The organism is Diaphorobacter sp. J5-51 (assembly GCF_001023515.1).
Classification (GTDB): domain Bacteria; phylum Pseudomonadota; class Gammaproteobacteria; order Burkholderiales; family Burkholderiaceae_C; genus Diaphorobacter; species Diaphorobacter nitroreducens.
Window position 1 is genome coordinate 56,917 of the sequence record NZ_JSYI01000047.1, and the last position, 41,491, is coordinate 98,407.

Sequence of the window (41,491 nt, forward strand, 5' to 3'; positions counted from 1 at the left end):
GAGGTGCTGCTGGGCGACGCGGTGGTGGCCTATGCGCTGCAGCGTGCGCGCCGGCGTTCCATCGGCTTCACCGTGGGGCCCGAAGGCCTGTCCGTGCGCGCGCCCTCCTGGGTCACGCTGGCGGGCGTGGATGCCGCGCTGCGCGACAAGGCGCCGTGGATCCTGCGCAAGCTTGGCGAGCAGCAGGCGCGCCGCCAGCAGGAAGAGCGTGCGCGCATCGTCTGGGGCGACGGCGCCGTGCTGCCCTACCTGGGCGAGCCGCTCACCGTGGTGCTGGACCCCACGCACGGCTTCGCCGCGCGCGGTGGAGCGCTTGAGGAGCAGGGCGGCGCAACCGGTCGCGCGCTGCGCATCGCCCTGGCGCGCAGCGCCGCGCCCGCCCAGGTGCGCGACGCGGTGCAGGCCTGGCTGATGCGCGATGCGCGCCGCTGCTTCACCGAGCGGCTGCACCACTTCGCGCCGCTGCTGGATGTGCGCTGGACGCGGCTGCGCCTGTCCAGCGCCAACACCCGCTGGGGCAGCGCGCGGGCCGACGGCTCCATCCGGCTGAACTGGCGGCTCATGCACTACCGCCCGGCCATCATCGACTACGTGGTCGCGCACGAGCTGTCGCACCTGCGCGTGATGGACCACAGCCCGCGCTTCTGGGACACCGTGGCCACCGTGGTGCCCGACTACGCCGCGCTGCGCCGCAGCCTGCGCGAGCAGCCCGCGCCGCCCTGGGACTGATGGGCGCGCGGCGGCCATGGTCTGCCAGAATGGCCGCCATGAACACGCCCACGCCCGACCTCCACGCTTCTGAGCAACCCCTGCCCGCCGAGGGCTACGCCGGCGACGTGAGCCCGCCGCTGGCGTGGCAATGGGTGCGCGCCGGCCAGGCGGTGCTGGTGGACGTGCGCACCGATGCCGAGCGCGACTGGGTGGGCTTCGTGCCCGGCGCCGTGGCCGCGGCCTGGAAGCAATGGCCCGGCATGCAGCCCAATGCCGATTTTGACGCGCAGTTGCGCGCGGCGGTGCCGCCCGGTGGCACGGCGGTGCTGCTGTGCCGCAGCGGCGTGCGCTCGGTGGCTGCGGCGCGCCGTGCGACCGAGCTGGGCATCAAGGCCTACAACATCCTGGAAGGCTTCGAGGGTGAGCCGGACGAGAACGGCCAGCGCAACCGGCGCAGCGGCTGGCGCTTTCGCGGCCTGCCGTGGCGGCAGGGCTGAGCGGATTGCTGCAGTTTTTTGCTCTCAAAAAAATAGCTGCCAGCGCTTGATGTGCAAGCGCTGGCAGCCGTTTTGGCTTGAGATTGCCGGGGCTTACTTGGCCAGCGGTGGAATGCGCAGCTTCTGGCCGGGGTAGATCTTGTCGGGGTGGGTCAGCATGGGCTTGTTGGCCTCGAAGATCACCGGGTACTTGTTGGCGTCGCCATAGAACTTCTTGGCGATGGCGCTCAGCGTGTCGCCGCGCACCACGTCGTGGTACTGCGCTTCGGGCTCGGGGTTGGTCACGCTCATCTGGTTGTCCACGCTGGTTACGCTGGCCACGTTGCCGCAGCACAGGGTGACCTTTTCCTTCGCCGCCTGCGTAGGTGCGGTGCCCTTCACCGTCACCTTGCCCTCGGGGCCTTCGAAGTGGACTTGCACGTCGCTCACGCCCAGGTTCTGCGACGCGATGTAGGCCTCGATCGCCTTGCCCGCCTTGTCGTTGAGCTCGGCCTGCGTGGGCGCGGCAGCTGTGGAAGCCTGCGCGTCCTTGCCGCCAAACAGCTTCTCGCCGGCTTCCTTGATGAAACTGAAAAGACCCATGGCTTTCTCTCCTTCTGGGGGTTGCAGAAACGGTCGGGACCACTATAGCCGTACTGTCCGGCACCGCCATGTCGGAAAAACGCCCGCGCCGGCGGCCGCGCGTGCATTTACGGCGCTCTGCGGGAGGCAAAGGCAAAAAACGGATAATCCGCGCCATGACTTTCCTGGCCATCGACGCGGGCAACACCCGTCTCAAGTGGGCGTTGTTCGACGCAGCGCAGCCCGGTGCCGGCCTGCTGGCCCATGGCGCTGAATTCCTGGACCATATCGAACGTCTGGCCGAGGGCCCGTGGTCCCACCTGCCTGCGCCCCGGCATATGCTGGGCTGCGTGGTGGCGGGCGACGCGGTCAAGCGCCGCGTGGCCGAGCAGATGGAGCTGTGGGATGTGCCCGCGCGCTGGGTGGTGCCGTCGGCGCAGGAAGCCGGCGTCATCAACGGCTACGACCATCCCACCCGCCTGGGCGCGGACCGCTGGGTGGCCATGATCGGTGCGCGCCACCGCCTGCTGGCCCAGGGGCCCGCGCGGCCGCTGATCGTGGTGATGGTGGGCACCGCCGTGACGGTGGAGGCCCTGGACGCGGAGGGCCGCTTCCTGGGCGGCCTGATCCTGCCCGGCCACGGCATTATGCTGCGCGCGCTGGAGTCCGGCACCGCGGGGCTGCACGTGCCCACGGGCGAGGTGCGCCTGTTCCCATCCAACACCAGCGATGCGCTGACCAGCGGCGGCACCTATGCCATTGCCGGCGCGGTGGAGCGCATGTACCAGCACCTGCGGCAGCACTGCGGGCAGGAACCCGCCTGCATGATGACCGGCGGTGCGGGCTGGAAGATGGCGCCAAGCATGACGCGCCCGTTCGAGTTGGTGGAAAACCTGATTTTTGACGGCCTGCTGGAGATCGCGGCGCGCCGGTTTGCCGAGCTGCCGGCCTGACACGGCCCGCCAGCGCGGGTGTTAACCGGCCTGGTCGTAGGCCCCGACCAGCCGCGCCAGGTGCGCACGCTGGGTGGGCTCCAGGTAGGGCATGAGCAGCCCCAGCACATGCCGCGCGCCGTGCAGCAGCGCAGCCTGCGCGCTCTCGGGTTCCAGCGCCTGGCGCGGAGCGCGCACATACTCGAAGCTGAGCCAGTAGGTCAGCACCACCACCATGCTGGTCGCGGTAGGCTGCATGGCGTCCGCCGGTTCCATCTGCAAGGCGCCACGGCGCCGCAATGCCTGCAGGAGATCGTGCATGGCGGCGGTCTTGGCCTGTAGCAGCACGGGGAATTGCTCTTCCAGCCGGCGGTTGCACGACAGCAGGTTGTTCAGGTCGCGGTAGAAGAAGCGGTACTGCCAGATCAACTCGAACAGCGTGTGCATGAAGAACCACGCGTCCTCCACGTCCTGCACGTCCGCACCCGCGTGCAGCAGGCCGCTCAGCGCCTCGTCGTAGCGCGCGAAGAGCGCGTTGACGATCTCGTCCTTGGCAGGGTAGTGGTAATAGAGGTTGCCAGCGCTGATGTGCAGGTCCGCGGCGATGGCCGTGGTGGAGACGTTGGGCTCGCCAAAGCGGTTGAACAGCGCCAGGCTGGACTCCAGGATGCGCTCGGCGGTGCGGCGGGGAGCTTTCTTCGCCATGGGCTGTCTCCTCCCATCGGGGGCGTTGTCGTGCTCCGGAAATCTACTCCAGTCGCCCGCGGGTGCACAGCCGGGTTGATGCGGAGGGTCGTTCAACCCTCGCGGGTGGATGGGCGCGACGGCGGCGGCGCGGTTGTCACGCCATCGCGGTCGGCTTGGCGCTCCTGCAACGCTTGCAATTCCTGCGTGAGGGCGTCGATGCGCTCGTGCAGGGCCTGCACCTCCTGTGCGGTGGGTACGCCGAGGCGCTGCAGGGCTTTGGACACGCGCTCCTCGAAGATGCCCTCCAGCCGGTCCCACTGGCCGGCGGCGCGCTCGCCCAGTCCCGAGGCCATCTGCCCCATGCGCTGCGCGGCCTCGCCCCAATGCTCCTGGGCGGTGTCTTGGGTTTTGCGCTGCAGTGCCATGCCCTCGCGCACCAGGGCCTCAAAGACCTTGCCGCCCTCGGCCTGGGCCTTGGCAAAGGCGCCCAGGCCAGCCAGCCAGATTTGCTGTGCGGACTCCCGGGCCATGCGTGGGAGTTCGCGCGCGGGGTCGGTGTCGTCATCGGGAGGAACGTGGGGCATAGGAGACTCCTTGTGCATTGGCCGGAGTGGTGATTGTGGTGGGCCTCCAGCGTGCGCATGTAGGTGCAGCGCCCTAAATCGCGCCATGGGAGTTTGTTACATGCGGGTGTATGCCGATGGGATAATTCAAGGTTTTGGCCCGCAGGCACGCTGCAGGCAGAACTGCGAAGGATTTTCACCCCATGATTCTGGTAACAGGCGGCGCAGGCTTCATTGGCGCCAACTTTGTGCTCGACTGGCTGGCTGTCGGTGACGAGCCGGTGGTGAACCTGGACAAGCTTACCTACGCGGGCAACCTGCACAACCTGGACAGCCTGCAGGGCGATGCCCGCCACGTGTTCGTGCAGGGCGACATCGGTGACCGCACGCTGTTGGACCGTCTGCTGGCCGAGCACCAGCCACGCGCCGTGATCAACTTCGCCGCCGAATCCCACGTAGACCGCTCCATCCACGGCCCCGAGGACTTCATCCAGACCAACGTCGTCGGCACCTTCAGGCTTTTGGAGGCCGTAAGGCACTACTGGCAAGCGCTGCCAGCTACACAAAAAGAAGCATTCCGCTTCCTGCACGTGAGCACCGACGAGGTCTATGGCAGTCTGGCGCCGGCTGCTGCGGCCTTCACCGAAGAGCACAACTACGAGCCCAACAGCCCGTACTCCGCCAGCAAGGCGGCCAGTGACCACCTGGTGCGCGCCTGGCACCACACCTACGGCCTGCCGGTACTCACCACCAACTGCAGCAACAACTACGGCCCGCTGCACTTTCCGGAAAAGCTCATCCCGCTGATGATCGTCAACGCCCTGGCAGGCAAGAGCCTGCCCGTGTATGGCGACGGCATGCAGATCCGGGACTGGCTGTACGTCAAGGACCACTGCAGCGCCATCCGGCGCGTGCTGCAGGCGGGCCGGCTGGGCGAGACCTACAACGTAGGCGGCTGGAACGAAAAGCCCAACATCGAGATCGTCAAGACCGTCTGCGCGCTGCTCGACGAACTGCGCCCGCGCGCCGACGGCCAGAGCTACGCCACGCAGATCACCTACGTGCAGGACCGCCCCGGCCACGACCGACGCTACGCCATCGACGCGCGCAAGATCGAACGCGAACTCGCCTGGCGCCCGGCCGAGACCTTCGAGACCGGCATCCGCAAGACCGTGCAGTGGTACCTGGACAACCCGCAGTGGGTGCAGCAGGTGCAGAGCGGCGCCTACCGCGACTGGGTCGCCAAGCAATACGCATCCGCATGAACATCCTGCTACTTGGCAAGAACGGCCAGGTCGGCTGGGAACTGCAGCGCAGCCTGGCCGTGCTGGGCCAGGTCACGGCCCTGGGTCATGACGAAGCCGACTTCACCCAGCCCCAGGCCGTGGCGCAGGCCGTGCGTGCCCTGTGCCCCGACGTCATCGTCAACGCCGCCGCCCACACCGCCGTGGACAAGGCCGAGAGCGAGCCCGAGCGCGCCCGCCTGCTCAACGCCACCACCCCCGGCGTGCTCGCCGAAGAGGCCGCCAGGCTGGGCGCCTGGCTCGTCCACTACAGCACCGACTACGTCTTCGACGGCAGCGGCAGCCGCCCCTGGCGCGAAACCGATGCCCCCGCGCCCCTGTCCGTCTACGGCGCCACCAAGCTGGAGGGCGAACGCCTGATCCAGCAATCGGGCTGCCGCCACCTGATATTGCGCACCAGCTGGGTCTACGCCGCGCGCGGCGGCAACTTCGCCAAGACCATGCTGCGCCTCGCGCAGGAGCGCGAACGCCTGACGGTGATCGACGACCAGTGGGGCGCCCCCACCGGGGCCGACCTGCTGGCCGACGTGACGGCCCACGCCATCCGCCACCTGCAGCAGCGCCCGCAGGACGGCGGCCTGTACCACTGCGTGGCCGGCGGGGAAACCACCTGGCATTCCTATGCAAAATACGTTGTAGAGCATGCCAGGCAAGCGCAATCAGCTATTAATATAATAGCAAAAGAGATTGCGCCCGTGCCCACCAGCGCCTTCCCCACGCCGGCCAGGCGCCCGCACAACTCGCGCCTGGACAACGCCAGGCTGCAGGCCGCCTTCGGCCTCCGGCTCCCGCCCTGGGAGCAGGGCGTGGCGCGCATGCTCACTGAAATTCTCTGATCGCACCGCAATGACAGCACCCACACGCAAGGGCATCATCCTCGCCGGCGGCTCCGGCACCCGGCTGCACCCGGCCACGCTGGCGATCAGCAAGCAGCTGCTGCCGGTGTACGACAAGCCCATGGTCTACTACCCGCTCAGCACCCTGATGCTCGCGGGCATCCGCGACATCCTCGTCATCAGCACGCCGCAGGACACTCCGCGCTTCGAGCAATTGCTGGGCGACGGCGGCCAGTGGGGCGTGAACCTGCAGTACGCCGTGCAGCCCAGCCCCGATGGGCTTGCGCAGGCCTTCCTGATCGGCGAGCAGTTCCTGGCGGGCAGCCCCAGCGCCCTGGTGCTGGGCGACAACATTTTCTACGGGCACGACCTCCAGCCCCTGCTGCAGACCGCCAACGCCCGGGCCAGCGGCGCCACCGTGTTCGCCTACCACGTCCAGGATCCGGAGCGCTACGGCGTGGTTGCCTTCGACGCGGCGGGAAAGGCCACCAGCATCGAGGAAAAGCCCCAGGCGCCGCAATCCAACTACGCGGTCACGGGCCTGTACTTCTACGACGGCAAGGTGGTCGACATCGCCAAGGCCGTCAAGCCCAGCGCCCGTGGCGAGCTGGAGATCACCAGCGTCAACCAGGCCTACCTGGAGCAGGGCAGGCTCACCGTGCAGACCATGGGCCGCGGCTACGCCTGGCTCGACACCGGCACGCACGAGAGCCTGCTCGACGCCAGCCAGTTCATCGCCACGCTGGAAAACCGCCAGGGCCTGAAAGTGGCCTGCCCGGAAGAGATCGCCTGGCGCAGCGGCTGGATCGATGCCGTCCAACTGGAAAAACTCGCCCAGCCCCTGGCCAAGAACCGCTACGGCCAGTACTTGTTGCAACTGCTCCGCCACAAGGTGTTTTGATGAAAGCCACCCCTTTGGCCATTCCTGACGTGGTGCTGATCGAACCCAAGGTGTTCGGTGACGCGCGCGGCTTCTTCTTCGAGAGCTTCAACCAGAAGGCCTTCGACGAGGCCACCGGCACCAATTTCCAGTTCGTGCAGGACAACCACAGCCGCTCCGGCCGCGGCGTGCTGCGCGGCCTGCACTACCAGGTGCAGCAGCCCCAGGGCAAGCTCGTGCGCGTGGTGCGCGGCGCGGTGTGGGACGTGGCGGTGGACATCCGCAGAAACTCCCCCACCTTCGGACGCTGGGTGGGCGCGGAACTTTCCGAGGACAACCAGCGCCAGCTGTGGGTGCCGCCGGGCTTTGCGCACGGCTTCGTGGTGCTCAGCGAGTCGGCGGATTTCCTCTACAAGACCACCGACTATTACGCGCCGCAGCATGAGCGTTGCATCGCGTGGAACGATGCGCAGCTGGCCATCGCGTGGCCCTATGCGGGCGAGCCGGTGCTGTCCGCCAAGGATCAGGCGGGCAAGCCTCTGGCCGAGGCAGAGCTTTGCATGTGAGCGCGGCACCGGCGTCCGGCGGGCAGGCGGGCAGGGCGCTGAGGGTCGCCCTGCTCGGCACGCGCGGCATTCCCGCGGGCTATGGCGGCTTCGAGACCTTTGCGCAGCAGCTGGCCGTGCGCCTGGTGCGGCGCGGGCATCAGGTCACCGTGTATGCCGAGGCCGATCGGCAGGGCTTGCCCGACACCTGGTACGAAGGGGTGCGCATCAGGCACGTGCAGCGTCCGCGCTGGGGGGCGGCATCGGTCATCGGCTACGACTGCCGCTGCCTGCGCGATGCGCGCCAGGGCTACGACCTGCTGTACATGCTGGGCTATGGCGCGGCCTGGGCCTGCTGGTGGAACCGCAGAATCCTGGGGCAGAAGGTCTGGCTCAACGTCGATGGCCTGGAGTGGGCCCGCAGCAAATGGGGACACCTGGCACGGGTCTACCTGCGTGCCATGGAGTGGGTGTCGTCGCGTGCTCCCACGCGGGTGCTGGCGGATGCGCAGGCCATCGCCGACCGGTATGCCCGCCTCTATCCGCGGGGCGTTCCTTGCAGCTTCATCGCCTACGGCGCCGAGCTGCCCGCCGTTTCCTCCCGGGCAGCGCACGATCTGTCCCGCTGGAACCTGCGGACCGGGGAGTATGTCCTGGTCGTGGCGCGGCCCGAGCCCGAGAACCATGTGCTCGAAATCGTCGAAGGCCATGCCCGCTGGGGGGGGGACTGGCCGCTGGTGGTCGTCGGCGATGTCCGTCCCGTGACCCCGTACCAGAAGCGGTTGCTGGCGCTGGCCGGCGACAAGGTGCGCTTCATCGGCGGGGTGTACGACGCGGGTCTGTTGACGGGCTTGCGCATGGGGGCAGGCTGCCATGTGCACGGGCATTCGGTCGGGGGCACGAACCCCTCGCTGCTCGAGGCGCTTGCCTGCGGCAACGTGGTCGTTGCGCATGACAACCCCTTCAACCGCGAGGTGGCGCGAGATGCCGCGCATTATTTCCAGACGAGCCAGCAGCTGGCCGAGGCCCTGGAGCGGGTGCGTGCGCTAACTGCGTCCGCGCGGCAGGCCGTGGCCGCGCGCGCGCGCGGCATCGTGGCGCAGCACTACACCTGGGACTCGATCGCCGCGCAGTATGAGAATCTCATGCACGCCGAATGCGCGGGCATCGCCGCGGGAGCCTTGCATCGATGAGTGCGGCATCCTGCGTCCATGCCGTGGTGGTGTCCTACCGCAGCGATCCCCAGCGCCTGGCCCGGCAGTTTGACCGGCTGCTGGAGCAGGTGAGCGCCATCGTGTGGGTGGACAACGCGTCCGGGGACGGCCTTCGTGCGCTGGCGAGCCGCTGGCCTGCCGAGCGCCTGCATGCCATCTGGCTCGGCGACAACCAGGGCATTGGCGCGGCGCAGAACCGGGGCATGGAGCGTGCGCTGGCGCTCGGCGCCTCGCATGTGCTGTTGATGGATGACGACAGCCTGCCCGCGCCCGACATGGTGCCCCGCCTGCTGGCAGCGCTGGCCGCGCACCCCCAGGCCGCGGCCGTGGGGGCGTGCCACGTCGATCCGCGCCGCGAGACCGGGCGCACGCCCTTCAGCGTGGTGGCCGGGGGGCGGCTGCGCTGGCTGGAGTGTTCCGACGCCCGGCAGGTATGGGAAGTGGACCATGTGATCGCGTCCGGCTGCCTGATCCCCGCGCCCGTGCTGCAGGCGGTCGGCGGGATGCGGGAAGACTTCTTCATCGACTGGGTGGATACCGAATGGTGCCTGCGCGCCCGGGACAGGGGCTACCGGATCTATGGCGTGTGCGCGGCGCTGCTGGAACACACCCTGGGCGACAGGGTGGTGCGGGTGCTGGGGCGGGAAATCCCTTGGCATGCGCCGTGGCGGCATTACTATCAGGCCCGCAATTTCGTGCTCATGCTCCGCTCGCGCCAGATGGGCCATGTGTCCAAATCGCATATGACGTTCCGCCAGCTGAAGCGTTTCATCGTGTTCTCCACCTTGGTACCCGGACGCTGGCAATATTTCAAGATGTGGCTGCGCGGGCTTCTGCACGGCTGCCAGGGGCGCTCCGGGCCGGTGGTGCCTCCAGGGAGCAGGTGAATCTCCGATGAACAATGACGACATGAACGCACAGGAACCGCGCCAGAAGCTGGGAGAAATCCTGCTGGCCGGACAAAAGCTCTCGCGCAACGACCTCGAGCGCGCGCTGGAGGTGCAGCGCTCCATGGGCGGCCGCCTGGGCCGCCTGCTGCTCAGCCTCGGGCTGGTGTCCGAGGGCGACGTCTGCGCCGCGCTCGCGTACCAGGCGGGCCTGCCCCTGGTGCGCCAGGAAGCCTTCCCGCAGGACCGGCCCGAGCTGGGGCAGCTCAACACCAGCTTTCTGCTGTCCAACCACGTGCTTCCCCTGGGGCCGGTGGACGGCCAGGCGCCGCTGCCGGATTTCGTCGCGGCCGACCCGCAGGACCCGGCGATGCAGGCCGCGCTGCGCCTGGTGTTCGGCCAGGTGCCGGGGCTGGCCTTCGGGCTCGAATCGGAGATCGCGGCGCGGCTGCAGCAGTGGTTCGTGCAGGATGAGCTGCCACCCGAAGAGCAGGAGGGCCAGACCTATGGCGCCTCCGAATTCATCGAGCACCTGCGCGACATGGCCTCCGAGGCCCCCATCATCCAGCGCGTCAACCAGATCCTCGCGCAGGCCGTGAGCGCCAAGGCGTCGGACATCCACATCGAGACCTACGAGGAAAAGTCGGTGGTGCGCATCCGTGTGGACGGCGAGATCTTTCCCATCGACGACATCGACAACAAGGACGCGCCGGCCATCGTCTCGCGCATCAAGATCCTGTCGCAGCTCGACATCGCCGAGCGGCGCATGCCCCAGGACGGACGCACCAAGATCCGCGTGCATGGCAAGGAAATGGACGTGCGCGTCTCCACCGTGCCCACGGCGTTCGGCGAATCGGTGGTGATGCGCCTGCTCGAGAAGAACTTCGACTTGCTGTCGCTGCAAAGCCTGCACTTCACGCCGCCCACGCTGGCCGCCATGCGCCAGCTGCTGGCCGTGCCGCACGGCATCCTGCTCGTGACCGGGCCCACGGGTTCGGGCAAATCCACTACGCTGTACGCGTCGATGCAGGAGCTGGAGGGCCAGAACCTCAAGATCCTCACCGTCGAAGACCCCGTGGAATACCGCCTGCCCTGGCTCAACCAGGTGCAGGTGCAGCCCCAGATCGGCCTGACCTTCGCCCAGGTGCTGCGCGCCTTCCTGCGTCAGGACCCCGACGTCATCATGATCGGCGAGATGCGCGACGGCGAGACTGCCGAAATCGCCGTGCAGGCCGCGCTCACCGGCCACCTGGTGCTGTCCACGCTGCACACCAACAGCGCCATGGGGGCCATCGTGCGCCTGATCAACATGGGGGTTGAGCCCTACCTCATCACCGCCTCGGTCGTCGGCGTGCTGGCCCAGCGCCTGGTGCGCCAGCTCTGCGGCGACTGCAAACAGCCGCTGTCCGCCGAGCAGGCACGCGTCGCCGCGGCGTCGCTGGGCGTCGCGCCCACGGGCGAGGCCACCCTGTACAAGCCCGTGGGCTGCGCCAACTGCCGCAACACCGGCTACCGGGGGCGCGTCGCCATCCACGAGCTGCTGCGGCTCACCGACGAGGTCAAGCAGCAGGTGCTCGAACGCGGTACGGCCGTGCATGGCGCGCAGGGCGCCTACGTTGGCGGGAACTTGCTGCAGGACGGCGCAACCAAGGTTTTTTCAGGCCTGACCACGGCCGAAGAAGTGCTGCGCGTCGCACGTCAACATGATTGAATTCCACTACGCCGGAACCCTCGCCGATGGCAAACCCTGCCAGGGCTCGATTCGCGCCAGCGATGCGCAAGCGGCGCGCCTGCGCCTGCTCGGCCAGGGCATCACGCCCGTGCGCTTGCAGGGCGGCGAGGCGGCCGCCTCGCCCGGGGGCGCGGGTGAACGGCCGGCCGTGCGGCTCAAGCGCAGCGACGTGCTGCTGTTCACCCGTGAAATGGCACACCTCAAGCAGGCCAACATGCCGCTGGACAAGGCCCTGGCCATGCTGCGCGAAACCGCAGGCAACGAACGCATCAAGGCCTTTCTCGCAAGCGTGCAGGAAGAGGTGCGCGGCGGCAAGTCCCTGTACCAGTCCCTGCAGCCGTTCGAGCGCGACCTGGGGCGCCAGTACCTGGTGCTCATCCGCGCGGGAGAGGCCTCGGGCTCGCTGCACACCATCCTGCAGGAGCTGACAACCCAGCTCGAGGCCGACGACAAGCTGCGCAACTACATCATCTCTTCCATGACCTACCCGGCCATCCTGCTGGTCGTGGCGGTGTTGTCCGTGATACTGCTGCTGGCCTTCGTGGTGCCGCAGTTCCGACAGATCTTCGACTCCATGGGCGACGCGCTGCCATACTCCACCCAGCTCGTGCTGCAGGCCAGCGACTTCGTGCGCGGCCACTGGATGGCGCTGCTGCTGGGCCTGGCCGTCACGGTCCTGCTGCTCTCGCGCTGGGCTGACACGGCGACGGGGCGCAGGCGGATCGACGCCGCCGTGCTCTCCCTCCCGCTCATGGGCAAGGTGCTGCGCAACCTGCAGTTCGCGCTGTACTTTCGCACCTTCGGCGTGCTGCTGCAGCGCGGCGTACCCCTGGTGGACGCACTGCGCATCGCCATCGACACCCTCACCAACCAGGCGCTGCGCCAGGACATGGAGCCGCTGGTGGCGGTGGTCAAGACCGGCCAGCGCCTGTCCTCGGGCCTGGATTCGCCGCATTTCGCGGGCACCAGCACGCCGCAGCTCATCCGCGTGGCGGAAGAAACCGGCCAACTGGGCAGCACGGTGCTGAGCCTGGCTGCGCGCTATGAAGACGAGGGCCGGCGCACCATGGGCCGCGTGCTTGCCACCATGGAGCCCCTCATCATCATCGTCCTGGGCGCTCTGGTCGCCTTCATCATCGTCGCCATCCTGGGCGGCGTACTGTCGATCAACGACACCATCTGAAAACCATCCCTCGAAGGAAGCATCCCATGCATTTCGCAACCACCCTCCGCACCCCGCTGCAGGCGCGCCGCGCACGCGGCTTCACCCTGATCGAGCTGCTCGTCGTCCTGGTCATCCTCACGCTGCTCGCCGGCCTCGTGGGCCCCAGGGTGCTCGACCAGCTCGGCGGCGCCAAAGCCAAGACGGCGCGCGTGCAGATCGGCGAGATGGAGCAGGCCGTCGACCTGTTCAAGCTCGACGTGGGCCGCTACCCCAACGACGCCGAAGGCCTGCGCGCCCTGGTCGAGCGCCCCGCCACGGTGCAAGGCTGGAACGGCCCCTACCTCAAGAAAGGCCTGCCCGTCGATCCCTGGGGCGCAGCCTACCAGTACAAATTCCCCGGCCGCCACGGCGGCCCCGACATCTTCTCCCTCGGTGCCGACGGCAAGCCCGGCGGCGAGAGCGATAACGCCGACATCTACAACTGACGCGCGGCCGCTGATCGTTGGGTGAGCGCATGCGCCTTCGAATGCCCCGGCCATGGGGCAGGCACCGGGGCTTCACGCTGCTGGAGTTGCTGGTCGTGCTGGTGCTCGCCGGCATCGCGGTGGCGGTGGTCGGCGGCAGCGCACAGGCCTACATGGAGCGCGCACGCTACCACCAGACCGTGCGCGACCTGGCTAGCCAACTCGGCCGCGCGCGTGCGCTGTGCGTGCAGCAGGGGCGCCAGATCGTCGTGTCCTACGCGCCGCAGAACCGTCAGCTGAGCATCGACGGTCAGTCCGTGCTCGATATTCCCGCATCGCTCTCCGTGCGCTGGGAGGGTCTGGCGCAGGCTCCGCAGCAGCAGAATGCGGCTGGCCAGCCGGTGTTCGTGTTCAACGCCGAGGGCGGTGCCCGGGGCGGGCAGATCCAGGTGTCGCGTGGCGCGCAGGGCGTGTTGTTCAGCGTCAACTGGTTGCTGGGCACCGTGCAGCAGACGGTGGTGGCGGCGCCATGAACACCAGGCGCGCGCGCGGCTTGCGCGGTTTCAGTCTGCTGGAGGCACTGGTGGCAATGGCCATTGCGTCGATCGCCTTTGCCGTGCTCTACCGCACGGTCGGGCAGAGCTCGCTCAACGCCACCACGGTCGAGTCGCGCGCCGAGGCCGCCCTGGTGGCGCGTTCGGTGCTTGCCTCCGCCACCTTTGCCGAAGACCTGGTGCAGCACCCCGAGGGGCAGTCGGGTCCATGGCAATGGTCGGTGCAGGTGCAACCGGAACAGGTGGCCGTGCATGCGCCGGGCGCGCGCCAGGCTCCGCCGCCGTTGCAGGCTGCGCGCGTGGAGCTCACCATCGCGCGCGACGGCCGCACCGTGCTGGCCTGGACCAGCTGGAAACCCTACCGCGCCGCGCCATGACCCGCCCTACGCCCTCACGCCAGCGCGGCTTCACCCTGCTGGAACTCCTGATCGCCCTGGCCGTGACCACCGCCGTGGTCGGCCTGGTGTTCGCGGGCTTTGGCGTCATTGGCCGCAGCCAGGAAAGCAGCCAGCAGCTCGTTGACCGCAGCGAACGCATGCTCCAGGTGGGCCAATGGCTGGGCCGCAAGTTCGACACCCTGCGACTGCTCAGCCATGGCCAGGATGGGCGATTCGTACTCTTCTTCAGCGGCAGCGCCGCTGGGGCCCTGTGGGTCTCGCCTCTGCCCGAACGCGGCGACGCCGGCGGCCTGTACGTGCTGCGCGCCTCGCCGCTGCGCCACGACGACGGGCGGGTGGACCTGGCCATCGAGGCGCTGCCCTATGACGGCGCCCTGATGGCGCTGGACTGGGCACGCGCCGAGCGCGAAATACTGCTGCCCGACGTGCGCACCCTGCAGTGGTACTACCAGGATGGCGCCACGGGACAGTGGCTCCAGCAATGGGACGCTGGCCGCGCCGGCTACCCTGTGCGCATCCGCCTGGCCCTGGGAGATGCCCGGGGCGACTGGCCCGAGCTGGTCTTTGCCTTGGCGAGGGCGCAATGAAGAGGTACGCAAGCGCCCAGCGTGGTGCAGCCCTGGTATTGGTGCTATGGCTCGTGGCCGCGCTCTCGCTGACCGTGCTCGCTGGAGCCCGCGGCATACGCCAGCAGACCCAGCGCGCCGCCTTCGACCTGGAGCGCCTGCGCATCGAACCCGTGCTCGACGCGGCGCGTCAGCTTGCCGTGCAAAGCCTGCTGAAGGAAGGCGGCCGGGCGCGCGGCTACCGCGCCTGGCAACTGCAGCTGGGGCCCTACGGCGTGGAGCTGGAGATCATTCCCTCGGGCGGGCTGGTGGACGTCAACGTCGCCAGCGACGCCCTGCTGCTGGCCCTGCTGCAAAAGGTCGGCGGCCTCACGCCCGGCGAGGCTGCCATCATGGCCTCGCGCATCCGGGACTACATCGACCCCGACGACCAGCCCGGCGGCATCGGCGGCGCCGAGGCGCCCCAGTACCGTGCCGCCGGCTGGCCCGTGCTGCCGCGCAACGGCCCCGTGGACGACCTCTCCGAACTGCGCATGGTGCTCGGAATGAGCCCGGAGCTGTATGAGATAATTTCGCCCTATTTGGGTATCAATGGGCAGCAACGCATCGAGATCGATGCCGCGCCTCCCGCGCTGATCGACGCGCTCACGGACCAGCCTGGTCTGGGGGCGCAGATCCAGTCATCCCCCCCCGAAATGCGCGCCGGCGCCCTCCTGTCCGGTGCGGCGGCGCAGATCTTCGCCACGGCGCGCGCGGGCGGTGGCACCGTCAAGGTGCGCGCCATGGTGCAGACCGATCAGGGGCACTGGTGGCAGCGCGAGGCATGGGTGGACCTGAGCACACGCCCCGACTCGTTGACGCCTTGGACCACGCTCTCGCTCGAGCCCACGCGCCGTATGAACCCGCCACCACAGGAAATCCATCCATGACCGCCAGGGAGCAGTTCAACCGCCGTCTGGAGGCGGTGTTCGACCGGCTCGCCTGGGGCTTCGGCGACGCCCGGCGCATGCTGGTCGAGCGCGGCCTGTGGCCAGCGGCTGCGCCCGTGCTCGCCGCACCCGATGGCGCGCGCTTTTGCGTCGCCGCTACCCGGCTGCGCCCGGCCGGCGGCAAGCGCAGACCCCAGGGCCTGCTCGTGCCCGAGGGCGACAGCCTGTGGGGCAGCCTGCAACTGCCCGACATGCCTCGGCGCCAGCTTGGCCCGGCCGTGCAGGAGGCACTGTGGCGCGTCAGTCCGCTGCCGCCCGACCAGATTTGGTGCGCCTGGCGCGCCACGCCCCAGGCTCAGGGTGGCTGGAGCGTCGAATGGGGTGCCTGCCGCCGCGACCAGCAGGGTGCGGCCCTGTCGCATCTCGGGCTACCCGCGGATGCCTCGCTTTACCTGGCCCGCGCCGGCCATGCCCTGCCCGTGCACGGCGCTGGATGGCCGGCGCAGCAAAGGCGCCAGCGCTGGTTCGATGCCCTGGCCCTGCTCGGGGTGTTGCTCCTGGCTGCTGCGCTGGCTGTGCCTGCGCTCATGCCCCTGGCGCTCAAGCGCCAGGCCGTTGTGCGTGCCGTGGAGCATGTGAACGAGCTGGAGCCCAAGGCCGCCCCGCTGCGTCCGCAGCTCGACGAACTGCGCCAGCAGGCCAGCGTGGCCGAGAGCCTGCGTCAGGCCGCGGCCAGCGCCGACCTGCCCCTGGCCAGCGTCATCGAGGCGTTGTCCGAGGCGCTGCCCGACGACAGCTGGCTCGAGCGCGTCGAAATCAGCGGCAACGACATCCGCATCACCGGGGTCGCGGGCAACGCCGGCGACCTGGCCGCGCGCCTGGGCCGCCACGGCGGCTTTGTCGAGGTGCGCGCCTCTGCCGCCAGCGTGCGCGACAACGCGCTGGGCAAGGAGCGCTTCACTTTCGAGATGCGCTGGCGCCCACCCCAAGCCGAAGGAGGCAAGCCATGAACGTCTGGACACGCCGGGCCCTGGTCACCGCACTGCTGTGCGTGCTGGCCCTGCTGGCCGGCGCGGGGCTGGCTTACAACGCGCTCTGGAGCCGTTATGACAGCGGCTTGTCGCTACTCGAATCGCGCAGCGAGCGCATCGACGGCCTAGTCGGCGCCGGCCCCGATATCGCCTCGCGCCTCGAATCCGCACGCCAGACCGTCGCGCCCTGGCTGCACCCGGCCGGCGAGAACGCCGCCAATGACGCGCAGCAGCGCCTGCGCGAACTCATCAACGCCTCGGGCAACACCCTGGTGTCGTCCCAGGTGGCGCTGGAGCCCGGTGCCGAAGGTCGACTCGCCAGCGTGCGCCTTACGGCCACCCTGACCGGCGACTGGCCCCGGCTCGTACGCTTCATGCAGGACTTGCAGGCGCGCACGCCGCCGTTCTGGGTGCGCTCCGCTAGCCTCGCGCGCGAAGGCGCCAACACTTCGGGGGCGGCGCAGACTGCACGCCTCACTCTGCAGCTGGCGGCGCCCCTGGCACCGGAAAAGGGGCAGCCATGATCCGTCCCTGGCACTTCACCCCCCTGTTGGCCGGTGCCGCGCTGGCTGCCGGCGCCTACTGGTGGCTCGCCGAAAAGGACCTCTGGCAGCCTCCGCCGGCGCGCACGCCTGAACTGCCCCAACTCGCGCCACTGCAGCAGCCCGTGCGCTCCACGGTCCGAGAGGCCCTGGCTCGGCCACCGCTGTGGGCCTCGCGCCGCCCGGTCGAGGCCGACGGCAAGAAAGGCGGCATGGAACAGGAAATCAACCAGTCGCGCCTGACGGCCGTATTCGAATCGGGCAGGCAGCGCATTGCGCTGCTGCAGCGCCCTGACGGCAGCCCCCTCAAGCTTACGTCCGACACCAAGCCCTGGCGCCTTGAATCCTTCGACGGCCGCAAGGCCCTCTTCGTGAGCGAAGACGGCGCCCAGCGCGTCGAGCGGCCCCTGGAGGCCGGCAGCGGCGCCCCCAAGCGCGCACGCACCGCCGCGGGCAGGCCCTGAACGAGACACAGCACACACGGAGTCCATCCCCTATGAACATTCGGCCATCCCTCCTCGTACTGGCCCTGCTCGCCACAGGCTGCGCCAGCACGAATGGCACGCCAGGCGCGGCCCGAGCTCCAGCGGACGTGAAACCCGTTCAGCATCCGCTCGAGCGAGCCAAGGAGCAGACTATGGTCTCGCAAGGCCAGGGCGACCAGGCGGACAACGCGGACCAAACAGGCAAGCCCGAGCCCGCATCGCAGGCCAAGGCCGCCAGCACCGGTACCAAGCTCTATCCCGGCAACGACCAACTGTTCAAGCGCGACCTGGCGCCGCCCAAGGACCCCGTGCTCGCGCGTGGCGACCGCGTCAGCCTCAATTTCGAGAATGTCTCCGTCGCGGGTCTGGCCCAGGCCCTGCTGGGTGACTTGCTGAAGCTCAACTACACCGTGGACGCCGGCGGCGACACCGTCGTGAGCCTGCGCACCAGCCAACCCTTGCTGCGCAGCCAAGTGCTAGACGTGCTCGACACCGTGCTGCTGCCGCACGACCTGGCCATCGTGCGCGACAACGTCGGCGTCTACCACGTCACCAAGCGTGCCGTCACCGTGGGCGCACGCCCCGTCGTGGGGGCCTCCAAGTTCAAGGATCTGGCAGGCAGCGGCACCGTCATCGTGCCGCTCAATCACATCGCCGCCGCCGAAATGGCCAAGATCCTGGCCCCGCTGGCGCCGCGCGAGGCCATCGTCTACGTCGACAGCCTGCGCAACCTGCTGGTGCTGCAGGGCAGCAAGGCGCAGCTGGCCGGCTGGCTCGAAATGGTCGAAGCCTTCGACGTGGACTTCCTCGCCGGCATGTCGCTGGGCGTGTTCGTGCTCGAGAACGCCAACGTCAACGTCGTGCGCGACGCCCTGCAGGCCATGCTCGGCGCGGGTGGTGACAAGGCCGCCGACCCCTATGGCGGCAGCGCCGGCGCGGCCTCTGCGCCGGCCTCCGGTGCCGCTGGCGCTACTACTGGGGGGGGCTCCCCTGGCGCGGGTGCACAGGCTGCGGCCGCCGGTAGCCCGGCATCGGGCGCCGGCCCCTTGAACGGGCTCATCCGCGTGTTCCCAGTCGAGCGTCTGAACGCCCTGGTCGTGGTCACGCCGCGCAGCCACCTGCTGCCTCAGGTCGAGAGCTGGATCCGCCGCCTCGACCGCCCCACCGACACGCTCGAACCTCACTTGTTCGTCTATCCCGTGCAAAACGGCTCCGCCGTGCACCTGGCCGAAATGCTCAACGGCCTGTTCGGGGGCGGGGGCGCCGCTGCCGCCCGGCCCGGCGTAGCAGCGGGCAGTGCGCCCGCGCAATTCGCCGCCGCGACATCCGCGCAGGGCACACAGCCGAGCATGGCCACGTCCATGACGTCCACGGCCAGCACCGGCATGGCCCAGACGGGCGGCCTCACGGGCTCGGGCCTCGGCGCCAGCCAGGGCACCTTGGCGCGACCCGGGGGCGCCGCGGCCACGGGGCCGCAGTTGTCCACGGTGTCGCAGCTCGAAGGCAATGTGCGCGTGGTCGCCGACGACAAGCGCAACGCCCTGCTCATCCGTGCGCCGCGTGCCGAATACCGCCGCATCGAACAGGCCCTGCGCGAACTCGACAAGGCACCCACCCAGGTGCTCATCGAGGCCAGCATCGTCGAGGTCAGCCTCACCGGCAACCTCAAGTACGGCGTCGAATGGTTCATACAGAACAGCCTGAGCGGCGACCGCACTGGCCAGGCCCTGCTCAACATGAACAACTCGGGCAGCATCGGCCCGCAGCAGCCGGGCTTCTCCTACACCATTCTCAACAAGGCTGGCGCAGTGCGTGCCACGCTCAATGCGCTGGCTGCCAACTCGCAGCTGCGCGTGCTCTCCAATCCTTCAGTGCTGGTGCTTGACAACCACAGTGCCACCATCCTCGTGGGCAAGCAGCAGCCCATCAAGCAATCCACCACCGTCACCACGGGCAACCTGGTCACCGAGTCCATCGTCTACAAGGACACGGGCGTCATGCTCAGCGTCACGCCCTCGGTCAACGCCGGCGGCTTGGTCACGCTGGACATCAACCAGCAGGTCACCGACGTGGGCGACGTGGACGCGGCCACCGGTCAGCGCAGCTTCCTCACGCGCCAGATCCAGAGCCGCGTGGCCGTGCGCTCGGGCGACCCCATCGTGCTTGGCGGCGTCATGAGCGAAAACCAGTCCACTGGCAACAGCGGCGTGCCCGGCCTGCGCGACGTACCGGTGCTCGGCGCTCTGTTCTCCACCGACACCACGACCAGCGCCCGCACCGAGCTGCTGGTCGTGCTCACCCCGCGCGCGCTGGAGGACGACGATGCCCTGCGCGCCGCCAGCGCCGAAATGCGCGACCGCATGCGCACCCTGTCGCTGCAGGGCCTGCTGGTGCCGGCCGATACGGCCAACAAGCCCGCAGGCACCGCGCCCCTGAAGCCCGAGCAGCCGCAGTAGGCCAACCCTTGCGCCCTGGGCCGCACGCGGCCCGGGCCTACCCAATCCACTAGTCAGGAGAAGCCATGAAACCCTTGCACACCCACCGCCGCCGCCTGTTGCAGGCCCTGGTGCTGCCCGCCGCCGTCATGCTCACGCTGGCCGGCTGCGCCAGCACACCCTCACCCCAGGCCGACCGCGAGGCTTTGCTGCAGCGCGCGCGCGAATACTGGGAGCTGTCGCGCAAGAACGACACCCTCAATGCCTGGAAGTACGAGGCTGCATCCAAGGACCAGAGCATGACGCTGGAGGGCTACGTCAAGCGCGGCGGCATCGTCTACGACAGTGTCGAAGTGCTGGGCGTGCGCAGCCTGCAGGGCGATGAAGCTCGGGTCGACGTGCGCATGCGCTACGGTGTGCCTCTGCTGCGCCTGAAGAAGATGGAAGCCGATGCGCAGGACCAATGGCGCCGCATCGACGGCATCTGGTACCACGTACTGCCGCGCAGCAGCGTCTTTCCGGGCGAGAAGCGGTAATGATGGGTTGTTGTTTTTTAACATCTGCATACACTGATGTTGTTTTATGTGCAGATTTTGTTGAAAACGCGAAATCCTGCAGTTAAGATCCCCCACAACCCAAACGAAGTGGCGGATGGGTTGCATACCCCAGTTGTCGGGGAGGCTTCCTTCAATTTTTAAGGACTGTAAACATGAAGAAATTTGCAATGGTAGCTGTTGCTGCAGCAGCAATGACTGTGGGTGTGGCTCACGCTTACACCGCTGGCACGTTCAGCAATGGCGTCGTGGTTCCCAACGTGATCCATAACGGCCTGGCCGACACCACCGCCGTGGGTCTCGTGAACCAGAGCGGCGCCACCAAGGCCGTGTTCTGGACCTTCTTCGATCAGGACTCCAAGCACGTGACCGATGGCTGCTTCACCATGACCGACAAGGACTATCAGCCCTTCGTCTGGGCCAATGAATCCGGTCTGGGTCTGGAAGGTCAGCGCGGCTACCTGGTGTTCTCCGTGGGCGGCGCCACCTGTGCCAACTCTACTCCCGGCACTGGCGCGATCGCTGCCCATGCCTTCCAGGTGACGACAGCCAGCAAGGACGTGGCCTACATTCCTGTGATCGACGGTACCCTGACGTTCGCTTCTGGCGCTGACCTGAAGACTCTTGGCGCAGATTCTCTGACGAAAGTGGCTGGTGCTGCTCCCGTGGGCAATCTGCTGAACATGCGCTATTACCTGCAGGATGGCGCCAAGACCAACATCGTGGTCTGGTCCACCGGCAACCAGAAGGGTAGACATACCGTCGACATCTTTGACGACAAGCAGAACCGCAAGTCGGTGAACTTCGATCTGGCGGGGGAAGAGCTGGATTGGTTTGATCCCTCGACCATCGCTGGCCGCCCCGCTAACTTCGTTGACGGCTTTATCGAGTGGAATACTGCTAACGCCGCCACCACGGCTGGCGCCGCCACCACGGCTGGCCTGGCTGGCAGCGTGTTCTCGTACAGCGTGATCGACGCCCCTGCCTTTGGCGCCGTGCAAACGGTGTTGGGCTTCCACAAGGCTCCGCCGGCTCCGGTCTGTGCCGGTGAACACTTTGGACGCTGCTGACATGTGTTGGGCTTCCACAAGGCTCCGCCGGCTCCGGTGGTTCGTCATTAATTTTTTCTGCCACAGGCAGCTTGGGTTGTCTGTGGCCTGAAAAATCAGACCTGTCTTTCCCGGATAGGTCACCATATAGCGCCGCAAGGCGCTATAGTTTTTTGGAGTGTGTCATGAAGCAATTGCGTGTGTGGCCGGGCCGCCTCGCAGGTGTGGCCGCCGTCCTGCTGGCGTTGGGCTGCCAAATGGCTCCTGTCGTTCCTGCACCCGAGGTGGCGCGGGTCGCGCCCAAGGGGGTGGCTCCGCAGACGATTCACCTAGACCTGCCCGATGCGTGGGGGGGGCAGGTGCTCTGCGTCGCGTCGGACTGCCTGCTGGGGGCCGTGGAGCACGAGAACAACAAGCTGTCGCTGCTGCGCCTCAAGGGCCGTACAGCTACGCTGCTGGACCGGCAGTCCGTGGCCTATCACCCGGATTCTGCGGCCTGGCTGTCGCCGCAGCTGCTGGTGGCTGCGGTCGAGAACAGTCTGAGCCTGGACATCTTCCGAGTCAGCGATGGGCGCTTGGCACGGCTGGCACAGGTCAAGGTTGGCTTTGAGCCGCGCGATGTGATCCCACTGCCGGCGCCGCCCGGCCAGTACCGCATGTTGGCCACCCCCTACGGTGGCCGGGAGGTTGCCTGGGTGGACTGGAGCGAACAGCAGCCACAGGCCGCTCAGGTGCGCAAGACCACTTGGTGCCAGACGCCTTGGCATCCCACCCGCGTCTCGCAACTGCCCCAGTCCGCGCAGGGTGGCGTTGCCGTTGCCTGTTTGGACGACAAGAAGGTCGTGGCAGTCTCTGAAGCTGATTTGTACGATGCCCCCAAGGTGTTGGCCAGCTTTACCGTCATACCGCGCCAGGTGCGACCGTCGCCCTCGGGCCTGTGGCTGTACGTGGCGCTGGAGACCGGCGGGCGCAATGCGCGTATCCAGATGCAAACAGGGGAACTGCAATGGATTGCCGGCGATCCTAGGGGGTCGAGCGCCGTTGCGCTCCTGGCCGACGACCTCGTCATCTGGGGCGATGACCAGCGCCTGACGTTGCAGCGTCTCGATGAAACGGGAGGCGTGCTGCAAACGCGGGAGCTGCGCACCAGCGGCTATTCCACCAGCCTGCAGTTGCAGGACATCGACGGCGATGGACATCAGGATATCCTGGTGCTCAATTCTGCGGGCAAGCGCGCAGACGTCATTTATGGCCCTCTCTGGGAACAGGCTCAGCCTCGTCCGTGACCGGACCATCGGACCGAACAGATGGAAGAATTTGAAGATATGGCCATGACATCGATTCGCAGCATCATTCCCGGCATCGTGCTTCTGGCGGGGGCCATGATGCTCAACGCGGCTTTTGCGCAGGAGGCCAAAAACCCCGTCCTGGCCCGTTTGGGCAATGGAGAGACCATCACGGAGAAGGATCTGACCCAGTATGTGGGCCGCCGCATCGATCTCAAGGCGGTGGCGCGCAATGCCTCGGGTGTCACGACGGTAGTGCAGGAGATGGCCCTGGCCCGTGCGCTTGCCTTGGAAGGGCAAAGCTTGGGTGTGCCGCCACGCAGCGAGAAGGGCGATACGCGTTTCGACGATATTTATGCCCATACGATATTCAGCAAAATCAGCCCTGCCTGTGAAACGCCCAAGGACGAGGCTGCGGCGCGCGATTTCTACGACAAGAATCCGAAGGCATTCACGCTTCCAACCGCCATTCGGTTGAGCCGCGTCATACTGCCCGTTGCGGAAAAGGTGGATGGTGAGCCTGCCGGCACATGGTTGATGAACCAGGTTCAAGCCATTGGCGCAGGGCGCCAGAAATTCGAGGACGCGGCCCGGAGGGCAGAGCAGGCCTACAAGCTCGATGCGCAGGGGGATCTGGGCTGGGTGATGCTGAATGAAGAGAATTTGATCCTGCGCGCCCTGGGTGATGCGAACCAGGGCGACATCGTGGGCCCGGTCAAGGACGGCGATTTCGTCTATCTTTTCCAGGTTACCGAAAAGCGGCCCAGCCAGGTCGTGCCCTGGACCGAGGTGTCCGCCGTCGCGGCCAAGCGCGCGGTGAGCTACTGCCGAGAGCAGGCGCGCATCGATGTGCAGCAGCGCATGTTCCAGAAATACGGTGTGCAACTGGATGAAAATGCCGTACGCAGTCTTTTCGAGGCCAAGTGATATTGGTTTATTGAAGATATTGATTTCCTGAGATTTCAAGAGGGCGACGCATGCATCCCAGTGCCATGAACAACGGTAAGTTGTTCTTCGATATTTACGCCGCGAAACTGGCGCAGGGCGTGGTGGTCGATATTGGTGCGCAGGATGTGAACGGTTCGCTGCGCAGCGTGTGCCCGCCGCATTTGAAGTTCATTGGCGTGGATTTCGTTCAGGGCAGGGGGGTCGACGTGGTGCTCGACGACCCTTATCGCCTGCCTTTCGAGGATGCCTCGGTCGATGTCGTTGTCAGCAGTTCGTGCTTCGAGCATTCCGAACTGTTCTGGGTGCTGTTTCTCGAAATCATGCGCGTGCTCAAGTCGCCGGGGCTTTTTTATCTCAATGCGCCGTCCAATGGAACGTTTCACCGTTATCCCGTTGATTGCTGGCGCTTCTATCCCGATAGCGGCAGAGCGCTGGTGACCTGGGCGCAACGCAACGGGGTCGATACCTGCGTGCTTGAGTCTTATGTCAGTCGGCAGGACGCTGCGGTGTGGAGCGATTTTGTGGCCGTGTTCCTCAAGGGGAGCGAGCATGCAGGGCTGTTTCCTGCGCGCATCACGCAGGTTTTCAAGGATTTCTATAACGGTCAGGTGTTGGGGGATTCCAAGTTTATGAATCCGCAGGAATATCCCGAAGACTTGCAAAGGCTGTATGCCGCAGAGCAGCAGGCTTCGCAAACCTGACCGTGTAGCGCCTGTTGCTCACGAATGCATTGGTCGGCTGCTTGGGGGTGGGCATGGGCCTGCGGCAGAGGCAAGGTTGTTGCGTCCGATGGAACGCACTAGAATTCAAAGTTGTCTTAATTTTGCGGCTCTCTCGGCGCGGCTCTGGTGTTGACGTGCGCGAAAAACGCGTCGCGCGTCTTACTCCATGATGGTTCCTAGAGCATCCGTACTCATCCCTGTCAAGAACGGCGGCGCCCTGTTGGGCGAGGTGCTCGACGCCGTGCTTGCGCAGAGTACGCCTTGGCCGTTCGAGGTCGTCGTCGTGGATTCGGGCTCTAGGGATGGCTCGGTCGAATGCGCGCGCCAGCGCGGTGTGCGGGTGGAGCTCATCCCCGCCGCCGAGTTTGGTCATGGACGAACTCGCAATTACCTTGCCAGCCTGTCGCGCGGTGATTTTCTGGTCTTCATCACGCAGGACGCCCGGCCGGCCGATGCGCACTGGTTGCGCCACTTGGTCGAAGGCTGCGACAGCGCACCCGACGTGGCGGGCGCGTTCGGTCCGCACCGCGCGCACCCCGGTGCGCGCCATGTCACCGAGCGCGAACTGGCCGAGCATTTCGCGGGTTTCGGCAGCGTACTGTCGCGGGTGCAGTTGGAAGATCGCGAGCGCTTCGACCGCGAGGTGGGCTATCGCCAGTGGCTGCATTTCTTCTCGAACAACAACTCCTGCCTGCGACGTTCGGTGTGGGAGAAACTGCCGTTTCCAGATGTGATGTTTGCCGAGGACCAGACTTGGATGCTGTCGGCCATCAAGGCCGGTTATGCCAAGGCGTTCGTGCCCGAGGCGGCGGTCTATCATTCCCACGATTTCGGGGTGTGGGAGACGCTGCAGCGCAATTTCGACGAGGCAAGCTCATTCCAGCGTGATTTCGGCTACGACATGCAGCGAAGCTTGGCGCGCACATTGGCCAGCGCTGTCTTGCTGGCGCGGCGCGATGCGCGTTGGCTGCGTCAGGCGGGTGTGCGCGGCTGGTCCTGGCTGAAACACTCTGCTTACATGGCTGGCATAGAGTTGGCTCGAACCTTGGGGCAGTTCCTGGGCACGCGGCACCAGAGTCTGCCGGCTTGGCTATTGCGCGTTATCTCGCGCGACCAAGCGCTGCAGCGCGGCCGCGCCGCTTAGGTGCCTGCAGCGTGTTCGTGACGAGTTCGGCCGGACGCCTTTCTAAAACATCACGTATTTGGGGATTTATGCTGGGATCGATCGGACTGCGTATGCGCCAAGTGTGGGATTTGACGCGACGCCATGGGGTTCGTCGTGCCGCGTCCATGGTCAGGCAACGGCTCAAGCACGGGCCTGGCGGACCGTTGAAGAGCCGCAATGTCTTCACGCATTACGACTTCGTGCGCGTCGACAGGGTGCAGTTGGCTCCGCAGCCGGCGCGCGCCAATACCTTGCTTTGGTTCATTCCGGATTTCAATATCGGCTCGGGCGGACACCAGACCATTTTTCGCACCATCTGGCATCTGGAGCGCATGGGCTGGGAGTCGAGCATCGTGATCGTGAGCCCCACGGTTCATGCGACGGCCGAGTCGGCGCGCCACGATATCTGCGAGCATTTCTTTCCCCTGCAGGCCCGGGTTTTCATCGGTTTTGATGGGTTGCCCAATAGCGAGTTCGTCATTGCCACTGGCTGGCAGACGGCCTATCCAGTGCGTGCGGTCGCAGGGCCTGTCAAGAAGCTGTACTTCGTGCAGGATTTCGAGCCGAGTTTCTACCCGACCGGGACCGAGTCGGTGCTGGCGGACAACACCTACCATTTCGGCTTCTTCGGCATTACCGCCGGGGGCTGGCTGGCACGCAAGCTGCGGGCCGAATACGGCATGCTGACGCACCCCATCAGCTTCGGCGTGGATCACGACCTGTACCGCCAGCGCCCGCGGCGCGAGCAGCACATCAAGCGTGTATTTTTCTATGCGCGCCCGCCAACGCCGCGGCGCGCCTTCGAGTTCGGCCTGCTGGTGCTGGAGGCCGTCTCGCGCAGATTGCCGGATACCCAGTTCATACTGGCCGGCTGGGATGTGAGCGACTACCACATTCCATTTCCTCATCTGGCGGCGGGAGTCATCTCGCCCGAGGAGTTGGCCGACGTGTTCAGCCAGTGCGATGCGGCGCTGGTGCTGTCGCTGACCAACCTGTCGTTGATGCCGCTGGAGGTGATGGCCGCCGGCTGCGCCGTGGTCTCCAATCGTGGTGACTGCGTAGAGTGGCTGCTCAATGACGATGTGGCGCTGCTGACCGATCCTACGCTGGAGGCCCTGTCGGATGCGCTGTGCCATTTGCTGCAGGACGATGCTGCGCGCCAGGCCCTGTGCCGGCGAGCCCAGGAGTTTGCGCGCCACCAGCACTGGAAGGCGTCGGCAGAAGCCTTCGAGCAGGGGCTCCTGGAGGCGCGCAAGCTGCTGTCTGTGGTGGCTGAAGAAGCGGTGTGATGATGCAGTTGATGAGGCGTTGGCAGTGGCCATGCGGAACCGGATCGGACAGGGTGCTGGCGAGGTGTACATGGGCGTGAGCGTCAATCGGCCGGGGGCTTTACAGCAGGCGTCGTCGGGACGCGCGCAGCACGCCTGGGTGTTGTGGCGCTATTGGATGCTGCGCGAATTCAAGACGCGTTATGCGGGCTCCGTCCTGGGTCTGTCCTGGGCCTTCGTGCAGCCGCTGGCCACGCTGGCGATCTTTTACGTGCTTTTTGGCATGGTACTGGCGGTGCGCGTACCGGGGCTGGATCTTGCCAACGGCTACCTGTTGCACCTGCTGGCGGGCTTGGCCGTGTGGCTGCCGTTCACGGATGCCATAGGCCGGGGCGTGGGCTGCCTGGCAGCCTACGAGGATTTTTTGCGCAAGCAACCCATGCCGGCCGAGATCCTGCCTGCGGTAGCCGTCGGAGGCAGTCTGTTGGTGATGGCCATAGGCTACGCCTTGTTCCTGGTGCTCAGCCTCACGCAGGGGGCGCCGCTGCGGGCCACTTGGGCTTGGCTACCGTTGCTGGTGTTGGCTCAGGTGGCGTTGACGTTCGGCCTGACGCTGCTCCTGAGCATGGCGCATTTTTTGTGGCGCGACGTGGGTTCGATCGTGGCCTTTGCGTTGCAGCTGTGGTTCTACCTGACGCCGGTGGTCTACCCGCTGGCGCAGGTGCCCGAGCGCTTTCACGTCTGGTATCTGCTCAATCCGGTGGCCTGCCTGGTGCTGGCTGTGGAGTGGGCGGCGCTGGGCATGGCCATGCCTGGGGGCACGCTGTGGGCTCTGCTGGCCTGGACTCTACTGCTGGGTGGAGGGGGCTGGTGGTTCTTCCGCTCGATGAAGGCAGCACTGGGTGAGGCGCTGTAATGGCCATCGCGTTCAAGAACATAGAAAAGCACTATGCGGTGTATGCACGCCCGCAGGACAGGCTGTGGGAGTGGGTGACCGGGCGCCAGCGCCACCGCGTGCACGTGGCGCTGGCGGGCATCGACTTCGAGGTGCGGCCGGGCGAGACCTTTGGCCTGATCGGCGAGAACGGCGCGGGCAAGAGCACCTTGCTGAAGATCGCGGCAGGCACCATCCGCCCCACGCGGGGCGAGGTCATGCGCCAGGGACGGGTGGCGGCGCTGCTGGAACTCGGGGCGGGCTTTCACCCCGAAGAGTCGGGGCAGGACAACATTCGCTTCATGGCGGCGCTGCATGGCCTGGAGGGGGAGGCGTTGGAGGATTTCGCGGCGCGGGCGACGGAGTTCTCCGAGCTTTCCGCCGAAACTCTGCAGCGGCCCGTGAAGACCTATTCGTCGGGCATGTTCATGCGGCTGGCGTTCGCGGCGGCGACGGCCATCGAGCCGGAGGTGCTGATCGTGGACGAGGCGCTGTCGGTTGGTGACCTGCACTTCCAGAAAAAAAGCCTGAACCGCATCCTGGAACTGCGCGGGCGCGGTGCGACGGTGCTGTTTTGTTCGCACAACCTGTACCAGGTGCGCAGCCTGTGCCAGCGTGCGGCCTGGATCCATGGCGGCCGCATAGAGGCGATCGGCCACACCGAGGACGTGGTCACGGCCTACGAGGCGCATGAGCGGCGGCGCTACGCCCATCTGCGTACCGATGCGCCGGACGCCGCGGTAGCGCCGACGCAGACGGCTGCGGCTCCGCCAGCGCACGCATCGGTGCCGGTGAAGATCATGCGCGTAGGCATCGAGACTGCCGACGGAATCAACCCTGCGCAGGTGGATTCGTTCCAGGACCTGACCCTGGAGATCGAGGTGGAGTCCTATGGCGACGCACCATTCCATGTAGGGTTTGCCATCGTGCGGCCGGACAAGGACAACGTGTTTGGCAGCAGCACCCAGTTCCTCGGTTCCAGGCCGCCCATGCGCGGTGTGGGCCAGCATCGGGTGCGCGTGCGGTTTCCCCGTCTTCCGCTGCTGTCGGGCGAATACCTGTGGAGCGTGTACACGTTGGACGATTCTGGTCTGCAGGTGCTCGACATGGCGGAGCTGATCCAGCCTTTCACGGTGCTTAACCAGAAGCACCGCGAGTTCGGTCTGGTTTGGCTGGAGCACGAATGGCTGCAGGTGCAATGAGTCGCGACTGGCGACTGGACTGGGCGTTCCCCGCACTGGGCCGCCTGCCCAGCACTTTGCCCTGGCGGCTTGTGCATTGGCTGGGCCGCGATGCGCCGGCCGTGCGGCGTGCGACCGAGCTTTTTTTGCAGCAGCGGTTCAGCCAGGTTTTTCTTGGAGCGACAGGGGAGCAGCACCGGCAATGGGCGCGTGCGCATCTGGACATGCTGGCCACGGAAATGCTGGACGCCGCGGCTTTGCACCGCCTGGGCGAGCCGGGTGGGCCGAGCATTACGCTGCAGGGCTGGGGGCATGTGCAGACTCTGCAGCAACGCGGACAGGGATTCATTCTCGTGCTTAACCACTACGATCGCTTGCTCACCGCGGTGATCGCCCTGGGGCGCAGGGGGGTGGCGCTGAACATCCTGACCATGCCCGTCGTGGACAATCCGGGCCTGGGCGAGGCGCAGCGCGCTTTTCTGGTGAGGAAGATCGCCGCCACGACGCGGATTACGGGGGGGCAGTGGCGTACATCGAGCGAGCCCTTGCGTCCGGTGCACGAAGGCCTGCGCAAGGGCCAGGGCTGGGTGATCCTGGCCGATGCCTGGAGCCCCGACTTTGCGCGCATGCGCGACCATGCGTTCCTGGGCGGGTACCTGCGTTTGCCCACAGGCATCGAGCGCTTGGCCGAGTCCACGGGGGCCGCCTTGCTGCATGCCTGCACGCGCAGTCTGGCGCCGGACAGGCTGGAGGTGGCGGTGGAGGCGTTGTCCGGCAGCCCGCAGGCCGCCATAGATGCCGTGATTCAGCGCCTGGACAGGGATGTGCGTGAGCGCCCCTGGGCTTGGTGGCATTGGGGTTTGTGGGACCAGATGTGGCGGCCAGCCGCGCAAGAGGGGGAGAGCAATGTCTGACATAGAACGCTACGACTACGCCTTCGACCCCGAGGGCGATGCCTGGGCCGCGCGGCTCCTGCGCCGGGTGCCGGGCAGGGCCTCTGTACTCGAACTGGGGCCTGGCCCGGGGGCCATGACGCAGGTGCTGCGCGCGCGCGGGCAAGCGGTCACGGTGGTGGAGAATGACCCCGCTGCGCTGCAGGCGTTGCGGCCCCTGGGCGTGCAGGCCGTGGAGGCGGACCTGGACGGTCTGGCCTGGCTGGATGCGCTGCAGGGGCGGCGCTTCGGTGCCATCCTGGCATGTGATGTGCTGGAGCACTTGCGCTCCCCTGAACAGGTGCTCGAGGAGCTTGCCGGGCTGCTGGAGCCCATGGGCAGCCTGATCATCTCGCTGCCCAATATCGCCTATGCCGGCGTGGTGGCGGCCTTGCGCGCCGGTGTGTTCGACTATGCGGACAAGGGGCTGCTCGACCGCACCCACCTGCGTTTCTTCACCCGGCGCAGCATAGAGCAGCTACTGATGGACTGCGGCTGGGTGCCGCTCGCTTGGGAGGCCAACCGGGTCCCCGTGGCACAGAGCGAATTTGCCTGGCACTGGGAAGCCATTCCTGATGCCTGGCGCCAGCATTTGCTTACGGGCTGGACTGATTTCGATGTGTATCAGTGGATGGTGGTCGCGGCGCCCGCGCGTGACTCGCGCGACTGGGAGATGGTGCAGGTGCGCGCCGAGGCCAGCCAGCTGCGCGCCCAGCTGCAGGCGCTGCAGCTGACGCATGCGACGGAACATGCCTCGTTGCTGGAGCATCAGAAGGCGTTTGGCGAGGCCCGGCAGCTGATTGCGCAGTTTGAGCAGGAACGGGACTCGCTGCGCCAGCAGGTGCAACAGCTGGCAACTGACAAGGCAGCACTGGAGCAGGCCTGCCAGGACGCGCAAGAGACCTCGGCTCAGGAGCGTGCCGCCATAGGCGGGAGTTCCTGGCGCGCGCGCTTGGCTCGGCGGTTGGGCGTGGATTGACATGAGGCAACGGACTATGAGGAAGGTGCGCGCGGCTTGCACACTGGTGCTGCTCGCAGGAGCTTGGGTAGCTGCTGCCCAGGCACAGACCGTCTGGCAGTTCGTGGACCGCGATGGCGTGACGCACATGGGTAACGTGCCGCCTCCGGCGCCGCGCGGCGTGATTTGGATCGAGGGCGTGGGCTCCGCTACGCCCGCAGGGCAGTCCAAGTCGGGCAACACCCAGGCGGCCAAGCTGCCCGGATATGCGGCGGCACAGCCGCTGCTGGAAGAGGCTGCACGTGCGCAGGCGCTGGAGCCCGCGCTGGTCATCGCCGTGGCGGCAGCGGAGTCGGGCTTTAACGCCGATGCGGTGTCACGCAAGGGAGCTCTGGGCCTGATGCAGGTCATGCCGGCCACGGCGGAGCGCTATGGAGTGGCGGGGCGTTCCGGCACGGATGGCCGCCACGCGGTGATGGAGCCCAAGCTCAATGTCCAGGTAGGTAGCCGCTACCTGGCGGATCTGCTGCGCATGTTCGATGGCGACAAAGAGTTGGCCCTGGCGGCTTACAACGCGGGCGAGGGCGCCGTCGTCAAGCATGGCAGGCGCATCCCGCCCTACCCCGAAACGCGGCAGTACGTGGACAAAGTCATGCGTCTATACCAGACGCTGGTGCGATAGGCTAGGCATCGGGGCAGCTACCATCAGGCCTTCATGATCTGGCTTTCCTTCGTCGCTTTTCTGAGCTCCGTGCTGGCTGCTGCGGGCGTGCTGCGCTGGGCGCAGGACTATGCGGCCAACTATGGGCGCGCGGTGCCCCAGCGGTTTCATTACGGTGACGTGCCGCGTCTGGGCGGGCTGGCCATGCTGGTGGGCATAGCGCTGAGTTGGGGACTGGGGCGTTTGACGACGGCGATGGGCGATTCCTCTTCGCTGCGCATGGATAGCTGGGTGCTGTGGTGGCTGCTTGCACTGATGCCGGCCGTGGTAGGAGGCATGGTGGAGGACGTGACCCAGCGCCTGGCGCCACGCTTTCGCCTGCTTTTGTCTCTGCTGACGGCGGTGTTGGCCGTGAGCATGCTCGGCCTGCAGCTTCCACGGCTGGACCTGCCCTGGCTGGATGCGCTGCTGGGGACTGCGCCCTGGCTGGGCGTGGGCATTGCACTGTTGGCGGTGACGGGCCTGCCCCATGCCTTCAACATCATCGATGGCTACAACGGCCTGGCCGGCATGGTGGCCATCATCGTCTGCCTAGCGCTGGCCCATGTGGCGCTGCAGGTGGGCGACCGGGGGCTGGCGGCGGTGCTGGTGTCCACGGCAGCGGCGACGGGAGGCTTCCTGGTTTGGAATTACCCGCGCGGCATGCTGTTTGCCGGTGATGGCGGAGCCTATATCTGGGGGGGGGTGATTGCACTGGCCAGCCTGAGCCTGGTGCAGCGCAATCCCCAAGTGTCGCCCTGGTTCCCCATGCTGCTGCTGATCTACCCCGTGTGGGAGACGGTGTTCTCCATGTACCGCAAGCTGGTGCGCGGCGTGTCGCCGGGCGTGGCCGATGCGCTGCATTTTCACCAACTGATTTACAGGCGCATAGTGCGCCGCGTGCTGCATGGCGACGCAGCCAGGCGCATGCTCAAGCGCAACAATCGTACTTCCCCCTATCTGTGGGCATTCACGCTGCTCACGGTGGTCCCGGCGGTGCTGTTCTGGCGCTATACGCCGGTGCTGATAGGGTTCTGCCTGCTGTTCATGGTGCTGTACGTGATGGCGTACCTGGCCATCATCCGCTTCAAGGTGCCGGGCTGGATGCGCTTCTGAAGGCGGCGCGCGTGCGCCGGATGCGGCACAATTTGCGCTGTTTGTAATCCACGCTTGTCAATCTTCCCGTACACATGACCGACCTTCTTTCGATTGCGCCGCGCGACAAGGCTGAGATCCTGGCCCAGGCGCTGCCGTACATCCGCAAGTTCCATGGCAAGACCATGGTCATCAAATATGGCGGCAATGCCATGACCGACCCGGAGCTGCAGCAGGACTTTGCCGAGGACGTGGTGCTGCTCAAGCTGGTGGGCATCAACCCGGTGGTGGTGCATGGCGGCGGCCCGCAGATCGAGCAGGCGCTGAACCGCCTGGGCAAGAAGGGCGAGTTCATCCAGGGCATGCGCGTGACGGACGCCGAGACCATGGAGGTGGTCGAGTGGGTGCTGGCGGGCGAGGTGCAACAGGACATCGTCGGTCTGATCCACCACGCGGGTGGCAAGGCCGTGGGTCTGACGGGGCGCGACGGCGGCATGATCCGCGCCAGGAAGCTCAAGATGCTGGACAACAAGGATCCGAGCATCGAGTACGACGTGGGCCAGGTGGGTGACATCGTGGCCATCGACCCGAGCGTGGTCAAGGCGCTGCAGGACGATGCCTTCATCCCCGTCATCAGCCCCATCGGTTTCGGTGAGGAGAACGAGAGCTACAACATCAACGCCGACGTGGTGGCCAGCAAGCTGGCCACGGTGCTGCAGGCGGAAAAGCTGGTGATGCTGACCAACATTCCCGGCGTGCTCGACAAGAACGGGCAGTTGCTGGCCGAGCTGACGCCGCAGCAGATCGACGCGCTGATTGCCGATGGCACGATCTCTGGCGGCATGCTGCCCAAGCTCGCCGGCGCGATCGACGCGGCCAAGGCGGGCGTGAACGCGGTGCACGTGGTCGATGGCCGAGTGCCGCATTCCATGCTGCTGGAAATACTGACGGACCAAGCTTACGGCACCATGATCCGAAGCCACTGAGGCGTTTTGTCGCCTTGCACGGGCCCGGTTTAGGGCGTGCACCACCAAGGCGTTCATCGGGCGCAACCGCTCATCGGGGCTTTCGATCCCGATGGGTGGTTGCGCATTTGCCACGGTTGTCGATTGCCCTGGTGGGGTCATTACTACGGCATGCGAGAATCAATTGCATACAATTGTTTCATATGTCTGACTCCTCGCCCGACTCTTCCGTGCCCGGTGACGCTCCGGCACCCCGCCGCCGCCTGCGGCCCGGCGAGCGGCGCGAGCAGATCCTGCACGCGCTGGCGGCCATGCTGGAGCAGCCGGGTGCCGAGCGCATCACCACGGCCGCGCTGGCGCGCCGGTTGGACGTGAGCGAGGCGGCGCTGTACCGCCACTTCGCCAGCAAGGCGCAGATGTTCGAGGGGCTGATCGACTTCATCGAACACAGCGTCTTCACGCTGGTGCGCCAGATCGTGGAGCATCCGGGCGAGGCCGGCGGCGCCCAGCGCGCGGCACGCATCACGGCCATGGTGCTTCAGTTCGGCGAGCGCAACCCCGGCATGGTGCGCGTGATGGTGGGCGACGCGCTGGTGTTCGAGAACGAGCGCCTGCAGCAGCGCATGAACCTGTTCTTCGACAAGGTGGAGGCCACGCTGCGCCAATGCCTGCGGCCCGCGGCCGAAGCCGATGGCGAGGCCGCCCCCACGGTGCAGGCGCAGGTGCGCGCCGCGGCGCTGTGCGACCTGATCCGCGGGCGCCTGCAGCGCTATGCGCGCTCGGGCTTTCGCCGCCCGCCCACGGAGCACCTGGACGCCACCCTGGCGCTGCTGCTGTAAATCCCATATTTGCGTATTCCACGCGATGGCGGACACGATTCCATGCTGATGGCGGNTACCCCCGACGTATGTTCCGCATCCGCGGAAAGGCTGGCGCCGCCCGTTTGCTTCGTGCAAAATAGAACGATCGTTCGTTTTATTGCACGCCATGCCGGTATCGACTTCTTCACCCAAGACCGCCCGTGTATCCCGCCGCGAGGGCCGGGCGCTGCACAAGGGGCAACACACCAAGGCCGTCATCATCGATGCCGCCCTGGGCCTGGCCACGCACATCGGCCTGGAGGGGCTGTCCATCGGTGCGCTGGCCGAAGTGACGGGCATGAGCAAGTCAGGCGTGTTCGCGCACTTCGGCTCGCGTGAGGAACTGCAGATCTCGGTGATCCGCGAGTACCACACGCGATTCGAGCAGGAAGTGTTCTACCCCGCGATGCAGGCCCCTCGCGGCGTGCCGCGCCTGCGCGCGCTGTTTGCCAACTGGATGAAGCGCACCTCCATCGAGATCGACTCCGGCTGCATCTACATCAGCGGCGCGGTGGAGTTCGACGATCGCACGGGCCCCGTGCGCGATGCGCTGGCCAACTCGGTGATGACCTGGCAGGCCGCGATGAGGCGCGCCATCCAGCAGTGCAAGGAGTGCGGCGAGATCCGCGACGACGTCAGCGAAGACCAGATGCTGTTCGAGATCCACGGCCTGATCCTGGCGCTGCACTATGAGGCGCGCTTCCTGCACACGCCCGGCTCCATCGACCGGGCCAACACGGGCTTTGACAACATCCTGGCGCGCTACAGCGCGCTGCCCGGCCACCGCGGTTGAGCCCTGCCACCCGTATTTCCGTTTTTCTTCTTTTCCAACCTTCCTTCTTCCCAGGAGTCTCCACATGCCTACTTACACGCCTCCGCTGCGCGACATGCAATTCGTCCTGCATGAAGTCTTCAAGGTCACCGACGAATTCAAGGCCATGCCCGCGCATGCTGAAGTGGATGCCGACACGATCAACGCCGTGCTGGAAGAAGCCGGCAAGTTCGCCGCCGGCGTGGCGTTCCCGCTGAACATCAGCGGCGACACCGAGGGCTGCACGCTGAACCAGCAGACGCACGAGGTGACCACGCCCAAGGGATTCAAGGAGGCCTATGCGCAATACGTGGAAGGTGGCTGGGCGGCGCTGTCGTGCGACACCGCCTATGGCGGCCAGGGCCTGCCGCACACGGTGAACCAGTGCCTGTACGAGATGCTCAACAGCGCCAACCAGGCCTGGACCATGTACCCCGGCCTGTCGCACGGCGCCTACGAGGCGCTGCTGGCGCACGGCACCGACGAGCAGAAGAAGACCTACCTGCCCAAGCTGGTCAGCGGCGAGTGGACCGGCACCATGTGCCTGACCGAGCCGCACTGCGGCACCGACCTGGGGCTGCTGCGCACCAAGGCCGAACCGGTGGGCGACGGCACGTACAAGATCACCGGCAACAAGATCTTCATCAGCGCCGGCGAGCACAACTTCACCTCCAACATCGTGCACCTGGTGCTGGCTCGCCTGCCCGACGCACCCAAGGGCAGCAAGGGCATCAGCCTGTTCGTGGTGCCGAAGTTCAAGGTGAACGCCGACGGCAGCATCGGCGAGCGCAACCCCATCTACTGCACGGGCCTGGAGCACAAGATGGGCATCCACGGCAACGCCACGGCGCAGATTGCCATCGACGGCGCCATCGGCACCCTGGTGGGCGAGCCCAACAAGGGCCTGGCCGCGATGTTCGTGATGATGAATGCCGCCCGCCTGGGCGTGGGCAACCAGTCGCTGGGCCTGACCGAAGTGGCCTTCCAGAACGCGCTGGCCTACGCCAAGGACCGCATCCAGATGCGCAGCCTGTCGGGCACCAAGGCCAAGGACAAGGAGGCCGATCCCATCATCGTGCACCCCGACGTGCGCAAGATGCTGCTCACCGCCAAAGCCTACGCCGAGGGCGCGCGTGCGCTGCAGATTTTCTGCACGCTGCTGCTGGACAAGGCGCACAGCCACCCCGACGAGAAGGTGCGCAAGGACAGCGACGAGCTGGTGGCGCTGCTGACCCCCATCGTCAAGGCCTTCATCACCGACAACGGGCACATTGCCACCAACGCCTGCATGCAGGTCTTTGGCGGCCACGGCTTCATCAAGGAATGGGGCATGGAGCAGTTCGTGCGCGACAACCGCATCAACATGATCTACGAAGGCACGAACACCGTGCAGTCGCTGGATCTGCTGGGCCGCAAGGTGCTGGGCAACAACGGCGCCACGCTCAAGAAGTTCGGCAAGCTGGTCGGGCAGCTGGTGGCCGAAGAAGGCGTGAACGAGAAGATGGCTGAGTTCATCAACCCCATCGCCTACCTGGGCGACCAGTTACCTAAGTTCACCACCGAGATCGGCTTCCGCGGCTTCCAGAACCCCGATGAGGTGGGCGCCGCCGCTGTGGACTACCTGCGGGTGGCCGGCCACCTGGTGTTCGGCTACATGTTTGCCCGCATGGCCCAGGTGGCGCTGCGCGAGATTGCCGCCGGCAACACCGACCCGTTCTACCAGGCCAAGCTGCAGACGGCGCGTTTTTACTTCGCCAAGCTGTTCCCTGAAGTCCACACGCTGATGCGCACCGCCCGCGCCGGCAGCAAGGTGCTCATGGACACCGACGCCGCCCTGGCCTGAGCCAGCAATTGCACGCATTGCCAATTTTGAACGTTTTTGCACTGGAGGCCTTATGAGACAAGCGCTAGCAGCTATCATTTTTGCAGCAATCGCGGCCCCTGCATGGGCCCAGATGTCCCCCGTGGGCCTGTGGCGCAGCGTGGACGACAAGACGGGCGAGGCCAAGGCCGAGATCCGTATTGCCGAAACCAGCGGCGTGCTGAACGGCCGTATCGAGAAGTCCCTCAAAAAGGACGCCGACCCTGCCGCCACCTGCACCGAGTGCAAGGACGACCGCAAGGGCAAGGCGATCGCGGGGCTGGAGATCATCCGCGGCGTCAAGAAGGCCGATGACCGCGAGGTCTGGGAGGGCGGCAAGATCCTCGACCCCGAAAACGGCAAGGAATACCGCGCCAGCCTGACCCCCATCGAGGGCGGCAAGCGGCTGGAGGTGCGCGGCTTCCTGGGCCCGTTCTGGCGCACCCAGACCTGGCAGCGCGTGCAGTAAGCAAAGCAGTGAGCGCCACGGCGCCGCAGCCGGCCCGCCCGCGTGGCACGGGGCCTGGCGCGCGGCCCCGTGCGCATCCCACCATCCAAGGAACAAGCAAATGTCCCGATTCCAAGTGAAGAAAGTCGCCGTGCTCGGCGCGGGCGTGATGGGCGCGCAGATCGCGGCCCACCTCGTCAATGTGAAGGTGCCGGTGGTGCTGTTCGATCTCCCCGCCAAGGAAGGTCCGAAGAACGGCATCGTCACCAAGGCCGTGGAGAACCTCAAGAAGCTCAAGCCCTCGCCCCTGGGCGTGGCGGACGACGCCGCGCTGATCCAGCAGGCGAACTACGAGGAGAACATGGCGCTGCTGGGCGAGTGCGACCTCATCATCGAGGCCATCGCCGAGCGCATGGACTGGAAGCTCGATCTGTACAAGAAGATCGCGCCGCACGTCGCACCGCACGCCATCGTGGCGTCCAACACCTCGGGCCTGTCGATCACCCAGCTGTCCGAAGCGCTGCCCGACGCCATCAAGCCGCGCTTTTGCGGCATCCACTTCTTCAACCCGCCGCGCTACATGGTGCTGGTGGAGCTGATCAACACCCCCACCACCCGCCCCGAGGTGCTCGACCAGCTCGAAGCCTTCGTGACCAGCGGCCTGGGCAAGGGCGTGGTGCGCGCGCACGACACCCCCAACTTCATCGCCAACCGCGTGGGCATCGCCGGCATGCTTTCCACGATGAAGGAGGTGGAGAACTTCGGCCTGACCTTCGACGTGGTCGATGACCTGACGGGCAAGAAGCTGGGGCGCGCCAGCAGCGGCACCTTCCGCACCGCCGACGTGGTGGGCCTGGACACCATGGCCCACGTCATCAAGACGCTGCAGGACAACCTGAACGAGCAGACCGACCCGTTCTACGACAGCTTCGGCACGCCCGCAGTCCTGCAAAAGCTGATCGAGCTGGGCCACCTGGGCCAGAAGGCCAAGGCGGGTTTCTACAAGAAGGTGGGCCGCGACATCCTGCGCTTCGAGCTGGAGAGCGAGGAATATGTGCCCGCCGGCGCCAAGGCCGACGAGGTGTACGGCCGCATGCTCAAGAAGCCCGCCGCCGAGCGCCTGAAGCTGCTGCGCAACTCGCAAGGCGCGCAGGGCCGGTTCCTGTGGGCCATCCTGCGCAACAGCTTCCACTACGCTGCGGTGCATCTGGCCACGATTGCCGACACCGCGCGCGATGTGGACCAGGCCATGCGCTGGGGCTTCGGCATGAGCCAGGGGCCGTTCGAGCTGTGGCAGGAGGCGGGCTGGCTGGAGGTTGCCAGGATGGTCCAGGAGGACATTGACGCGGGCAAGGCACTGTCCAAGGCGCCGCTGCCCGAATGGGTGTTCAAGGGCCCGGTGGCGGACGCCGGCGGCGTGCACACGGCGCAGGGTTCGTGGAGCGCGCGCCAAGGCAAGTTCGTGCCGCGCCGCCAGTTGCCGGTGTACGAGCGCCAGTACTTCCCCGAGAAACTGCTGGGCGAGGACAACCTGCCCGACTGGCGCAAGGCCGGCACCACCATCAGCGAGACCGATGCGCTGCGCACCTGGACGCTCGATGGCAAGGTATTGATCGCCTCCATCCAGAGCAAGATGCACGCGATCAGCCCCGACGTGATGGAAGGCCTGATGGAGGCCGTGGACCTGGCCGAGCGCGAGTACGACGGCATGGTCATCTGGTCGGGCGACGCACCGTTCAGCGTGGGCGCCGACCTGCAGGCCACCATGCCTGCCTACGTGGTGGCTGGCATTGCCGCCATCGAGGGCGTGGAGCATGAGCTGCAGAACCTGATGCTGCGCCTGCGCTACGCCCAGGTGCCGGTGGTATCGGCCATCCATGGCATGGCGCTGGGCGGCGGCTGCGAGCTGGCCGTGCACAGCGCACGCCGCGTGGCCCACATGGAAAGCTACATCGGCCTGGTGGAAGTGGGCGTGGGCCTGGTGCCCGGTGCCGGCGGCCTGACCTACATCGCCCGCCGCGCGGCCGAGAACGCCGCCGCCAGCACCGGCAAGGACCTCCTGCCCTTCCTGACCGAAGGCTTCACCGCCGCGGCCATGGCCAAGGTAGGCACCAGCGCCCTTGAGTCGAAGAAGCTCGGCTACCTGCTCGACAGCGACCTCATCGTGCCGCACAAGGACGAGGTGCTGTTCGTCGCCCTCAACGAGGCCCGCGCCATGGCCGCCAGCGGCTGGCGCGCGCCNGCCGGGCGCAGCGGCATCGCCACCATCCGCGGCTCGCTGGTCAACATGCGCGACGGCGGCTTCATCAGCGAGCATGACCAGCACATCGCCACGCTGATCGCCGAAGTGGTGTGCGGCGGCGACGTGGACGCCGGCACGCTGGTGAGCGAGGAATACCTGATGGCGCTGGAGCGCAAGGCGTTCTGCGCCCTGATCGAGCACCCCAAGACCCAGGAGCGCATCCTGGGCATGCTCAACACTGGCAAGCCGGTGCGTAACTGAGGCCGCCCGAGGAGAGAAACCATGAAACAGATCCAAGACGCCTACATCGTTGCCGCCACGCGCACGCCCATCGGCCGTTCGCACAAGGGCTTTTTCCGCAACTACCGCCCGGACGACCTGCTGGCCACCACGCTCAAGAGCGCGCTGGCCCAGGTGCCGGGGCTGGACCCCGCCTCGATCGAGGACATCATCTGCGGCTGCGCCATCCCCGAGGCGCAGCAGGGCCTGAACGTGGCGCGCATCGGCGCCGTGCTGGCGGGCCTGCCCACCAGCGTGGGCGGCATCACGGTGAACCGCTTCTGCGCTTCGGGCCTGTCGGCCGTGGCCATGGCGGCCGACCGCATCCGCGTGGGCGAGGCCGAGGTGATGATCGCCGCCGGCGTGGAGAGCATGAGCATGGTGCCCATGATGGGCAACGCGCCCAGCCTGTCGCCCAGCATCTTCGAGCGTGACGGCGACGTGGGCATCGCCTACGGCATGGGCCTCACCGCCGAGAAGGTGGCCCAGCAGTGGAAGGTGAGCCGCGAGGCGCAGGACGCCTTCGCGCTGGAGTCGCACCGCCGCGCCATCGCCGCGCAGCAGGCCGGCGAGTTTGCCGACGAGATCACGCCCATCGAGGTGACCGACCGCACGGCCCACCTGGAGACGGGCGAAGTCATTGCCAGCACCCGCACCGTGAGCCTGGACGAGGGCGCCCGCCCCGACACCAGCCTGGAAGGCCTGGCCAAGCTGCGCACCGTGTTTGCCGCGCGCGGCACGGTGACGGCCGGGAACAGCTCGCAGACCAGCGACGGCGCCGGCGCGCTGATCCTGGCCAGCGAAGCCGCCGTCAAGCGCTTCGGCCTCACGCCGCTGGCGCGCTTCGTCAGCTTCGCCAGCAAGGGCGTGCCGCCGTCCATCATGGGCATCGGCCCGATCGAGGCCATTCCCGCCGCGCTGCGCTATGCCGGTCTGAAGCAGGACGACATCGGCTGGTACGAGCTCAACGAAGCCTTCGCCGCCCAGTCGCTGGCCGTCATCAACACGCTGGGGCTGGACACGGCCAAGGTCAACCCCATGGGCGGCGCCATCGCGCTGGGCCACCCGCTGGGCGCGACGGGCGCCATCCGCTCGGCCACCGTGGTGCATGCACTGCGCCGCAAGCAGCTCAAGTACGGCATGGTCACCATGTGCGTGGGCATGGGCCAGGGCGCGGCGGGTATCTTCGAGCGCGTGTAAGTAAGCGCCACTGCCGCGCGGCAGCGCGCGGGGATTGCAGCCAAGCCGGCGCAGACCGGCCGCCTTCATGGAGATGTAATGGATGCCTCCCTCCCCACGGGGAAGTCGATCGCAG

General features: G+C 66.8%; 43 protein-coding genes and 1 pseudogene (1 of these 44 cut by a window edge). 41 read left to right on the plus strand and 3 right to left on the minus strand.

Going from position 1 to position 41,491, the window contains the following annotated elements:
- Both OX89_RS07095 and OX89_RS07100 read left to right on the plus strand, forming a co-directional pair.
- A protein-coding gene (locus OX89_RS07095) for a M48 family metallopeptidase (RefSeq protein WP_047350081.1) crosses the window boundary here: on the plus strand, window positions 1-729 show its 3' portion. The gene continues 192 nt to the left of window position 1, outside the view; only the last 729 of its 921 coding nucleotides appear in the window; the start codon falls outside the window, past its left edge; its stop codon occupies window positions 727-729.
- A gap of 29 nt (window positions 730-758) precedes the next feature.
- Entirely contained in the window at window positions 759-1,208 is a 450-nt protein-coding gene (locus OX89_RS07100) for a rhodanese-like domain-containing protein (protein ID WP_012655571.1), read from the plus strand.
- Between the two features lie 93 nt (window positions 1,209-1,301).
- Here the strand turns inward: OX89_RS07100 and lysM are convergent, their stop codons facing one another.
- A complete protein-coding gene (gene lysM, locus OX89_RS07105; RefSeq protein ID WP_047350082.1) occupies window positions 1,302-1,790 on the minus strand; it encodes a peptidoglycan-binding protein LysM in 489 nt (162 codons plus the stop codon).
- 155 nt (window positions 1,791-1,945) lie between these two features.
- On the opposite strand from lysM, the gene OX89_RS07110 reads away from it, so the two are divergent.
- On the plus strand, window positions 1,946-2,722 hold the full coding sequence (locus OX89_RS07110; protein ID WP_047350083.1) for a type III pantothenate kinase: 777 nt from the start codon (window positions 1,946-1,948) through the stop codon (window positions 2,720-2,722).
- 21 nt (window positions 2,723-2,743) lie between these two features.
- Here the strand turns inward: OX89_RS07110 and OX89_RS07115 are convergent, their stop codons facing one another.
- The gene (locus OX89_RS07115) at window positions 2,744-3,406 is read right to left on the minus strand and encodes a TetR/AcrR family transcriptional regulator (RefSeq protein WP_047350084.1); all 663 of its coding nucleotides are present in this window, start codon (window positions 3,404-3,406) and stop codon (window positions 2,744-2,746) included.
- A gap of 92 nt (window positions 3,407-3,498) precedes the next feature.
- Window positions 3,499-3,972: a phasin family protein gene (locus tag OX89_RS07120; protein ID WP_047350085.1), complete on the minus strand. Its 474-nt coding sequence runs from the start codon at window positions 3,970-3,972 to the stop codon at window positions 3,499-3,501.
- Window positions 3,973-4,154: 182 nt separating this feature from the next.
- On the opposite strand from OX89_RS07120, the gene rfbB reads away from it, so the two are divergent.
- The 38 genes and pseudogenes from rfbB (at window position 4,155) to OX89_RS07305 (ending at window position 41,376) form a co-directional block, all read left to right on the plus strand.
- A complete protein-coding gene (gene rfbB / locus OX89_RS07125; protein ID WP_047350086.1) occupies window positions 4,155-5,216 on the plus strand; it encodes a dTDP-glucose 4,6-dehydratase in 1,062 nt (353 codons plus the stop codon).
- Window positions 5,213-6,091, plus strand: a complete 879-nt coding sequence (gene rfbD, locus OX89_RS07130; RefSeq protein ID WP_047350087.1) for a dTDP-4-dehydrorhamnose reductase — start codon at window positions 5,213-5,215, stop codon at window positions 6,089-6,091. Before rfbB ends, rfbD begins: the two co-directional genes overlap by 4 nt.
- Before the next feature lie 10 nt (window positions 6,092-6,101).
- Entirely contained in the window at window positions 6,102-6,992 is an 891-nt protein-coding gene (rfbA, locus tag OX89_RS07135; protein WP_047350088.1) for a glucose-1-phosphate thymidylyltransferase RfbA, read from the plus strand.
- Complete coding sequence (gene rfbC / locus OX89_RS07140; protein ID WP_047350089.1) at window positions 6,992-7,537, plus strand: dTDP-4-dehydrorhamnose 3,5-epimerase; 546 nt, start codon at window positions 6,992-6,994, stop codon at window positions 7,535-7,537. The genes rfbA and rfbC overlap by 1 nt, the downstream gene beginning before the upstream one ends.
- Window positions 7,534-8,709 carry a DUF1972 domain-containing protein gene (locus OX89_RS07145; protein ID WP_234305519.1) on the plus strand — a complete coding sequence of 392 codons (1,176 nt, stop codon included), beginning with the start codon at window positions 7,534-7,536 and terminating at the stop codon, window positions 8,707-8,709. The genes rfbC and OX89_RS07145 overlap by 4 nt, the downstream gene beginning before the upstream one ends.
- Window positions 8,706-9,617, plus strand: a complete 912-nt coding sequence (locus OX89_RS07150; protein WP_013721359.1) for a glycosyltransferase family 2 protein — start codon at window positions 8,706-8,708, stop codon at window positions 9,615-9,617. Before OX89_RS07145 ends, OX89_RS07150 begins: the two co-directional genes overlap by 4 nt.
- A gap of 7 nt (window positions 9,618-9,624) precedes the next feature.
- On the plus strand, window positions 9,625-11,328 hold the full coding sequence (locus tag OX89_RS07155) for a GspE/PulE family protein (protein WP_047350090.1): 1,704 nt from the start codon (window positions 9,625-9,627) through the stop codon (window positions 11,326-11,328).
- The gene (locus OX89_RS07160) at window positions 11,321-12,532 is read left to right on the plus strand and encodes a type II secretion system F family protein (RefSeq protein WP_013721361.1); all 1,212 of its coding nucleotides are present in this window, start codon (window positions 11,321-11,323) and stop codon (window positions 12,530-12,532) included. Before OX89_RS07155 ends, OX89_RS07160 begins: the two co-directional genes overlap by 8 nt.
- Before the next feature lie 26 nt (window positions 12,533-12,558).
- Window positions 12,559-12,999 (plus strand): type II secretion system major pseudopilin GspG, encoded by a 441-nt coding sequence (gene gspG, locus OX89_RS07165; RefSeq protein WP_013517546.1) that lies wholly within the window; start codon window positions 12,559-12,561, stop codon window positions 12,997-12,999.
- A gap of 41 nt (window positions 13,000-13,040) precedes the next feature.
- Window positions 13,041-13,511, plus strand: coding sequence for a GspH/FimT family pseudopilin (locus OX89_RS07170; RefSeq protein ID WP_234305520.1), 471 nt, complete (start codon window positions 13,041-13,043; stop codon window positions 13,509-13,511).
- The gene (locus OX89_RS07175) at window positions 13,508-13,909 is read left to right on the plus strand and encodes a prepilin-type N-terminal cleavage/methylation domain-containing protein (RefSeq protein WP_047350091.1); all 402 of its coding nucleotides are present in this window, start codon (window positions 13,508-13,510) and stop codon (window positions 13,907-13,909) included. The genes OX89_RS07170 and OX89_RS07175 overlap by 4 nt, the downstream gene beginning before the upstream one ends.
- Window positions 13,906-14,517: a prepilin-type N-terminal cleavage/methylation domain-containing protein gene (locus tag OX89_RS07180; RefSeq protein WP_013721364.1), complete on the plus strand. Its 612-nt coding sequence runs from the start codon at window positions 13,906-13,908 to the stop codon at window positions 14,515-14,517. The genes OX89_RS07175 and OX89_RS07180 overlap by 4 nt, the downstream gene beginning before the upstream one ends.
- Window positions 14,514-15,425 carry a general secretion pathway protein GspK gene (locus OX89_RS07185; protein ID WP_047350092.1) on the plus strand — a complete coding sequence of 304 codons (912 nt, stop codon included), beginning with the start codon at window positions 14,514-14,516 and terminating at the stop codon, window positions 15,423-15,425. Before OX89_RS07180 ends, OX89_RS07185 begins: the two co-directional genes overlap by 4 nt.
- A complete protein-coding gene (locus OX89_RS07190; RefSeq protein WP_013721366.1) occupies window positions 15,422-16,435 on the plus strand; it encodes a PilN domain-containing protein in 1,014 nt (337 codons plus the stop codon). The genes OX89_RS07185 and OX89_RS07190 overlap by 4 nt, the downstream gene beginning before the upstream one ends.
- Window positions 16,432-16,980 carry a type II secretion system protein GspM gene (gene gspM / locus OX89_RS07195; protein WP_013517552.1) on the plus strand — a complete coding sequence of 183 codons (549 nt, stop codon included), beginning with the start codon at window positions 16,432-16,434 and terminating at the stop codon, window positions 16,978-16,980. Before OX89_RS07190 ends, gspM begins: the two co-directional genes overlap by 4 nt.
- On the plus strand, window positions 16,977-17,462 hold the full coding sequence (locus tag OX89_RS19055) for a hypothetical protein (RefSeq protein ID WP_234305521.1): 486 nt from the start codon (window positions 16,977-16,979) through the stop codon (window positions 17,460-17,462). Before gspM ends, OX89_RS19055 begins: the two co-directional genes overlap by 4 nt.
- Before the next feature lie 173 nt (window positions 17,463-17,635).
- A complete protein-coding gene (gene gspD, locus OX89_RS07205) occupies window positions 17,636-19,939 on the plus strand; it encodes a type II secretion system secretin GspD (RefSeq protein ID WP_047350093.1) in 2,304 nt (767 codons plus the stop codon).
- 65 nt (window positions 19,940-20,004) lie between these two features.
- Window positions 20,005-20,454, plus strand: a complete 450-nt coding sequence (locus OX89_RS07210) for a hypothetical protein (protein WP_047350094.1) — start codon at window positions 20,005-20,007, stop codon at window positions 20,452-20,454.
- 173 nt (window positions 20,455-20,627) lie between these two features.
- Complete coding sequence (locus OX89_RS07215) at window positions 20,628-21,542, plus strand: hypothetical protein (protein ID WP_047350095.1); 915 nt, start codon at window positions 20,628-20,630, stop codon at window positions 21,540-21,542.
- A gap of 164 nt (window positions 21,543-21,706) precedes the next feature.
- Complete coding sequence (locus tag OX89_RS07220; RefSeq protein ID WP_047350096.1) at window positions 21,707-22,807, plus strand: VCBS repeat-containing protein; 1,101 nt, start codon at window positions 21,707-21,709, stop codon at window positions 22,805-22,807.
- A 21-nt stretch (window positions 22,808-22,828) separates the two neighbouring features.
- Window positions 22,829-23,734 (plus strand): peptidyl-prolyl cis-trans isomerase, encoded by a 906-nt coding sequence (locus OX89_RS07225; RefSeq protein ID WP_234305522.1) that lies wholly within the window; start codon window positions 22,829-22,831, stop codon window positions 23,732-23,734.
- A gap of 50 nt (window positions 23,735-23,784) precedes the next feature.
- Entirely contained in the window at window positions 23,785-24,456 is a 672-nt protein-coding gene (locus OX89_RS07230) for a methyltransferase domain-containing protein (protein WP_047350097.1), read from the plus strand.
- A 190-nt stretch (window positions 24,457-24,646) separates the two neighbouring features.
- Window positions 24,647-25,621: a glycosyltransferase family 2 protein gene (locus tag OX89_RS07235; protein WP_255352807.1), complete on the plus strand. Its 975-nt coding sequence runs from the start codon at window positions 24,647-24,649 to the stop codon at window positions 25,619-25,621.
- A gap of 146 nt (window positions 25,622-25,767) precedes the next feature.
- Window positions 25,768-26,931 carry a glycosyltransferase family 4 protein gene (locus OX89_RS07240; RefSeq protein ID WP_047350099.1) on the plus strand — a complete coding sequence of 388 codons (1,164 nt, stop codon included), beginning with the start codon at window positions 25,768-25,770 and terminating at the stop codon, window positions 26,929-26,931.
- 31 nt (window positions 26,932-26,962) lie between these two features.
- Window positions 26,963-27,826, plus strand: coding sequence for an ABC transporter permease (locus OX89_RS07245; RefSeq protein ID WP_234305524.1), 864 nt, complete (start codon window positions 26,963-26,965; stop codon window positions 27,824-27,826).
- The gene (locus OX89_RS07250) at window positions 27,826-29,046 is read left to right on the plus strand and encodes an ABC transporter ATP-binding protein (RefSeq protein ID WP_013721368.1); all 1,221 of its coding nucleotides are present in this window, start codon (window positions 27,826-27,828) and stop codon (window positions 29,044-29,046) included. Before OX89_RS07245 ends, OX89_RS07250 begins: the two co-directional genes overlap by 1 nt.
- Window positions 29,043-29,939 (plus strand): hypothetical protein, encoded by an 897-nt coding sequence (locus tag OX89_RS07255; protein WP_234305525.1) that lies wholly within the window; start codon window positions 29,043-29,045, stop codon window positions 29,937-29,939. The genes OX89_RS07250 and OX89_RS07255 overlap by 4 nt, the downstream gene beginning before the upstream one ends.
- Complete coding sequence (locus OX89_RS07260) at window positions 29,932-30,936, plus strand: bifunctional 2-polyprenyl-6-hydroxyphenol methylase/3-demethylubiquinol 3-O-methyltransferase UbiG (protein WP_013517565.1); 1,005 nt, start codon at window positions 29,932-29,934, stop codon at window positions 30,934-30,936. Before OX89_RS07255 ends, OX89_RS07260 begins: the two co-directional genes overlap by 8 nt.
- Window positions 30,937-30,952: 16 nt before the next feature.
- Window positions 30,953-31,597, plus strand: coding sequence for a transglycosylase SLT domain-containing protein (locus tag OX89_RS07265; protein ID WP_013517566.1), 645 nt, complete (start codon window positions 30,953-30,955; stop codon window positions 31,595-31,597).
- Between the two features lie 33 nt (window positions 31,598-31,630).
- Window positions 31,631-32,731 carry a glycosyltransferase family 4 protein gene (locus tag OX89_RS07270; protein WP_047350101.1) on the plus strand — a complete coding sequence of 367 codons (1,101 nt, stop codon included), beginning with the start codon at window positions 31,631-31,633 and terminating at the stop codon, window positions 32,729-32,731.
- 74 nt (window positions 32,732-32,805) lie between these two features.
- Entirely contained in the window at window positions 32,806-33,696 is an 891-nt protein-coding gene (argB, locus tag OX89_RS07275; protein ID WP_013517568.1) for an acetylglutamate kinase, read from the plus strand.
- 182 nt (window positions 33,697-33,878) lie between these two features.
- Window positions 33,879-34,514 (plus strand): nucleoid occlusion factor SlmA, encoded by a 636-nt coding sequence (slmA, locus tag OX89_RS07280; RefSeq protein ID WP_047350102.1) that lies wholly within the window; start codon window positions 33,879-33,881, stop codon window positions 34,512-34,514.
- A gap of 148 nt (window positions 34,515-34,662) precedes the next feature.
- A complete protein-coding gene (locus OX89_RS07285) occupies window positions 34,663-35,328 on the plus strand; it encodes a TetR/AcrR family transcriptional regulator (protein WP_047350103.1) in 666 nt (221 codons plus the stop codon).
- 64 nt (window positions 35,329-35,392) lie between these two features.
- Entirely contained in the window at window positions 35,393-37,189 is a 1,797-nt protein-coding gene (locus tag OX89_RS07290) for an acyl-CoA dehydrogenase C-terminal domain-containing protein (RefSeq protein ID WP_047350104.1), read from the plus strand.
- 52 nt (window positions 37,190-37,241) lie between these two features.
- Window positions 37,242-37,676, plus strand: a complete 435-nt coding sequence (locus OX89_RS07295) for a DUF2147 domain-containing protein (protein ID WP_011804047.1) — start codon at window positions 37,242-37,244, stop codon at window positions 37,674-37,676.
- Window positions 37,677-37,776: 100 nt separating this feature from the next.
- The coding region (locus OX89_RS07300) for a 3-hydroxyacyl-CoA dehydrogenase/enoyl-CoA hydratase family protein (protein WP_234305526.1) at window positions 37,777-39,896 on the plus strand (2,120 nt) is incomplete at its 3' end.
- Window position 39,897: 1 nt separating this feature from the next.
- Window positions 39,898-40,158, plus strand: a pseudogene (locus OX89_RS19060) (3-hydroxyacyl-CoA dehydrogenase); the annotation flags it as partial.
- A 21-nt stretch (window positions 40,159-40,179) separates the two neighbouring features.
- Window positions 40,180-41,376: an acetyl-CoA C-acyltransferase gene (locus OX89_RS07305; RefSeq protein WP_047350106.1), complete on the plus strand. Its 1,197-nt coding sequence runs from the start codon at window positions 40,180-40,182 to the stop codon at window positions 41,374-41,376.
- Window positions 41,377-41,491: the final 115 nt, after the last annotated feature.

Excerpts from the sequence above, each read along its gene's own strand:
- OX89_RS07270 (WP_047350101.1), top strand. The coding sequence starts at position 31,631 with ATGATCTGGCTTTCCTTCGTCGCTTTTCTGAGCTCCGTGCTGGCTGCT.
- OX89_RS07100 (WP_012655571.1), top strand. The coding sequence starts at position 759 with ATGGCCGCCATGAACACGCCCACGCCCGACCTCCACGCTTCTGAGCAA.
- lysM (WP_047350082.1), bottom strand. The coding sequence starts at position 1,790 with ATGGGTCTTTTCAGTTTCATCAAGGAAGCCGGCGAGAAGCTGTTTGGC.
- argB (WP_013517568.1), top strand. The coding sequence starts at position 32,806 with ATGACCGACCTTCTTTCGATTGCGCCGCGCGACAAGGCTGAGATCCTG.
- gspD (WP_047350093.1), top strand. The coding sequence starts at position 17,636 with ATGGTCTCGCAAGGCCAGGGCGACCAGGCGGACAACGCGGACCAAACA.
- slmA (WP_047350102.1), top strand. The coding sequence starts at position 33,879 with ATGTCTGACTCCTCGCCCGACTCTTCCGTGCCCGGTGACGCTCCGGCA.
- OX89_RS07230 (WP_047350097.1), top strand. The coding sequence starts at position 23,785 with ATGCATCCCAGTGCCATGAACAACGGTAAGTTGTTCTTCGATATTTAC.
- OX89_RS07295 (WP_011804047.1), top strand. The coding sequence starts at position 37,242 with ATGAGACAAGCGCTAGCAGCTATCATTTTTGCAGCAATCGCGGCCCCT.
- OX89_RS07285 (WP_047350103.1), top strand. The coding sequence starts at position 34,663 with ATGCCGGTATCGACTTCTTCACCCAAGACCGCCCGTGTATCCCGCCGC.
- OX89_RS07180 (WP_013721364.1), top strand. The coding sequence starts at position 13,906 with ATGACCCGCCCTACGCCCTCACGCCAGCGCGGCTTCACCCTGCTGGAA.
- OX89_RS07255 (WP_234305525.1), top strand. The coding sequence starts at position 29,043 with ATGAGTCGCGACTGGCGACTGGACTGGGCGTTCCCCGCACTGGGCCGC.
- OX89_RS07120 (WP_047350085.1), bottom strand. The coding sequence starts at position 3,972 with ATGCCCCACGTTCCTCCCGATGACGACACCGACCCCGCGCGCGAACTC.
- rfbC (WP_047350089.1), top strand. The coding sequence starts at position 6,992 with ATGAAAGCCACCCCTTTGGCCATTCCTGACGTGGTGCTGATCGAACCC.
- OX89_RS07260 (WP_013517565.1), top strand. The coding sequence starts at position 29,932 with ATGTCTGACATAGAACGCTACGACTACGCCTTCGACCCCGAGGGCGAT.
- OX89_RS07190 (WP_013721366.1), top strand. The coding sequence starts at position 15,422 with ATGACCGCCAGGGAGCAGTTCAACCGCCGTCTGGAGGCGGTGTTCGAC.
- OX89_RS07245 (WP_234305524.1), top strand. The coding sequence starts at position 26,963 with ATGCGGAACCGGATCGGACAGGGTGCTGGCGAGGTGTACATGGGCGTG.
- OX89_RS07175 (WP_047350091.1), top strand. The coding sequence starts at position 13,508 with ATGAACACCAGGCGCGCGCGCGGCTTGCGCGGTTTCAGTCTGCTGGAG.
- OX89_RS07110 (WP_047350083.1), top strand. The coding sequence starts at position 1,946 with ATGACTTTCCTGGCCATCGACGCGGGCAACACCCGTCTCAAGTGGGCG.
- rfbA (WP_047350088.1), top strand. The coding sequence starts at position 6,102 with ATGACAGCACCCACACGCAAGGGCATCATCCTCGCCGGCGGCTCCGGC.
- OX89_RS07305 (WP_047350106.1), top strand. The coding sequence starts at position 40,180 with ATGAAACAGATCCAAGACGCCTACATCGTTGCCGCCACGCGCACGCCC.
- OX89_RS07265 (WP_013517566.1), top strand. The coding sequence starts at position 30,953 with ATGAGGAAGGTGCGCGCGGCTTGCACACTGGTGCTGCTCGCAGGAGCT.
- OX89_RS07160 (WP_013721361.1), top strand. The coding sequence starts at position 11,321 with ATGATTGAATTCCACTACGCCGGAACCCTCGCCGATGGCAAACCCTGC.
- OX89_RS07240 (WP_047350099.1), top strand. The coding sequence starts at position 25,768 with ATGGTCAGGCAACGGCTCAAGCACGGGCCTGGCGGACCGTTGAAGAGC.
- OX89_RS07115 (WP_047350084.1), bottom strand. The coding sequence starts at position 3,406 with ATGGCGAAGAAAGCTCCCCGCCGCACCGCCGAGCGCATCCTGGAGTCC.
- OX89_RS07150 (WP_013721359.1), top strand. The coding sequence starts at position 8,706 with ATGAGTGCGGCATCCTGCGTCCATGCCGTGGTGGTGTCCTACCGCAGC.
- OX89_RS19055 (WP_234305521.1), top strand. The coding sequence starts at position 16,977 with ATGATCCGTCCCTGGCACTTCACCCCCCTGTTGGCCGGTGCCGCGCTG.
- OX89_RS07290 (WP_047350104.1), top strand. The coding sequence starts at position 35,393 with ATGCCTACTTACACGCCTCCGCTGCGCGACATGCAATTCGTCCTGCAT.
- OX89_RS07225 (WP_234305522.1), top strand. The coding sequence starts at position 22,829 with ATGGAAGAATTTGAAGATATGGCCATGACATCGATTCGCAGCATCATT.
- OX89_RS07185 (WP_047350092.1), top strand. The coding sequence starts at position 14,514 with ATGAAGAGGTACGCAAGCGCCCAGCGTGGTGCAGCCCTGGTATTGGTG.
- OX89_RS07235 (WP_255352807.1), top strand. The coding sequence starts at position 24,647 with ATGGTTCCTAGAGCATCCGTACTCATCCCTGTCAAGAACGGCGGCGCC.
- OX89_RS07215 (WP_047350095.1), top strand. The coding sequence starts at position 20,628 with ATGAAGAAATTTGCAATGGTAGCTGTTGCTGCAGCAGCAATGACTGTG.
- rfbD (WP_047350087.1), top strand. The coding sequence starts at position 5,213 with ATGAACATCCTGCTACTTGGCAAGAACGGCCAGGTCGGCTGGGAACTG.
- gspM (WP_013517552.1), top strand. The coding sequence starts at position 16,432 with ATGAACGTCTGGACACGCCGGGCCCTGGTCACCGCACTGCTGTGCGTG.
- OX89_RS07250 (WP_013721368.1), top strand. The coding sequence starts at position 27,826 with ATGGCCATCGCGTTCAAGAACATAGAAAAGCACTATGCGGTGTATGCA.
- OX89_RS07170 (WP_234305520.1), top strand. The coding sequence starts at position 13,041 with ATGCCCCGGCCATGGGGCAGGCACCGGGGCTTCACGCTGCTGGAGTTG.
- rfbB (WP_047350086.1), top strand. The coding sequence starts at position 4,155 with ATGATTCTGGTAACAGGCGGCGCAGGCTTCATTGGCGCCAACTTTGTG.
- OX89_RS07220 (WP_047350096.1), top strand. The coding sequence starts at position 21,707 with ATGAAGCAATTGCGTGTGTGGCCGGGCCGCCTCGCAGGTGTGGCCGCC.
- OX89_RS07155 (WP_047350090.1), top strand. The coding sequence starts at position 9,625 with ATGAACAATGACGACATGAACGCACAGGAACCGCGCCAGAAGCTGGGA.
- gspG (WP_013517546.1), top strand. The coding sequence starts at position 12,559 with ATGCATTTCGCAACCACCCTCCGCACCCCGCTGCAGGCGCGCCGCGCA.
- OX89_RS07210 (WP_047350094.1), top strand. The coding sequence starts at position 20,005 with ATGAAACCCTTGCACACCCACCGCCGCCGCCTGTTGCAGGCCCTGGTG.